Annotated in this window: 44 protein-coding genes, 3 pseudogenes and 1 CRISPR repeat array (2 of these 48 running past the window's edge); of the genes and pseudogenes, 35 read left to right on the top strand and 12 right to left on the bottom strand. The window is 57.4% G+C overall.

From position 1 onward, the window contains the following. Positions 1-970, top strand: partial view of a 23S rRNA (adenine(1618)-N(6))-methyltransferase RlmF gene (gene rlmF, locus AC5WNJ_RS05905; protein WP_495930672.1) — the 3' portion only. The gene continues 197 nt to the left of window position 1, outside the view; the window shows 970 of its 1,167 coding nt (coding positions 198-1,167); its start codon lies off the left edge, out of view; its stop codon occupies positions 968-970. 128 nt (positions 971-1,098) lie between these two features. On the opposite strand, the gene AC5WNJ_RS05910 is transcribed toward rlmF, so the two are convergent. After that, positions 1,099-2,262, bottom strand: coding sequence for an oxidoreductase (locus AC5WNJ_RS05910; protein ID WP_495930673.1), 1,164 nt, complete (start codon positions 2,260-2,262; stop codon positions 1,099-1,101). Between the two features lie 399 nt (positions 2,263-2,661). Then, positions 2,662-3,159 carry a hypothetical protein gene (locus tag AC5WNJ_RS05915; RefSeq protein ID WP_495930674.1) on the bottom strand — a complete coding sequence of 166 codons (498 nt, stop codon included), beginning with the start codon at positions 3,157-3,159 and terminating at the stop codon, positions 2,662-2,664. A gap of 420 nt (positions 3,160-3,579) precedes the next feature. Here AC5WNJ_RS05915 and AC5WNJ_RS05920 point away from each other — a divergent pair, with 420 nt between their 5' ends. Then, a complete protein-coding gene (locus AC5WNJ_RS05920; protein ID WP_495930675.1) occupies positions 3,580-4,011 on the top strand; it encodes an OsmC family protein in 432 nt (143 codons plus the stop codon). 165 nt (positions 4,012-4,176) lie between these two features. Here AC5WNJ_RS05920 and AC5WNJ_RS05925 read toward each other — a convergent pair whose 3' ends face one another. From AC5WNJ_RS05925 to AC5WNJ_RS05935, 3 genes are read right to left on the bottom strand one after another with little or no spacing between them, the layout of a single operon-like run. Beyond that, positions 4,177-5,241, bottom strand: a complete 1,065-nt coding sequence (locus AC5WNJ_RS05925; protein WP_495930676.1) for a YihY/virulence factor BrkB family protein — start codon at positions 5,239-5,241, stop codon at positions 4,177-4,179. A gap of 47 nt (positions 5,242-5,288) precedes the next feature. Next, the gene (gene rarD / locus AC5WNJ_RS05930) at positions 5,289-6,239 is read right to left on the bottom strand and encodes an EamA family transporter RarD (RefSeq protein WP_495930677.1); all 951 of its coding nucleotides are present in this window, start codon (positions 6,237-6,239) and stop codon (positions 5,289-5,291) included. After that, positions 6,236-6,589 (bottom strand): DUF1904 family protein, encoded by a 354-nt coding sequence (locus tag AC5WNJ_RS05935; RefSeq protein ID WP_192837950.1) that lies wholly within the window; start codon positions 6,587-6,589, stop codon positions 6,236-6,238. Before AC5WNJ_RS05935 ends, rarD begins: the two co-directional genes overlap by 4 nt. Positions 6,590-6,919: 330 nt before the next feature. Here AC5WNJ_RS05935 and AC5WNJ_RS05940 point away from each other — a divergent pair, with 330 nt between their 5' ends. The 16 genes from AC5WNJ_RS05940 (at position 6,920) to AC5WNJ_RS06015 (ending at position 32,612) form a co-directional block, all read left to right on the top strand. Then, positions 6,920-7,834, top strand: a complete 915-nt coding sequence (locus tag AC5WNJ_RS05940; RefSeq protein WP_495930678.1) for a nitrilase family protein — start codon at positions 6,920-6,922, stop codon at positions 7,832-7,834. Beyond that, positions 7,834-8,535 (top strand): pseudouridine synthase, encoded by a 702-nt coding sequence (locus tag AC5WNJ_RS05945; RefSeq protein WP_175089874.1) that lies wholly within the window; start codon positions 7,834-7,836, stop codon positions 8,533-8,535. Before AC5WNJ_RS05940 ends, AC5WNJ_RS05945 begins: the two co-directional genes overlap by 1 nt. Positions 8,536-8,834: 299 nt before the next feature. Beyond that, on the top strand, positions 8,835-9,824 hold the full coding sequence (locus AC5WNJ_RS05950) for an ABC transporter substrate-binding protein (RefSeq protein WP_495930679.1): 990 nt from the start codon (positions 8,835-8,837) through the stop codon (positions 9,822-9,824). A gap of 315 nt (positions 9,825-10,139) precedes the next feature. Then, on the top strand, positions 10,140-11,462 hold the full coding sequence (locus AC5WNJ_RS05955) for a dicarboxylate/amino acid:cation symporter (RefSeq protein WP_495930680.1): 1,323 nt from the start codon (positions 10,140-10,142) through the stop codon (positions 11,460-11,462). A 91-nt stretch (positions 11,463-11,553) separates the two neighbouring features. Beyond that, a complete protein-coding gene (cuyB, locus tag AC5WNJ_RS05960) occupies positions 11,554-13,059 on the top strand; it encodes a cysteate racemase (protein ID WP_495930681.1) in 1,506 nt (501 codons plus the stop codon). A gap of 138 nt (positions 13,060-13,197) precedes the next feature. Next, complete coding sequence (locus AC5WNJ_RS05965) at positions 13,198-14,112, top strand: LysR substrate-binding domain-containing protein (protein WP_495931026.1); 915 nt, start codon at positions 13,198-13,200, stop codon at positions 14,110-14,112. A 621-nt stretch (positions 14,113-14,733) separates the two neighbouring features. Beyond that, positions 14,734-17,442 carry a CRISPR-associated helicase Cas3' gene (gene cas3, locus AC5WNJ_RS05970; RefSeq protein WP_495930682.1) on the top strand — a complete coding sequence of 903 codons (2,709 nt, stop codon included), beginning with the start codon at positions 14,734-14,736 and terminating at the stop codon, positions 17,440-17,442. Next, positions 17,439-19,118, top strand: a complete 1,680-nt coding sequence (gene casA / locus AC5WNJ_RS05975) for a type I-E CRISPR-associated protein Cse1/CasA (RefSeq protein ID WP_253062091.1) — start codon at positions 17,439-17,441, stop codon at positions 19,116-19,118. Before cas3 ends, casA begins: the two co-directional genes overlap by 4 nt. After that, complete coding sequence (gene casB / locus AC5WNJ_RS05980) at positions 19,115-19,768, top strand: type I-E CRISPR-associated protein Cse2/CasB (RefSeq protein ID WP_495930683.1); 654 nt, start codon at positions 19,115-19,117, stop codon at positions 19,766-19,768. The genes casA and casB overlap by 4 nt, the downstream gene beginning before the upstream one ends. Before the next feature lie 40 nt (positions 19,769-19,808). Beyond that, complete coding sequence (gene cas7e / locus AC5WNJ_RS05985) at positions 19,809-20,882, top strand: type I-E CRISPR-associated protein Cas7/Cse4/CasC (RefSeq protein ID WP_495930684.1); 1,074 nt, start codon at positions 19,809-19,811, stop codon at positions 20,880-20,882. 9 nt (positions 20,883-20,891) lie between these two features. Next, positions 20,892-21,644 (top strand): type I-E CRISPR-associated protein Cas5/CasD, encoded by a 753-nt coding sequence (gene cas5e, locus AC5WNJ_RS05990; protein ID WP_495930685.1) that lies wholly within the window; start codon positions 20,892-20,894, stop codon positions 21,642-21,644. After that, positions 21,644-22,345 (top strand): type I-E CRISPR-associated protein Cas6/Cse3/CasE, encoded by a 702-nt coding sequence (gene cas6e, locus AC5WNJ_RS05995; protein WP_495930686.1) that lies wholly within the window; start codon positions 21,644-21,646, stop codon positions 22,343-22,345. Before cas5e ends, cas6e begins: the two co-directional genes overlap by 1 nt. Positions 22,346-22,382: 37 nt before the next feature. After that, complete coding sequence (gene cas1e, locus AC5WNJ_RS06000) at positions 22,383-23,303, top strand: type I-E CRISPR-associated endonuclease Cas1e (protein ID WP_495930687.1); 921 nt, start codon at positions 22,383-22,385, stop codon at positions 23,301-23,303. Between the two features lies 1 nt (position 23,304). Further along, positions 23,305-23,601 carry a type I-E CRISPR-associated endoribonuclease Cas2e gene (gene cas2e, locus AC5WNJ_RS06005; protein ID WP_253062079.1) on the top strand — a complete coding sequence of 99 codons (297 nt, stop codon included), beginning with the start codon at positions 23,305-23,307 and terminating at the stop codon, positions 23,599-23,601. Positions 23,602-23,706: 105 nt separating this feature from the next. Continuing rightward, a CRISPR array of direct repeats spans positions 23,707-29,289; the repeat unit is 29 nt; unit sequence CCGATCCCCGCATGCGCGGGGCTCAACCG. Between the two features lie 456 nt (positions 29,290-29,745). Continuing rightward, positions 29,746-32,136, top strand: coding sequence for a DNA/RNA helicase domain-containing protein (locus AC5WNJ_RS06010; protein ID WP_253062077.1), 2,391 nt, complete (start codon positions 29,746-29,748; stop codon positions 32,134-32,136). Positions 32,137-32,246: 110 nt separating this feature from the next. Next, the gene (locus tag AC5WNJ_RS06015; RefSeq protein ID WP_495930688.1) at positions 32,247-32,612 is read left to right on the top strand and encodes a nucleotide pyrophosphohydrolase; all 366 of its coding nucleotides are present in this window, start codon (positions 32,247-32,249) and stop codon (positions 32,610-32,612) included. Here the strand turns inward: AC5WNJ_RS06015 and AC5WNJ_RS06020 are convergent. Beyond that, complete coding sequence (locus tag AC5WNJ_RS06020) at positions 32,571-33,563, bottom strand: IS30 family transposase (RefSeq protein WP_495930689.1); 993 nt, start codon at positions 33,561-33,563, stop codon at positions 32,571-32,573. The genes AC5WNJ_RS06015 and AC5WNJ_RS06020 overlap by 42 nt on opposite strands. An 827-nt stretch (positions 33,564-34,390) precedes the next feature. Here AC5WNJ_RS06020 and AC5WNJ_RS06025 point away from each other — a divergent pair. The 5 genes and pseudogenes from AC5WNJ_RS06025 to AC5WNJ_RS06045 all read left to right on the top strand — a co-directional run bounded on the left by AC5WNJ_RS06025 (position 34,391) and on the right by AC5WNJ_RS06045 (position 40,391). After that, a complete protein-coding gene (locus AC5WNJ_RS06025; RefSeq protein ID WP_253062073.1) occupies positions 34,391-35,515 on the top strand; it encodes a DUF3800 domain-containing protein in 1,125 nt (374 codons plus the stop codon). 81 nt (positions 35,516-35,596) lie between these two features. Then, complete coding sequence (locus AC5WNJ_RS06030; RefSeq protein WP_495930690.1) at positions 35,597-36,217, top strand: hypothetical protein; 621 nt, start codon at positions 35,597-35,599, stop codon at positions 36,215-36,217. A gap of 179 nt (positions 36,218-36,396) precedes the next feature. Continuing rightward, positions 36,397-37,259, top strand: a pseudogene (locus tag AC5WNJ_RS06035) (IS5 family transposase). Positions 37,260-37,504: 245 nt separating this feature from the next. Beyond that, on the top strand, positions 37,505-38,647 hold the full coding sequence (locus AC5WNJ_RS06040) for an SIR2 family protein (RefSeq protein WP_495930691.1): 1,143 nt from the start codon (positions 37,505-37,507) through the stop codon (positions 38,645-38,647). Between the two features lies 1 nt (position 38,648). Next, complete coding sequence (locus tag AC5WNJ_RS06045) at positions 38,649-40,391, top strand: ATP-binding protein (RefSeq protein WP_495930692.1); 1,743 nt, start codon at positions 38,649-38,651, stop codon at positions 40,389-40,391. Between the two features lie 204 nt (positions 40,392-40,595). Here the strand turns inward: AC5WNJ_RS06045 and AC5WNJ_RS06050 are convergent, their stop codons facing one another. The 4 genes from AC5WNJ_RS06050 to AC5WNJ_RS06065 form a co-directional block, all read right to left on the bottom strand. Next, positions 40,596-41,111 carry a flavin reductase family protein gene (locus AC5WNJ_RS06050; protein WP_253062063.1) on the bottom strand — a complete coding sequence of 172 codons (516 nt, stop codon included), beginning with the start codon at positions 41,109-41,111 and terminating at the stop codon, positions 40,596-40,598. A gap of 289 nt (positions 41,112-41,400) precedes the next feature. Further along, positions 41,401-42,435: a methionine synthase gene (locus AC5WNJ_RS06055; RefSeq protein ID WP_054555785.1), complete on the bottom strand. Its 1,035-nt coding sequence runs from the start codon at positions 42,433-42,435 to the stop codon at positions 41,401-41,403. 95 nt (positions 42,436-42,530) lie between these two features. Continuing rightward, complete coding sequence (locus AC5WNJ_RS06060) at positions 42,531-43,520, bottom strand: DUF1852 domain-containing protein (RefSeq protein WP_495930693.1); 990 nt, start codon at positions 43,518-43,520, stop codon at positions 42,531-42,533. 473 nt (positions 43,521-43,993) lie between these two features. Further along, a complete protein-coding gene (locus AC5WNJ_RS06065; RefSeq protein WP_495930694.1) occupies positions 43,994-44,467 on the bottom strand; it encodes an META domain-containing protein in 474 nt (157 codons plus the stop codon). A gap of 397 nt (positions 44,468-44,864) precedes the next feature. On the opposite strand from AC5WNJ_RS06065, the gene AC5WNJ_RS06070 reads away from it, so the two are divergent. The 3 genes from AC5WNJ_RS06070 to AC5WNJ_RS06080 all read left to right on the top strand — a co-directional run bounded on the left by AC5WNJ_RS06070 (position 44,865) and on the right by AC5WNJ_RS06080 (position 48,732). Continuing rightward, positions 44,865-46,178 (top strand): NAD(P)/FAD-dependent oxidoreductase, encoded by a 1,314-nt coding sequence (locus AC5WNJ_RS06070; RefSeq protein WP_495930695.1) that lies wholly within the window; start codon positions 44,865-44,867, stop codon positions 46,176-46,178. Positions 46,179-46,324: 146 nt separating this feature from the next. Further along, on the top strand, positions 46,325-47,677 hold the full coding sequence (locus AC5WNJ_RS06075; RefSeq protein WP_495930696.1) for a sodium/glutamate symporter: 1,353 nt from the start codon (positions 46,325-46,327) through the stop codon (positions 47,675-47,677). 59 nt (positions 47,678-47,736) lie between these two features. Continuing rightward, the gene (locus AC5WNJ_RS06080) at positions 47,737-48,732 is read left to right on the top strand and encodes a LysR family transcriptional regulator (protein ID WP_495930697.1); all 996 of its coding nucleotides are present in this window, start codon (positions 47,737-47,739) and stop codon (positions 48,730-48,732) included. Between the two features lie 22 nt (positions 48,733-48,754). Here the strand turns inward: AC5WNJ_RS06080 and AC5WNJ_RS06085 are convergent, their stop codons facing one another. After that, a complete protein-coding gene (locus AC5WNJ_RS06085) occupies positions 48,755-49,105 on the bottom strand; it encodes a cupin domain-containing protein (protein ID WP_495930698.1) in 351 nt (116 codons plus the stop codon). A gap of 421 nt (positions 49,106-49,526) precedes the next feature. Between AC5WNJ_RS06085 and AC5WNJ_RS06090 the strand changes: the two genes are divergently transcribed. From AC5WNJ_RS06090 to AC5WNJ_RS06130, 9 genes and pseudogenes are all read left to right on the top strand, one after another. Further along, the gene (locus AC5WNJ_RS06090; protein WP_495930699.1) at positions 49,527-50,522 is read left to right on the top strand and encodes an ion transporter; all 996 of its coding nucleotides are present in this window, start codon (positions 49,527-49,529) and stop codon (positions 50,520-50,522) included. A 144-nt stretch (positions 50,523-50,666) separates the two neighbouring features. Next, positions 50,667-51,986: an ergothioneine biosynthesis protein EgtB gene (gene egtB, locus AC5WNJ_RS06095; RefSeq protein ID WP_495930701.1), complete on the top strand. Its 1,320-nt coding sequence runs from the start codon at positions 50,667-50,669 to the stop codon at positions 51,984-51,986. Positions 51,987-52,094: 108 nt separating this feature from the next. Continuing rightward, positions 52,095-52,383, top strand: a pseudogene (locus tag AC5WNJ_RS06100) (type I restriction-modification enzyme R subunit C-terminal domain-containing protein); the annotation flags it as partial. A gap of 3 nt (positions 52,384-52,386) precedes the next feature. After that, the gene (locus tag AC5WNJ_RS06105; RefSeq protein WP_495930703.1) at positions 52,387-53,199 is read left to right on the top strand and encodes an HNH endonuclease; all 813 of its coding nucleotides are present in this window, start codon (positions 52,387-52,389) and stop codon (positions 53,197-53,199) included. A gap of 111 nt (positions 53,200-53,310) precedes the next feature. Then, positions 53,311-53,430: pseudogene (locus AC5WNJ_RS06110) on the top strand (IS3 family transposase); the annotation flags it as partial. 119 nt (positions 53,431-53,549) lie between these two features. Further along, positions 53,550-53,825, top strand: coding sequence for a DinB family protein (locus tag AC5WNJ_RS06115; protein WP_495930704.1), 276 nt, complete (start codon positions 53,550-53,552; stop codon positions 53,823-53,825). Then, on the top strand, positions 53,807-54,427 hold the full coding sequence (locus AC5WNJ_RS06120; protein WP_495930705.1) for an SUMF1/EgtB/PvdO family nonheme iron enzyme: 621 nt from the start codon (positions 53,807-53,809) through the stop codon (positions 54,425-54,427). Before AC5WNJ_RS06115 ends, AC5WNJ_RS06120 begins: the two co-directional genes overlap by 19 nt. Positions 54,428-54,517: 90 nt before the next feature. Next, positions 54,518-54,859, top strand: a complete 342-nt coding sequence (locus tag AC5WNJ_RS06125; RefSeq protein ID WP_495930706.1) for a DUF427 domain-containing protein — start codon at positions 54,518-54,520, stop codon at positions 54,857-54,859. Positions 54,860-55,117: 258 nt separating this feature from the next. Then, positions 55,118-55,885, top strand: a complete 768-nt coding sequence (locus AC5WNJ_RS06130) for a nuclease-related domain-containing protein (protein WP_495930707.1) — start codon at positions 55,118-55,120, stop codon at positions 55,883-55,885. Between the two features lie 428 nt (positions 55,886-56,313). On the opposite strand, the gene AC5WNJ_RS06135 is transcribed toward AC5WNJ_RS06130, so the two are convergent. Further along, on the bottom strand, positions 56,314-57,671 hold the 3' portion of the coding sequence (locus AC5WNJ_RS06135; RefSeq protein WP_495930708.1) for a site-specific integrase. Its footprint extends 925 nt past the window's final position; only the last 1,358 of its 2,283 coding nucleotides appear in the window; its start codon lies beyond the right edge, outside the window; the stop codon is at positions 56,314-56,316.

Consider the following 57,671-nt stretch of genomic DNA (forward strand, 5'->3'; position numbering starts at 1 on the left):
TCAGCTGCATCCCCGCAACCCGCACCGTGGGCGCTATGACATGGCCGCGCTGGTCAAGGCGAGCCCGGCACTGGCGGCCTTCGTGATCAAGACACCCGCTGGCAGCGAGTCCATCGACTTCGCCGATCCCTTGGCGGTCAAGGCGCTCAATCGGGCCCTGTTGAGTCGCCATTACGGCATCGCCCACTGGGACATCCCTGCCGGCTATCTGTGTCCGCCCATCCCCGGGCGCGCCGATTATCTGCATTACCTGGCGGACCTGATCAGTGAGGCGAATGGCGGTCAGCTGCCGGCAGGTGAGCACGTGCGCGCGCTGGATATCGGCACTGGCGCCAACCTCATCTACCCCCTGCTGGGCAATCGCAGCTTTGGCTGGCAGATGGTCGGCAGTGATATCAGTGCGCAGGCGATCGACTCGGCTCGCGCGATCGTGAGCGCCAATCTGCACCTCAAGGGTCAGATCGAGGTGCGTCTGCAGGCCGATCGCACGCGCCACTTCGCTGGTATCTGGGGCGCGGATGAGCGCTTTGATCTGGTGCTGTGCAACCCGCCGTTCCATGCCAGCGAAGCCGATATGGCGCGGGAATCGCAGCGCAAATGGCGCGGGCTCGACAAGTCGCGCCAGCAGCGCGGCAATGCCTCACGCAAGGGGCGCGCACGCAACGCGCCAGCGCTGAATTTCGCGGGTCAGACGGCCGAGCTCTGGTGTCCGGGCGGGGAAGAAGCCTTCGTCACCCGCATGATCCAGGAGAGCCGCAACCTCGCCTCGCAGTCCCTGTGGTTCACCTCGCTGGTCGCGCATTCGGCGAGCCTGACCGGTATCAGGAAAGCCCTCAAGCGCAGTGGCGCCAGCGAGGTCAGGGTGATCGAGATGTCCCAGGGGCAGAAGGTCAGTCGCTTCGTCGCCTGGTCGTATCTCACGCCCGACCAGCGTCGACAGTGGGGGCGGGATCACTGGCAAGGGAAGTGAAGCGTTTACCGCGCTGAATTTAGGTCAGTTCAGGTCAGTTCAGGTCGAGAAGAGGCCAGCCTACCAACGCAAGGAGCCCCGCCAGTGTGAACTGGCGGGGCTCCTTGCGTCTTGCCTGTCAGTCGCTATCAGCAGCGACCCTCGCAGTTGGCAGGCTTGTCATTGGCGATGCGCCAGTCTTCCTCGTTGGCCAGCGTGGCCAGCGGCGACAGCATCGAGAAGTCGAACTCGGTGAGGCAGGTGCCGCGTTGTACGCGCTTGGGCCAGTCATGATTGGCCAGCGCCGAGCGACCGATGGCGACCAGGTCCGCGTGCTGCAGGGCGGCCTGGGCCTTCGTGACGCTGGCGACATTGCCATTGGTGATCAGCGTGATGTCTGACTCCAGTGCCTTGCGTGATTGGTCGGCAAGCGCCGTCAGGCTGAGGCTGCGCTCACGCTCGTCGTCTGCCTCGGGGAAGGCGGGGGCATCGACATCACCGCCGGTCAGGTGCAGGAAGTCCAGCCCAGCTTCCATCAGCTTGGCGAAGCGCTCGCGGGCCTCGTCAGGGCCGCCCTGCCAGGTGAGCTCCGGCTCGGTCACGGTGCCCTGGGACAGGCGCATGCCGATGGCGAAGTCGGCGCCGACCGCCTCGCGCACGCTGCGGATGACCGCCAGCGGGAAGGCCAGACGCGCGATGGCGTCACCGCCCCAGGCATCGTCACGCTGATTGAAGCGCTCACTGATGAACTGGTGGATCAGGTAGCCGTTGGCACCATGCAGCTCGATACCATCGAAGCCGGCTTCCTTGGCGCGACGGGCGCTGGTGGCAAAGCCGGCGATCGCGTCATGGATTTCCGCTTCGCTGATCTCGCGGGCTAGCGGGAAGGAGCCGGAGCCGCCGTAGAAGCTGAGCATCTCGCCACTGGCGCGGCTCTCGGAGGGGGCGACGACCTCATCCTCGAAGCGGTTGTGCTGGGTCTGGGCGCCGGCATGCATCAGCTGGGCGATGAGGCGACCACCTTGTTGATGCACGGCGTCGACCACCGGACGCCAGCTGTCCTGCTGCGCCTGGTTGGCCAGCCCCGGCTGGTTGGCGTAGCCCTGGCTGAAGGCTTCATCGGTGTAGATGCCTTCGGTGATCAGCAGCGCGAAGTTGCCGCGCGCGAAATCGCGATAGTAATCGACCATGTCAAAGTGCACCTGGCCGTCATCCTGCGCGCTGGTACGCGTCATGGGGGCGAGCACTAGGCGATTGCCGAGCTCCAGCCCGGCGAAGGCATGGGGGGTGAACAGTGCGGTGGTGTCTGTCATCTAGTACGTCTCCCGCGGAAAGCATTCCGCTGTCGTATCCGGTCGTAGGCCCTGAGCATCTGCGTGCACGAAGAGGTGAAGATCGACGCAGTGCGGTGGCCTGAATGAATGATCGACGGATCATCTGCATGCCCTATATCGTGCCTGCCGTACCTGGGGGTCACAAGCCGGAACGCTGGAAGGAGAGTGTTGTCGTTTTGACAACCTGTGCATGTAATTGACTGAATTTGCGAGATTTTTTCTCAAATAATTCAGGGTTGCTGCATGAAGTGGCAACGCAGTGCTGCTTTCCATGCACATAAGCATATGCGCGCAACGACGCAGGCCCCGCAACCATGGGTTGCGGGGCCTGCGTCTTGAGCGTCAATCGTGCCTATGGCGAGTGCTCCGTGCTGGCGATCACTTGCCGTCGCACTGGGCGTTCTGCTTGCTGCTGCCGGAAGGCGGGCAGCCGAACCAGTTCTCGGTCGGCTTGGCTTGGCCAGTGTTGGCGTGTCGGCCGCCCTGGCTGCCGATCTCGCCGCCATCGAGGCTTTTCTGTACCTGGCGCGTGGCGTTGTCCTTGGCTTGCTGGCGTGCCTCGGGCTGTTCGTTCTGTTGATAGTGTGCGCCGTTGTCCGCTGCGCCGCCCGCGGTGCGCTTCGAGTGGCTGGGCGTTGGCTGGCCCTGCGAGGAATGCTGGGAAGAGGCCGCGCCGCTGGTCCCTGTCTCGGTGTTCATCTCGTCGAAGGCCTGGGCCGGGGAGAGGCCCAGCAGGCCCAGCATCACTGCGGCGGCGCCAATTCCACGGCGCAGGCGGGTGCTCGCGGCAGGGCGCTTGCCTGAGAGCAGACCAGAGCGCAGGCGATGGAGAGAGGCATTGTCGTCAGTGATGGCTGTCGAGGTCCTGTAGAACATGATGAAGGGACTCCTTGCGGGTCTGGCTGCCGGTGTCGGCAGCCGCGCGGGTGAGGGATTCACCGGCGACGTATGAGGTGTCGGCAAATGCTGCGCCAGCTTGAGAGCGCACGATGCCAGACATGAGAGGGTGACGTGAGTGACTGCAACTCGGCGTTGCGCGCAGGGTAATCGATGCAACAGTTATCGGGGCGCACGGCGGGAATTCAACTCTTGTTCAATAATTGGCCGTGGCGACGGGCGCACTCGCCGGGGTGGGTGGCATGTCTTGCTCACTCGGTTGAGGCGCAGCCGACACGTGGTCGGTCAGACACTTCTGATGGCAAAAGGGCAGACGCCCCTTGAAGTCGCGACGCGCCATGACAATGTGGGAGGGACAGGGCAACGGCCCTGAGTGTTCACCCAGTCAAGGAGACAGGCATGACGATCAAGAAAACCGGTTCCGCGCATTGGGAAGGTAGCGTCAAGCAGGGTAAAGGCACTGTCAGCAGTGAAAGTGGTGCGCTCAAGGATCAGCCTTACGGCTTCAATACGCGCTTTGAAGATGGCGCCGGCACCAATCCCGAAGAGCTGATCGGGGCGGCCCACGCCAGCTGCTTCTCGATGGCACTCTCGATGATGCTGGGCGAGGCGGGCCATGAGCCCAAGGCCATCGATACCACTGCCACCGTCCATCTGGACAAGGACGACAGCGGCTTCAGCGTGACCAAGGTTGCCCTGGTGACCAAGGCCGATGTGCCGGGCATCAGCGAGGCAGACTTCCTGTCCACTGCCGAGAAGGCTAAGGGTGGCTGCCCGATCTCCAAGCTGTTCACCGCCGAGATCTCGCTGGAAGCCTCGCTGGTCAACTGAGGCGTCGCCTGCAGGCGAGCCGTCGCAGATGAACAGCCTTCAGGCGCCGATCACGACGACAATGACTCGCGTGACCGCAGGCTTCATCTCTGCAATGCGAGCATGAAAAACCGCCCCTCGGGGCGGTTTTTTCGTTATGCGCGGTGAGCTTTCCGAGGGCGTGTACTAGCGCTTGTCCGAGACGTTTTCTGCACCGTTTTCTGCAACCTCGTCTGAACCACCGCCTGACCCCCTGTCTGGGTTCATTGCCAACTCATCCTCCTCGCTGACCTCACCGGCATGCTGCATGGCATTGCGGCGCGATTGCAGTCGCGTCAGCGGCTTGCGATCCGGCGTGCGGTACCAGCGAATGTTCTCGCGTGAGCATTGCTCCAGTTCGGCGATCACCTGGGCGCCGAGCAGCAGGATCACGGCGCCGATCTCCAGCCCCAGCAGCAGCACGATCAGCGTCGCCAGCGAGCCGTAGACGGCACCGACGAAGGACAGGTGGGTGAAGTACCAGCTCAAGGCGAGGCGTGTCAGCTCCCACAGGGTGGCCGCGACCAGTCCCCCGACCAGCGCGCGGCGGGTCGAGACGCGGGTCTGGGGCAGTATCTTGTAGATGGCGCTGAACAGTCCGAACATGCCGACGATGCTGATCAGATAGATCACCTCGCTGCCTGCATCGCCCAGGGTCAGCTCGATGCCGGTCAGCAGCGTCAGGGCATCATTCATCGCCGAGGCCAGCGCCACCAGCAGGGTCAGCGCCAGCAGGCCCGCGCCCAGCACCATCACGAAGGCGTAGGGCAGCAGGGCGGAAATCCAGGCGCTGCGCTTACGAATCACCGGATGCTGATGGAAGATCAGCGCGATGGCGTCTTCTAGCATGCGAAAGGCCAGTCCGGCGAAGAACAGCAAGCCGCCCATGCCGATCCAGCTGATCACCTCGCGATTGGCCAGCAGCTTGCGCACCGCGTCCAGCAGGATGTCTTCCTGCCCCGGCCCCAGATGCTGGACCTGAATGGCGATGATGCTCATCAGGCGCGTTTCATCCACCAGGTGCGTCAGCAGCACGCAGAGCAAGGCGAACAGCGGCACGCTGGACAGCAGGATGTTGTAGCCGACGCCACCGGCCAGCAGCACGCCACGGTTGGCGATGAACTGTCCGATGACGCGCAGGGCGAAGGCCAGCAGGCGCGGCAGAAAGCGCAACAGGCGGCTGCTCACGGAGTCTGCAGCAGGGTCTGGCATGGCTGGGCATCCTCACTCTGGTTCGTTAAGTCAGTTCAAGGGTGATGTCAGCCGCGCTGCCGGGCGCGATGCTGCAAGAACGTCGAGGCGGTATAGAGTGCCAGACCGCTCCAGATCAGCACGAAGGTGATCAGCATCGTCGGATGCAGGGTTTCCTTGAAGATCAGCAGCGCGATCAGAAACTGCATGGTCGGGTTGATGTACATCAGAAAGCCCACCGTGGCGAGGCGCAGGCGACGCGCCGCACCGGCAAAGGCGAGCAGCGGCAGCGCGGTGAGCACGCCGCTGGACATCATCAGCACGCTGGCGGGTAGCTCAAGCGGGCCGACGTCGCTGGCCGAGAAGTGCGATTCGCCCGAGAACCACTGGCCGCCGATCAGCAGCAGCGCGAGTGGCGCGAGCATCATCGTCTCGACCAGCAGGCCCGACAGGCCGTCCAGCGCGATGCGCTTCCTGAGTAGGCCGTAGGTGCCGAAGGTGACAGCCAGCGAGAGCGTGATCCATGGCAGTTTCGTCAGCCCGATCAGCTGCAGGCTCAGGCCGAGAACGGCCAGCCCCAGCGCGAACAGCTGCACGCGCGTCAGGCGCTCCTTCAGGAACAGCATGCCCAGCCCGACATTGACCAGCGGCGTCATGAAGTAACCCAAGCTTGCCTGCAGTACCTCATGCACCTCCACCGCGTGGATGTAGATGCCCCAGTTGAGCGCGATCAGGATCGAGCAGGCCAGCACCGGCACCAGCTTGCGGGGTTCGGCGAAGGCGGCGCGCACCGGTGACCAGCGCCGGATGACGCTGATCAGCAGCACCATGAACACGCAGCTCCACAGGATGCGGTGCAGCAGCACTTCCCAGGCGGGAATGCCCTCGAACAGCGCGAAGTAGAGCGGAAAACAGCCCCACATCACATAGGCGCCCAGTCCGAAGCCGACGCCCTTGGCGCTCTCGCGGCGTGCCTGCGCCAGACTCTCGACGGAGGGGCTTGTCTGCTCTCGCCTCATGCGGAGTCGCTCGAACCGTCCTGCGCCAGCGGTTTACCTGCGATGTAATAGCCTGATGGCTCAAGGGCGATGAAGAAGCTTTCGGCCTCCGGGTAGCCGGCCTCTTTCATGGCCTGCGCGATGGATTGGGCGCACAGATCGCGCACCTTCTGGCCACGTTCGAACCACAGCACCTCGACGAAGGGGAAGGCATCGACGAGCTGACCATCGAACACATACTGGGTGGTGATGCATTCCAGCGTGAATTCGTCGCGCGCGGTGGCGGTCGCTTCGCTCAGCTGATCGATCAGTGCGCGCGAGACAGGGGCAAGACGGGCAGGCGTGACACCGTGGAAGCGAAGCTGAGGCATGAAGCTCTCCTGTGAGTCGGGAGGGGGAAGGGGCGAGCAAGCTCGCGGTGAACTGACGCCGCCGCCACCTGGCGTGGCGGCCTTGCGTTCTTAGCCAATATATCACTGGCTTCTGATGCTCACACCCGTCGCCAGGGATTCGTGAGCACGCTCAGCGGTGCGGCGATGACAGATCATGCTTTGCCTCTCACATCTGATCGCCACAGACGGTAGAATGAGCGCTTTCAAGGCGTGGCACGACCAGCGGCAGGGTGGGCAAGGCTCGCGCCGACGCGCATCCGCCAGTCGCCACTCAAGCGCCCATTCAGTCAGCAGGGAGGCACGACGACCATGACGACACAGCCACAGGCGACTTCCTCGCAAGCGAATGCTGGCGATGCCTCGCGAGGGGCGACACTGCGTGTCAGCCTGGTGCAGGCGGACCTGCGCTGGGAAGACCCGGCGGAGAACTGCCGTCTGCTCGGCGAGCAGCTGGATGCCGCTGGCCTTGTCATGGGCGCCGATAGCCGCAATGCCGCAACCGATCTGATCGTGCTGCCCGAGATGTTCGCCACCGGCTTCACCATGAATTCGCGTGAGATGGCGCAGCCGATGGAGTCCAGCGAGAGCGTCGCCTGGCTCAAGGCACAGGCCATCACCCGCGGTTGCGTGATGACCGGCAGCATCGCGGTGCTGGATGACGGCGAGTGTTACAACCGCATGTTGTGGGCAACGCCCGACGGCGAAGTGACGCATTACGACAAGCGTCATCTGTTCCGCATGGCCGGTGAGCATGAGCGTTATGGCATGGGCTATGAGCGGGTGCTGGTCGAGCTCAACGGCTTTCGGATCCAGCTCTCTGTCTGCTATGACCTGCGCTTCCCGACCTGGCTGCGTCAGCGTCCTGTCATCGGTGGCGTGAGTGCCGCCGAGACCGCCGCCGACAGCGCCTTTGAATATGACCTTCTGCTGTGCGTGGCCAACTGGCCGGGCGTTAGGCGTCATCCGTGGCGCACGCTGCTGCAGGCGCGCGCCATCGAGAATCTGGCCTATGTGGTGGGCGTCAACCGTGTGGGTGACGACGCCAACGGGCTGCACTACACCGGCGACTCCATGGTCTGCGACTTCAAGGGCGAGCCCATCCTCGACCCTGCGCCAGACCAGCCCTTCATCGAGACCGTGACGCTTGAACGCGGCGCGCTCGACGAGTTTCGCACCAAGTTTCCGGCGTGGATGGACGCCGATCATTTCACTCTGGAGGCCTGATGCGCCTGGACAAATTCCTTACCGAAACCACGGATCTCAGCCGTAGCGATGCCAAGAAGGTCGTGCACCGCGGCGATGTCACCGTGGATGGTGAGGTCGTCAAGAACACCGCGAGTGCCGTCAAGGATGGCATGCGCGTCGAATGGAATGGCGAGCACCTGGAACTGATGGGGCTGCGTTATCTGATGCTGTACAAGCCGGCCAATGTCGAATGCACCAGCAAGCCGGGCCTCTATGAGCGCGCGCATGACCTGATCGATCTGCCCAATGTCGAGCGCCTGAGCATCGTCGGGCGTCTCGATGTCGACACCACCGGCCTGGTGCTGATGACAGACGACGGCCAGTGGAACCACCGCGTCACCTCGCCTAAGAAGGCCTGTGCCAAGCGCTATCGCGTCACTCTGGCACGTCCGCTGGAAGGCGATGAGCTGGCGCGCGCCGTGGAGGACTTCGAGCACGGCCTGATGCTGGATGGCGAGGAGAAGCCGACGCGTCCGGCGCGTCTCGAGATGGAAACCGCCACCGTGGGTCTGCTGTGGATCACCGAAGGCCGTTACCACCAGGTGAAGCGCATGTTCGCGGCCATCGGCAATCACGTCGAAGCCCTGCATCGTGAAGCCATCGGGGCTGTCGAGCTGGACCCGGAGCTGGAGCCGGGCGAGTGTCGCTTCCTGCGTCCGGAAGAGATCGCCAGTTTCTGATCGCAGTCCTCTTGATCGCAGTTCTCTGCTGAGATACCCAAGCCCCATCATGTCGCCAGACATGATGGGGCTTGTGCGTTGGATGGAGGCGCGTTTGCGACTTGTACCGATCCAACCCCAGCGCTTAAGGTGGAGGGTGAGTTTTTCACATTGTGAATCTTTTGGTGGAAGTGCTTTTTGCAGAAGTGGTATTTATACAGGTGTCGTTTTCATACGAACGCTTGTTTCCAGCGCTGCTTGGCTATCGCATCTGCATGACAGCTATCGCACCTTCATAACAACAACCGAGGAAGATCCCTATGTCATCCCCCTTCACCAAGTCCCGTTTCCTGAAACCTCTGCCGCTGCGCATGGCACTGGCGAGTGGCGGCCTGTTGCTGGCAACGCTCTCGGCGCCGGCGACTGCCGCGGAAGATGCCAGTGTCGTGTTCGCGGCGCCGCCATGGCCGGGCGTGACCATGAAGACCGAGATTGCCTCCGAGATCTTCGAGGCACTGGGCTATTCTCCCACCACGCGGCAGCTGGGCGCGCAGATCACCTATGAAGGCATCTCGCTGGGTGAGGTCGATGTCTATCTGGCCGCCTGGCTGCCCGGACAGAGCACCATGTACAACGCGGCGATGGAGAAGGACGCCATGGTCGATTTCGGCAACAACGTGAACGGTGCGCGAGCCAATTTCGCCGTGCCGCGTTATGTGGCCGAAGCCGGTGTCACCTCACTCAATGATGTCGACAAGCCGGAGTTCGCCGACAAGTTCGAGAAGACCATCTACTCCATCGAGATCGGTTCGGGGTCCAGCGAGATCGCCAACCGCGCCGTCGATGAAGACATCTACGGTCTGGGCGATTGGGACCTCAAGGAATCCTCCACGGCCGGCATGCTGGGCACGGTCGCCAACGCCATCAAGCGCAATGAGTGGGTCATGTTCGTCGGCTGGACTCCGCACTGGATGGGCGTCGAATACGACATGGTCTTCCTGGATGATCCGAAAGACCTTTGGGGCCCGGGTGGTGGCGCCAGTGATGTGAAGACATTGGCCAACAAGAAATGGTCCGAAGCGCATCCCAATGCCTCCGTCTTCTTGGATCAGATCTCCTTCACCTCCGAGGAGCAGAGCGAGCTGATCTATGGCTATGGCAAGGAAGAGCGTCCGCAGGAAGAGGTGGCCGGCACCTGGATGAAGGCCAACCCGGCCAAGGTCAAGGCCTGGCTGGATGGCGTGACCACCCGTGATGGTGAACCTGCCTGGCCGGCCGTCAAGGAGGCCTTGGGTCTGCCGGAGGCATGATCGACAGCTTGAAAAGGTGCCGCTGATCTTTGTGAATGCAGCACCTTGAATATAGTGATAAGAACACGAAGCCCGCTCATTGAGCGGGCTTCGTGCGTTCTATAGCAGTGAACGTGTCAAGAAAGCGCACAGCGTCAGTGCCGGGAATAGCCTCTGGTACGCCGCGCATCAGGAGAAGAATTCGTCATCATGCAAATCTTGCATGGAAAATCCAAATAAAGAATTGGTCGCGAGATAGGGGCCTGTATCACCATCAGTCTGCACTCTGCGCTGCTTCCACGCGCAGCCAAGAACAATGACAAGAAGGAAACACTCATGGCTGATTCAGGTTCTTCCTCCGCCCCGATATCTCGTTCTCCCGGGCCCATTGCGCGCTTTCTGTCTCCTTGGACACGACTGGCGCTGTGGAAGCAGATCTTCATCGCACTGATTCTGGGCCTGGGGCTGGGTATCGTGCTCAACCAGACCGGGCGCGCCGATATCGCCGCCGATATCAAACCGCTGGGTGATCTGTTCATCCGCGGCATCAAGATGCTGATCGTGCCGCTGGTATTCATCTCGCTGGTCACTGGCGTGGCCTCGCTCAACAATCTCTCCAAGATCGGCCGTCTGAGCGTCAAGACGCTGATGCTGTATCTGGGCATGACGGCGGTCGCCATCACCATCGGCCTGGGTCTGGCCACTGTCTTCCAGCCGGGCGTCGGGATCGACCTAGGCAGCGCGGCCAACGTCGAGGTGCGTGAAGCGCCGACCGCCGTCGATACGCTGCTCGGGCTGGTGCCGACCAATGCCGTCGAGGCCTTCGCCGAAGGCAATGTCCTGCAGATCATCGTCTTCGCGATCCTGTTTGGCCTCTCCATCACGCTGGTGGGTGAGAAGGCCCGTCCGGTGCGCGTGTTCTTCGAGTCCGCGGCGGAAATCATCTATCGCATGACCAGCATCATCATCGCCTTCACGCCCTACGGTGTCTTCGCCCTGATGACCTGGGTGGCCGGCACCTATGGCCTGGCAATGCTCGCGCCGCTGGCGAAGGTGATCGGCATCGTCTATCTCGGCTGCTTCGTGCATGCCATCGTGGTCTATGGCGGCATGCTGCGCTTTCTGGCGCGCTTGAACCCGCTGCGCTATTTCCAGGGCAGTGTCGAGCCGATCATGCTCGCCTTCACCAGCACCTCCAGTTCCGGCACCTTGCCGGTGACCATGATGGCCGCCGAGCAGAATCTGGGCGTCAAACGGGGTGTCTCGAGCTTCGTGCTGCCGCTGGGTGCGACCATCAACATGGATGGCACCGCGCTGTATCAGGGCGTCTGCGCGCTGTTCATCGCCCAGGCCTATGGCGTTGATCTGGGCATGACCGAATACGTCACCATCATCATGACCGCGACGCTGGGCTCCATCGGTACCGCCGGTGTGCCGGGTGCCGGCTTGATCATGCTCTCGCTGGTGCTGACCTCCGTCGGCCTGCCGCTGGAAGGCGTTGCCATCATCGCGGGTATCGATCGTGTGCTCGACATGGCACGTACCGGCCTGAACGTGGCGGGTGACTGCGCGGTCAGCTGCCTGGTCGCCAAGAGCGAAGGCGAGCTGGACGAGGAAGTCTTCAATACGCCCCACGTCATGCGCTCAGAGCTCAGTTGAGCGCTCTTGTCTGAACACCCACCGCGTCATCATCATCGGCTTGTCGGCATCCGCGTGATAAGCGTGTCAAGGACATCAGGAGAACATCGTCATGGAACGCCCCAACGCATCTTCACCAACAGCCAGCCCCTCCGTCGTCCGCTACGGCGTCGTGGGCGGCCTGGGGGCGATCGGCAGCGCGGATGTCCTGCTCAAGACGGTGCGCGCGGCGCAGTACTGCAAGCCGCCGGGCGGAGTGGATATCGCCTTCGAGCAACGCCATTTCGATGATGGGCCGGGAATCGCCGCGGAGGCCTACAATCCGCTGCGGCGCAAGTTCTACGTCTACAACGTGCTCAAGGACATGCAGGGCAAGGTCGAGAACGCGATGGTGCCATGCTTTCTCTCCCACACCTTTCTGGCCGAGATCACCCCGGAAATCAGCGTCAACGTCGTCGATATCTTCGATGCGCTGCTGCCGCGCATTCGCCGCGACTATCCCGAGGTGCGCAAGATCGGCGTGCTGACCTCAAGCTATGTGCGCGCCTCCGGCATCTTCGAGCAGCGCTTCGGGGAGCCGGTGGCCACGCAAGACGGCAGCCTCGCGACAGCTGGCGGCCTCGAGGTCATCTACCCGGACGCCACGCTGCAGCGTAATGCCCTGATGCAGGCCATCTATGGGCCGAGCGGCATCAAGAGCGGCCATCATGGTGGTGAGTGTCTGCAACTGTTGCTCGAGGCCTGTGATGACCTGGTCAGTCAGGGCGCGGAGATCATCGTGCCGGGCCTGAGCGAGATTCCGGTGCTGATGGAGTCGCTGCAGCCGCTGGTGCCGGTGCCCCTGCTCGACTCCAATCTCATCTACGCCGAATACGCCCTGGGCGTGGACCGCGAGCGCGAGAATCGCAATTTCAAGCTCGGCGTGCTCGGTGGGGTGGGGCCGGCGGCCACGGTGGACTTCATGCGCAAGGTGGTCAGCCTGACGCGTGCCGAGCGCGATCAGGACCACCTCAAGATGGTGGTGGAGCAGAATCCGCAGATTCCCGATCGCACTGCCAATCTGATCGGCAAGGGCGAAGATCCGAGCATTCCGATGCTCGCGACCTGTCAGCGGCTGGAGGCCGATGGCGCCAATGCCATCGCGATTCCCTGCAATACCGCGCATGCCTTCGTGGCGCGTATCCAGCCCTATATCGGCATCCCGATCATCAACATGCTGACGGCGGTGGTTGACCATATCGCGGCGATGCAGACGCCGGTGACGCGGGTCGGGTTGCTCGCGACCAGCGGCACCGTGACCAGTCGGGTCTACCACGACATCATCGAGGCCTCGGGGCGTGAAACGCTGGTGCCCGATGCGCGCTGTCAGACCCAGGTGATGGAGGCGATCTACGGGCATCACGGCGTGAAGGCGGGGCGTACGACAGGGGAGTGCAGCGAGCATCTGCAGGCTGCCATTTCCCATCTGCTGGCGCGGGACGCAGAAGTGATCATCCTGGGCTGTACCGAGCTTCCGCTGATCGAGCTCGATGCAGCACTGCGTAAGCGGGTAGCGCTGCTTGACCCCGCGGAAATTCTCGCGCAGCGTTGTGTGGCACTGGCGCAAGCCGAGGCCTGATCAGCGTCGCACCCATCCGGTAAGCCAGTGAAGAGAGCTTGAAGAAAAGACACCCAGCGACGCGATATACTGCGCCCATACAGGCGCGCTGTGTGCCTTTGCCTCATTCATGCCTCTCTTCAGGTGCTCGCCGTGGAAATGAACTGGCTGGAAGACTTCCTCACCCTGGCGGTGACGCGTAACTTCTCGCGCGCCGCCACCCTGCGCAACGTGACGCAACCGGCCTTCAGCCGTCGTATTCGCAATCTGGAATACTGGGTCGGCGCCACCCTGATCGACCGCAGCCTGTTCCCCGTCGGCCTGACCCCCGCAGGCGAATCCTTCCAGCGCACCGCCCAGGATGCGCTTTCGGTATTGCGCGTCGGTCGTGATGAAGCGCTCGGCTTCGTGCCCAAGATAGAAGAAGTCGTCTCGATTTCCGCCTCGCACACGCTGGCGGTCAGCTTCTTCGTCGACTGGCATGAACAGCTGCAAAACCGACTGGGCAATCTCAAGGCACGCATCGTGCCCGACCACGTCGCCGGCTGTGTCGATGCCCTGATCAGCGGCAATTGTGATGTGATGCTGGCCTACAACAGCCCGCTACTCCCGACGCTCACCGACATCGTGCGCTACCCCTCCATCGTACTCTGCTCCGAGCGACTGGTGCCCGTCAGTGCCGTCGATGACACAGGCCAGGCGCTTTACTCCCTCGACAGCGACACGCCGCAACCCTATCTCTGCTACTCCAGTGACAGCTATCTCGGCCGATTGACCGCACTGATCATCGGCCGCCAGAACCTCGCCGCGCGTCTCAACTTCCGCTACGAATGCTCGATGTCTGACGTGCTCAAGCGTGGCGCACTCGCCGGTAGCGGCATTGCCTGGGTGCCGGAACGCGCCGTGCGCGACGAGCTGGCCGCCGGGCGCCTCGTCATCATCAGCGATGATAGCCACACCGCACCGCTGGACATCTGCCTCTTTCGCCACGCCGAGCACGACCAGCGCGTGGCCGAACGCATCTGGCAAGCCTGTCTGACCGCCGAAGACGAAACCCTCGAGCCAGATCAATAACTCGCTGGCGATGTACCAGATCTGATGTGATGGGATGAGATTATAGGGCGATTCGGAGCCTCCATTATCACCACTTTCTCTATAAATCAGTAAGTTAGTGATAGTGCGGGGGCCAGAAAAACCGGAATTTTCCGGACTTGGGCGGAAATTTCCTATAGGGCTGGGGAAAGTGGATTTTTGGGATTTGTTGGCAATGTCTTACATAGACGTATGAATTTTATGAAGCTGGGTATCAGTTCAGTCAGACAGAGTACGTATGCGTTGGCGAGTGACGCGGAAATTTCCTGTTCGGAACAAGGCCGGCGGCAAAATCCATTGAAGGTCAAGCACTGGATATTGAGACAGCATACCGTTCAAGCGACGCAGCGAGTCGCATTGGACTGATGTTCTATACTCGTAAGCGCATTGATTAAGCTATTATTAGATTTCACGAAACTTACATATTCAATTTTTCGGTTGTTAACTAACTCAGCATAGCGTTGTGGCCTACGGTTTCTAAACGGAGCTTGCACTACTGCAGCGCCGTGCGGCAGCCATGTAGATCATTTTATAGTGGAATTTATTTGAAATTTTCATTAGGGTCTGCAAATAAAGTGGCCTCAAACGAAATGGAGTTCGTTAATGAGTTACTACCGTTATTGGGGAAAAGCCAAGTCAGAAGACGATGGCGTTCCCTATCATCTCCTGCCGTACCATAGCCTCGATGTAGCAGCTGTAGGCTGGCACCTTCTGTCGCCTGAGCGGGCTTTGACGCAACGTATGGCTGCTCAATTACAAATGGCGCCCTCAGAGTTGCAACGTTTTTTTGTCTTCCTTCTAGGGCTTCATGATTTAGGTAAGTTTTCGCGGACTTTTCAGGGACTTGCTCAGTCGCAGGGTAGTGGACTGGTGCCTGCTTTGCCCCGGTTCGCCTATAGTGAACGCCACGACCGGCTGGGGGCTCTTCTGTGGCAAGAGCGCTGGGTGGACTGGTTGAAGGACGGCACGCTCAATTGGCCAGGAGGGATGCCGGAGCGCCAGCTGCGGCGCCGGTTGATAGAGACGCTTCCTGTCTTGTTGTCCCCCATGTTTGGTCATCACGGTCAGCCGGTGGCGGGCACATCGCTAGAGCTTTCACGTTTCTTCGGTTCCGATGACTATGCTGACGATGTTGTTGTGGCGCAAGAGTTTGTTGCCGACTGGGCGCGCCTTATCGATGTCGAGTGGCCTATTGATAAATTGCTCTCGACTGAGTGGCTTCAGGCTTTTCAATCGCTGAGCTGGACCATCGCCGGCTGGGTAACTCTCAGTGATTGGTTGGGATCGAATCAAACGTATTTCCGCTACTGCGTCAGTGAGATGCGGCTTGTGGATTATTGGATGGACTATGCTCAGCCGCGAGCTCAGCAAGTACTACGCGATACCGGGTTTGAGCAAGTACTCAAACCATTGCCATATGCAGGCCTATCTTCCTGGTTTGATGGGCAGTCGGTTACGCCAACCCCATTACAGCGTGAAGCTGAGACATTAAAGCTATCGTCGGGGCCACAATTATTTATTCTCGAAGACATCACCGGGGCAGGAAAGACCGAAGCTGCCTGTATTCTAACCCAGCGACTACTGGCAAGCGGACACGGCGAAGGCCTCTACTTTGCTTTACCCACCATGGCGACCTCCAATGCCATGTATTCTCGTCTCGGTGCTCTCCACCGGCGTTTCTATCGCGCGGGTTCCTGCCCATCTTTCGTGCTGGCGCACGGTGCCAGCAAGTTGAATGAAGAGTTCGCTCTGGCCATCGACCAACCGCAGCCGGGTGATCGCAACTACGATGAGAGCGAGTCCACAGCGACGGCTCAGTGCAACCGCTGGCTCGCTGATTCGCGCAAGAAGGCCCTATTGGCCGATGTTGGGGTAGGCACCATCGACCAGGTACTGATGGGGTTGCTGCCGTTTCGTCATCAGTCGCTGCGCCTGTATGGATTGGCCCGCAAAGTACTGATCATCGATGAAGTCCATGCCTACGATCACTATATGCAGACGCTGCTTGGCAAGCTATTGAGTTATCACGCCCAGCAGGGAGGTAGTGCCATTCTTCTGACGGCCACGTTACCTCAGGCCATGCGCAATGATTTGTGTATGGCTTGGCGGGCAGGACTCGGTCTCGACCCTCAGCCACTGATGATGCATGACTTCCCACTGCTGACGCAGATATCGGAAGCTCCCCTTTGCGAAGTCGCCTTGAAGGCAAAGGCTGAAGTGTCTCGTGCCGTCGGTGTTGATTGGCTCACCGAGGAAGATCAGGCCATCGAGGTGATCATGTCAGCCGTTGAGGCTGGTAAGTGTGTTGCCTGGGTGCGCAATACCGTCAATGACGCCATTCGCGCCTTTGAGGCTGTTCGTGAGCGCCACCCGACGCCGGAGCGCTGCCTGTTGTTTCACAGCCTTTTTGCCATGTGTGACCGCCAGCGTATCGAGTCTGATGTCATCGAGCGGCTGGGCAAGACCTCCACAGACAATGTGCGTCGTGGTCAAGTGTTGATCAGTACGCAGGTCTTTCAGGAATCCCTCGACTGTGATGTCGATTTGATGATCAGTGATCTGGCCCCGATCGATTTGCTGATTCAACGGGCTGGTCGCCTGCAGCGTCACGTTCGTGGAGTCCGGTGCCCGCCTGTCCTCAAGATACTTGCACCCGAGTGGTCAGAAACTCCCGATGAGCACTGGCTGAAACGCACCTTGGAGGGGACTCATTTTGTCTATCGCGACGTTTCCCTGCTATGGCTCACCCAGCGAGCCTTGCGTGAGCAAGGCGAAATTCGTATGCCTGAAAAAGCCAGAATCCTGATTGAAAGTGTTTATGGTGAGGTCGCCGATCAGGTCCCCGACGGACTACAGGGGGCGCGGTGGGAGCAGCGCGGCATGAAGAACGTGGCCAGCTCGATGGCGAACTTCAATGCCCTGGCACTGGAGGATGGCTATGTAGGGAACCGTCATCAGTGGCAGGAGGAGCAAGAGATTGGAACCCGATTGGTCGATGAGCCGACCCTCAATATCGCGTTACTGACATGTAACAGCGATGGCACTTTGAGGCTCCTGGCAGGCAGTGAGCGGCATACCGACATGCTGAGCCAGATCAAGTTGCGCCTGAGCCAAGCTGACAAACTGGCCAGCCTGCCGCCTCGCTACACGTCTCAATGGGAGGCCCTGCAGGACCGTTATAAAGCGCTGCGCTTCGTACAGCCTTGGCTGGCAGAAATGGATGCCGAGAATGTGTATGGGCCAAGTCGTGGCTTAGAGTTTGGCTCAACATCGGCCACATATTCAAAACACCTTGTTGGAGGGGATGTATGAATCTGCTGAAAGATCCTTGGCTGCCCTTTCGTACTCGGGGGGGAAGTATTGCCTATCGCTCCCCCTCGGCTATTTCCGATCCAAATATTGTCGATCTGGCCTTGCCACGGGCGGACTTCCAAGGCGCGGCCTACCAGTTCCTGATCGGCCTGTTGCAGACAGTGTACCCGCCGCAGAATTACGGTGAGTGGGTGGATCGCAGTATCGAGCCTCCTAGCGGCGAGGCGCTGGACGAGGCATTCGGGCCTTTCGTGCAGACCTTCGAGTTTCAAGGTGATGGTCCGCGTTTCATGCAAGATCTCGATCCGCTCGAAGATGCCAAACCAGTGTCAGTTGCAGGGCTTTTGATCGATTCACCAGGGGCAAACGGTCTCAAGCTGAATACTGATCATTTCGTCAAACGGGGCCGGGTAGAGGCGATCTGTAAAGATTGTGTGGCGTTGGCGCTATTCACCATGCAGATAAATGCGCCATCAGGCGGTGCTGGCTATCGCGTGGGGCTGAGGGGCGGTGGTCCATTGACCACACTGATTGTGCCTGACCTAGTGGATGCCAATCTTTGGCAACGGTTGTGGCTGAATGTGATGCCTATTGAAGTGTTTTCCACTAAAGCGCGTATTCGCGATCGATGCCCCGACGATGACAGTCTTTTCCCTTGGGTAGGGGCCACCCGTGTCAGCGACAAGAAAGGCAGCGAAGTCCTGCCTGAACAGATGCATCCCATGCATGCCTACTGGGCTATGCCAAGGCGCTTTAGGCTGGAGGTCAGCGACGATGAAGGCTGCTGTGACCTTTGTGGTCGCAAGGTATTGCAACGGGTGAGTGAGATTCGCGCCAAGAATTATGGCGCCAATTATGATGGACCCTGGCAGCACCCACTGACGCCATACCGCCGCGATCCCAAAAAGCCCAATGAGCTACCGCTTTCCACTAAGGGTCAGCCCGGCGGGTTGGGCTATAGGTATTGGTCGAACCTTGTACTTAGTGATGCGGAAGGTAGCGGTGCCCTGCCAGCGGGCGTGATGCATGACTATCTCAGCCACAAAGTGGATTTCGTCGCGCAGGAGCGACGTGCTGGTGAGGACATCGATGCGCTGTTGAAGCCCCGGCTATGGGTTTTCGGCTACGACATGGACAACATGAAACCCCGTGGCTGGTATAGCGAGGAATTGCCTCTGGTCGCGGTACCGGCAGAGCAACAGGAGCGATTGCGCTCTTGGGTGCAGACGTTCACCGAGCTCTCACGCCAGATTGCCTGGATGACTCGCATGCAGGTCAAGAACGCTTGGTTCTCGCGGCCTGCTGATGCCAAGGGGGACCTGACATCCATCGATAGCCAGTTCTATGAAGCTACCCAGGCGGCGTTCTTTCGTGCCTTGCGAGATATGCAGTTGGCACTTCAGCAGGGCGAGGGGCCTCATATGCCATCTCAGGTGGCTCGGGCCTGGTATTACGCGCTGCGCCAAGAAGCACTGACATTATTCGAAGCTCAGGCCCTGAGTGGCCCCTTCTCTGAGCTGGACATGAAACGGATTACTCGGGCACGCCGGCAGCTTCTGTCGTGGCTGAGTGGTCGCAGCAAGGGCAGCAAGGTCGTGTCCCAGTTCGCCAAAGATGGCGGCTTTACTTTGTCAGAAGCTCAAGGAAACGCACCAACCGAGGAGGCAGCGCCATGATCCAGATAGAAATGCATGTGGCCGAAAAGCCATCACCGGGGAAAGCGGTACCAGAGCGGCTACTGGCGCTGTCACCCGATGAAGGCTTCAGGGTACGGCTCTGGTGGCAGCGTTTGACGTTGTCCCCACAGGATTTGGTGGCCTACACCCAGGTACCGCCCTGGCCGAAAGGGGTGCGCGCACGGCTTCGGCGCTGCGAATCGGTCGAAGCTGCCATGCTGAGCGATGGGTTCCGTGAACTATGGCAGCAACTGCCTGAGCAGTCCCCCCGTTATCGTGATGAGCACTTGCAGCTGTGGACCTGCATTGCGCTATTGCTGGCGGAGGTGCGGAGTGAAACACCCAACGTTTCGCTGGGTAGTCGTCTGGGGCAAGAAAAGAATGGTACCGGAAAGCCTCGCATGAGCGAGCTGCGTTTTCAGCAATTGATGGACTGCCATTCTCCACAAGAGCTGGTACAGCGGCTGCGCCGTGCGCTGGCGCTGATTGACAAGTGCGATATCAGCGTGGTGCACCTGGCGGACAACATCGCCCTCTGGTGGCGTGAGTACCTTGGCCAGCCGGCGGCTCAACCCACGAAGCGGCTGGGATTCGTGTGGGCCAGCGATTATTTCGAAGCATTGGCGCAGTTCCAGAGCGATAACGACTGACCGACTTTCCATATCCGACATGACGAAAAGGATTTTGACCATGAGCCATTTCATTCAGCTTCACCTTCTGACCTCCTATCCGCCTGCCAACCTTAATCGTGATGACCTGGGTCGGCCCAAGACCGCCATCATGGGCGGCGCCAAACGCCTGCGAGTGTCGTCACAAAGCCTCAAGCGCACCTGGCGTACCTCGGCGTTATTCGAAGAAGCGCTTGGCCAACATCGTGGACAGCGTACCAAGCGAGTGGGTATTGAAGCCCATATCAGCTTGCTCGAAAAAGGTGTCAAGGAGAAAGACGCCAAAGCTTGGGCAACCGAGATTGCCAAAGTGTTTGGTGATGTCGCCAAGAATGAGTTGGCGACGAGCCAGTTGGTGCATATTGGGCCCGAGGAGCAAGCCGCAGTGGATGCTCTAATCGAGACACTGGCAGCTGAGAACCGTGCACCCGACAAAGCCGATCTCGATCTGTTGCGTCACAAGCCGGCCGCCGCTGACATTGCTCTTTTTGGTCGCATGCTGGCAGCGGTCCCCGCCTATAACGTCGAAGCAGCCTGTCAGGTTGCACATGCGATCACCGTGCATGCTGCGGAAGTGGAAGACGACTATTTCACTGCCGTGGACGATCTCAATACCGGCGACGAGCATCGCGGCGCCGCGCATGTGGGCGAAGCCGGCTTTGGTGCGGGCCTGTTCTACACCTATATCTGTATCGATCGTCGGCAACTGGTCGACAATCTTCAGGACAACAGTGAGCTGGCTGAGCGTGCCATCGCGGCGTTAGTAGAGGCCGCCGTGCGTACCTCACCTAAGGGCAAGCAGAATAGTTTTGGCTCTCGTGCGCATGCCAGTTACGTTCTCGCCGAGCAGGGCGACCAGATGCCGCGCTCCCTTTCTGCTGCGTTTTTGCGCCCGATTGCTGGCCAGGATCAGTCACTGGAAGCCATCGCTCGCCTGGAGCGCCAGGCCAAGGCTTTCGACACCGCTTACGGTCCGGGGGCCGAGCGTCGCTTCGTAGTATCCGCCGAGCCGAATTACTCCACTCCCGATCTGGATGGTGAGGTGCATACCGGCAGCCTCGCATCGCTGATCGAGTTTTTGCATGTTGCTCATTAAGGAGCCGATATGACGGAGTATCTGGTTTTTCGGCTTTATGCACCGCTCGCCAGTTGGGGGAGGGCGGCAGTGGGTGAAACGCGCCCCACCGCCACACACCCCGGGCGCGGCGCGATCATCGGACTGCTCGGTGCCGCATTGGGCATCCGGCGCGATGACGATGCAGGCCAGCAGGCACTTGGCAAAAGCGTTTGCGTTGCCATCAAGCAGCGCTCGCCCGGTTCCTTGCTGAGGGATTATCACACCGCACAAGTGCCCTCGGCTCAAGCCAAGGTGACCTATCGCACTCGGCGCGATGAGCTCAGCGCACCAGGCAAAGCCATCAACACGATTTTGTCCAGTCGAGATTATCGCTGTGATGGCCTTTGGATCGTTGCGATATCGGCTACAGCATCGGCGACGATATCGCTAGAGGTCATGGAAAAGGCGCTAGAGCGTCCAGGTTTTCCGCTCTTTCTGGGACGCAAGTCATGCCCTTTGGCCGCTCCTATCGCAGCTCGTAGGGTGCTTGCCGAGACATTGCGGGCCGCCCTCGATAGCGATTTCGAGCCCATCCTTCCTGGTGAGAAGTACCTGCTGCGGCTGCCGGATGAAGTGATGTACTACTGGGAGGGTAGCGCCAAGTGTCTCGATGGCGATGACAACCGTGTGGAGTCCAGCGATGTCTGGGATCAACCTTTGAGCCGAGACCGTTGGCAGTTTGGACCACGCGTCGAATACCGGCGCTTCGTGCGCGACACCGATGCCAAGGAGCAGCACTGATGTATCTCTCACGTGTACGGGTCGATCTCAATGGTCTTTCCCGAGAAAGTCTTTTCGAGATAATGGGCGGCGGGGCTTATGCCGCCCATCAATTGCTCTGGCAACTTTTTCCTGAACATGAGGGCGTTCGTCCCTTCCTTTTTCGTCAAGAAATGGAAGAAAGCGATATTGGACAGAGCAAGGCTCCTAAGGGGCTGCCGTTATTCTATGTACTTTCCGATCGTCAGCCAGCAGCGTCTCAAAGACTGTTGGATGTGCACTGCAAGTCTTTCGAGCCGAATCTGTCGGTAGGTGATCAACTGGCTTTTCGGCTGCGCGCTAATCCCACAGTTGCCCGGCGTGTGGAAGGCGCCAAACATTCGCCACGCAGCGATGTATTGATGGCAGCCAAGAAGCTGTTTCCGGCTGGACAGCGCACGAGCGAGTCATGTGTACAGGCGATGGACCAAGCGGCTCGTGACTGGCTCAAAATCCGTGCTGAAAATGGTGGTTTTCGCTTGGTGATGGACCCGGAAGTGAGTGGCTATCGTCAACATGTTATTCAAAAGCCTGGCCGCCGTGATGCCATTCGTTTTTCTAGTGTCGATTACGAAGGGCTGCTGGAGGTTACCGATCCGGGGAGGCTGATCGAGACTATTTCTCAAGGGCTGGGGCGCGCCAAGGCTTTTGGGTGCGGACTACTGCTGGTGCGTCGACTCTAATCCATTGACCTGAAGGATCGACGCTAAGGAGGCCGCGATGAGTTTTATTCCACTCAAGCCAATTCCTGTGAAAGATCGAATGTCGATGATTTTTGTTGGCATGGGGCAGGTCGACGTTCGAGACGGGGCTTTCGTCGTCATTGATGAAGTGAACGGCGAGCGCATGCATATTCCTGTCGGCTCAGTGACCTGCTTGCTGCTTGAACCTGGGACTCGAGTGTCACACGCCGCTATCAAATTAGCGGCGACTGTGGGGACACTTCTGATCTGGGTGGGTGAGGCTGGTGTGCGCCTTTACAGCGCAGGTCAGCCTGGCGGTGCACGTTCCGATAAGTTGCTTTATCAGGCAAAACTCGCATTGGATGACTCATTGCGTTTGAAAGTCGTCCGCAAGATGTTTGAACTACGTTTTGGCGAGCCCCCTCCCTCGAGACGCAGTATTGAGCAGTTGCGTGGCATGGAAGGTGCTCGGGTTCGCAAGACTTATCAAATGCTGGCCAAACAGTATGGAGTGAAGTGGCATGGGCGACAATATGACCCGATGCAATGGAAATCCTCAGACGTGGCCAATCAATGTCTATCTGCCGCCACTGCTTGTTTGTATGGCATAACTGAAGCCGCGATTCTTGCCGCAGGCTATGCACCCGCCATCGGTTTTCTACATACCGGTAAGCCCCAAAGCTTTGTTTATGACATTGCTGATATCGTCAAATTCGAGACCGTCGTTCCTGCGGCCTTTCGTATAGCCGCACATCAACCCGCGACTCCTGAGCGAGAGGTGCGCATCGCATGCCGTGATGCCTTTAAGAAAAGTCGCATCTTGCAGAGGTTGATTCCTATGATCGAAGATGTTTTGGCGGCAGGCGATATTGAACCACCATCACCAGCCCCGGAAGCCATGTTGCCAGCTATTCCGGAACCAGTCTCCGTGGGTAATCAGGGGCACAGGAGCAAGTGACATGGCCATGCTGGTAGTGGTGACTGAAGCCGTACCACCGCGTCTACGCGGTAGGCTAGCGATTTGGCTGCTGGAAATTCGTGCTGGTGTCTATATCGGTGATGTGAGCCTACGCATCCGCGAAATGATCTGGGAGCAAGTTGATGCGTTGGCTGAAGATGGCAACGTCGCTATGGCCTGGTCCAGTAATCATGAATCAGGTTTTGAATTTCAGACCTATGGTGTCAACCGGCGCGAACCCATCGATCATGACGGTTTGCGCTTGGTACGCTTTTATCCGATGAATCCAACTGATTGATTTTTTTAGACTTTTTAAAATGATATTGCTCAAGAAATGAGTAAAATTGCTGGTGGATTTTCCGGTGGCGATTTTTCTCTTATTTAACAATTGCTTATAATTAGTCCGATCCCCGCAGGCGCGGGGCTCAACCGCATCACCATCCTCATTGGGAACGGAAGTGATACCGATCCCCGCAGGCGCGGGGCTCAACCGGTTTTGTATGGGCTTGGACGGATTCATGATCGCCGATCCCCGCAGGCGCGGGGCTCAACCGGGGGTGCCATTCGGCATCCCCTTTTTTATTGCCCGATCCCCGCAGGCGCGGGGCTCAACCGTCGCCTACGATCCGTGGCGGGCTACCCAGCTCCCGATCCCCGCAGGCGCGGGGCTCAACCGGCTGGGCGGCTCGACATCGAGGGTGATGGCACCCGATCCCCGCAGGCGCGGGGCTCAACCGGTGCGCGAAGACGCCAAGGTCGAGTGGCGTGCCCGATCCCCGCAGGCGCGGGGCTCAACCGCCTCCCGCAGGCCACCTGACCCGCCCATCGTGCCGATCCCCGCAGGCGCGGGGCTCAACCGGCACGGGCCGTGGCTGCCCGTGCCACCTTGAACCGATCCCCGCAGGCGCGGGGCTCAACCGCATGCACGAAGGTGGCCGCCAGTGGCTTTGCCCCGATCCCCGCAGGCGCGGGGCTCAACCGCGGACAGGACCCCTGAAATTCGGGCGTTGGCGCTGATCCCCGCAGGCGCGGGGCTCAACCGTGCCGAAAGGCGACATTGACGACGAGGCCATGCCGATCCCCGCAGGCGCGGGGCTCAACCGTATTACTTCGCCGGCCGCCCCGACTCGCTTGCCCGATCCCCGCAGGCGCGGGGCTCAACCGCGATGTCCGACCCGCGCTACGAAACTGATCCGCCGATCCCCGCAGGCGCGGGGCTCAACCGCCCTGGCCACCACCATGAGCGTTGGTGGCGAGCCGATCCCCGCAGGCGCGGGGCTCAACCGCATCTGCAATGCGGGATCAAGGCCGAGAAGGCCCGATCCCCGCAGGCGCGGGGCTCAACCGGCCAAGGCGGCAGAGCAGACGCTCTATGATCTCCGATCCCCGCAGGCGCGGGGCTCAACCGAATTTCGCCTCAACCTGAGCATCAGTAGGGACCCGATCCCCGCAGGCGCGGGGCTCAACCCATGCAGCAAGACCTTTCCCGAATGCGCTGGCCCCGATCCCCGCAGGCGCGGGGCTCAACCGAACACGGCCATATCAGGATCGAGGCCGCCCCACCGATCCCCGCAGGCGCGGGGCTCAACCGAACAGTCCCGCCCTGTGAATCCTGTGAAACCACCGATCCCCGCAGGCGCGGGGCTCAACCGTCCATCGCCACCTTGATCGGTGCCGCTGCCGCCCGATCCCCGCAGGCGCGGGGCTCAACCGTTTTTTCATTGGTTGCCTTTGGGTGCTGCCTTCCGATCCCCGCAGGCGCGGGGCTCAACCGCGCGCACAATCCTCTAGCGCAGCCTCGATGGCCCGATCCCCGCAGGCGCGGGGCTCAACCGCGATCGACGCCGCTCGTGACTATTTCCTGGGGCCGATCCCCGCAGGCGCGGGGCTCAACCGTCCGTAGCGGCTGGCACGCTATCGGCGAGGAACCGATCCCCGCATGCGCGGGGCTCAACCGAGTCCGAGGCACAGGACGTCTATAACGGGCGTCCGATCCCCGCATGCGCGGGGCTCAACCGGCAGGGGAATGATTCTGATAGAGATCAAGAGCCGATCCCCGCATGCGCGGGGCTCAACCGATACCGCAGAGACACTACGCGACAGCATAGAGCCGATCCCCGCATGCGCGGGGCTCAACCATTTCGAGCTGGATGGCGAGTACGAGTCTGGCCCCGATCCCCGCATGCGCGGGGCTCAACCATTTCGAGCTGGATGGCGAGTACGAGTCTGGCCCCGATCCCCGCATGCGCGGGGCTCAACCGTATGGTATTAACGTAGCAGATGCTGGTCAGAGCCGATCCCCGCATGCGCGGGGCTCAACCGGCCCGCGCCATTCTTGCCAGTGCCTGACCAGGCCGATCCCCGCATGCGCGGGGCTCAACCGGCCCGCGCCATTCTTGCCAGCGCCTGACCAGGCCGATCCCCGCATGCGCGGGGCTCAACCGCAGCCCGAGACGCATTAATCAGCAAGCACGGCCCGATCCCCGCATGCGCGGGGCTCAACCGAGTGGCGATGGGCGATTGACAGTGCTGCGAAGCCGATCCCCGCATGCGCGGGGCTCAACCGCTGGCCAACACCATGGATAAGCACGTTCTCCACCGATCCCCGCATGCGCGGGGCTCAACCGCATGAATGCAGCGTTAACGAAGGAAATTGATACCGATCCCCGCATGCGCGGGGCTCAACCGCGCATGTTGTCGTCAAAGCCGAATGCCCGGGCCCGATCCCCGCATGCGCGGGGCTCAACCGGCCCGGCTCAGGGCAGAGGCCAAGGAGAATGTCCGATCCCCGCATGCGCGGGGCTCAACCGCGCCCACTGATGAGCTTCACTCGCGTGAAGGGCCGATCCCCGCATGCGCGGGGCTCAACCGATGGAGGCGCTAGCGGCGGATCTGGATTGCGGCCGATCCCCGCATGCGCGGGGCTCAACCGAATACTGGTAGTGTAAAGGGCTTCAAGGATTCCCGATCCCCGCATGCGCGGGGCTCAACCGGAGAACAACCCCGAGTTCTACGTCGGGTCACGCCGATCCCCGCATGCGCGGGGCTCAACCGTTGCCATTCTGGTTACTGAGCTGCTGAACGCCCCGATCCCCGCATGCGCGGGGCTCAACCGCTGACCAGTATGGCAACCATGCCATGATTACTCCGATCCCCGCATGCGCGGGGCTCAACCGGTCGTTGATAGCGGCTCGGCCTCGTCGTTCGGCCGATCCCCGCATGCGCGGGGCTCAACCGGTCAGGGTCTATGAAAAGGGTCATCAGCTCGGCCGATCCCCGCATGCGCGGGGCTCAACCGCCCCAATAGGAACCAGGTAGCCTATCGCCAAGCCGATCCCCGCATGCGCGGGGCTCAACCGGGGGGCAATGGCGCTGTGTTCTCTGTTACAGACCGATCCCCGCATGCGCGGGGCTCAACCGTATGAGAGCGTTGACCTCATCATCAATCAGGGCCGATCCCCGCATGCGCGGGGCTCAACCGACAATCAAAAGCGGGTAAGGGGAACAACATGGCCGATCCCCGCATGCGCGGGGCTCAACCGACCAAATGAGAAAAGGCCACCCGATGAGGTGGCCGATCCCCGCATGCGCGGGGCTCAACCGGCCAGCGGATGGCGTTTGGCGTCCGGGTTGTACCGATCCCCGCATGCGCGGGGCTCAACCGAGATCTGCTCGACAACTCCGAGAACTTCGACACCGATCCCCGCATGCGCGGGGCTCAACCGCCCTGTGCGTTGTTGGAGTGACCCTGGGCCTCCCGATCCCCGCATGCGCGGGGCTCAACCGACAGTCAGCGAGCCAGGTGGCGTCCCATGGACCCGATCCCCGCATGCGCGGGGCTCAACCGGAAGCAGCGCACTGTTCATCAGTGTAAGGCATCCGATCCCCGCATGCGCGGGGCTCAACCGCCAGCTGCCGAGCATGTAACTAGCAACCTCTACCGATCCCCGCATGCGCGGGGCTCAACCGCATGACAACAGTGCGCGACCTGCTGGGGCACTCCGATCCCCGCATGCGCGGGGCTCAACCGATTGCCGAGCTGCCGTTCTGGCGTGACCTGGACCGATCCCCGCATGCGCGGGGCTCAACCGGTGTAAGGAATGACGGTCATCTCCTCGCGCACCCGATCCCCGCATGCGCGGGGCTCAACCGGTCCAGCCCGTAGCTGTCACGCTCCATCCGAACCGATCCCCGCATGCGCGGGGCTCAACCGCGCGGGGGCCGTTTGGCGTGGTGCGGCGGTAACCGATCCCCGCATGCGCGGGGCTCAACCGTTGGCCAGCGTTGCTGAGCTTCATCATAGACGCCGATCCCCGCATGCGCGGGGCTCAACCGACTGTCACGGCGATCACTGCTATGATCTTAGGCCGATCCCCGCATGCGCGGGGCTCAACCGACGAAGACGACGCGCGGCAGCGCATAGAGGAGCCGATCCCCGCATGCGCGGGGCTCAACCGTGCAATTCTATAGTGAAGGCCCCGCTGCCCAGCCGATCCCCGCATGCGCGGGGCTCAACCGCCTCTCTTCCATTACTTAGCCCCACCACCTGACCGATCCCCGCATGCGCGGGGCTCAACCGTCGGTCACTATCTGCGACCAGGTGGTGAACGGCCGATCCCCGCATGCGCGGGGCTCAACCGCTGGACCGCGCCGGCCTGTTCGTTTTCCAGCACCGATCCCCGCATGCGCGGGGCTCAACCGAACAGCGCATGGACGCCATTGGCCAGAACGGCCCGATCCCCGCATGCGCGGGGCTCAACCGCCTGGAGCGCGAGTCCAATGACGAGGGCTATACCGATCCCCGCATGCGCGGGGCTCAACCGACTTGACGCTGAATGGCTTCGAGAGCGTCACCCCGATCCCCGCATGCGCGGGGCTCAACCGCCTATGGCATCCATCCGCGCCTCATTCCACGCCCGATCCCCGCATGCGCGGGGCTCAACCGACATTGATCTCACGGGTCAGCGCGACATCGACCCGATCCCCGCATGCGCGGGGCTCAACCGCCGGGGCTGACCGGCACCTCATTCGCAAACCCCCGATCCCCGCATGCGCGGGGCTCAACCGGGCAACGTCTCTGCTGGTTCCGTGGATGCGGGCCCGATCCCCGCATGCGCGGGGCTCAACCGACTACGGTGCTACTTTGCGTGATGCGGCTGAGCCGATCCCCGCAGGCGCGGGGCTCAACCGCGCTTTCCCGGAGCACAATGCGCAGGCCCCGCCCGATCCCCGCATGCGCGGGGCTCAACCGCCGGTGCAGCGTATCCTGGTCAACGACCTGAACCGATCCCCGCAGGCGCGGGGCTCAACCGGCGTAGTCCGTGGTCTCCTCGACGAAGGCCTGCCCGATCCCCGCAGGCGCGGGGCTCAACCGCACCACCAGAAGCGGAAACACGCATAACCCCACCGATCCCCGCAGGCGCGGGGCTCAACCGGCATTGCGCTCAATCTCCTCCAGTACCTCCTCCCGATCCCCGCAGGCGCGGGGCTCAACCGGCGTAGTCCGTGGTCTCCTCGACGAAGGCCTGCCCGATCCCCGCAGGCGCGGGGCTCAACCGACGGCTGCATATTCAACGCCGGTGACTGGACACCGATCCCCGCAGGCGCGGGGCTCAACCTTTAGATGCATTGATGGATGCACGAATCCCAATCCGAATCCCGTAGGCGCGGGGCTCAACCGGCGCTGCGCGAGGGCCAGAGCCTTAGTGCCCGCCGATCCCCGCAGGCGCGGGGCTCAACCGCCCTGGACGCGGGGGCCGTTACCCTGGACGCGCCGATCCCCGCAGGCGCGGGGCTCAACCGTGACATGAATCGCATCGACTTCGACACGATCACCGATCCCCGCAGGCGCGGGGCTCAACCGGGATAGTAAGGGGACAGGGAAATGATTCTGATCCGATCCCCGCAGGCGCGGGGCTCAACCGCAGCTGATACGCCAGTGCAAGGCGCTGGGCACGCCGTTCCCCGCAGGCGCGGGGTTTAACCGATGGTGGGCATCTGGACACCACAATGATCAGATGGGTATCGCGGTGACTTACTGCCCGGTGGAAGCTCTACCTCCAGTAGTGAATTCCTTTGCCTACGGGCCTTTAAGCGCTCTTGTTACGAGTGTTCACCCTCTGGTAGGCCATGAGAATGTCTTCACGGCGGACCTGGCGCGTCATACGTTGATGCGGCGTGACACGCTGAACATCGAGCTGAGTGTCTCGTTAATGCGACGCATGGTGTCGCACTGAACTAACGATTCCTTCTCGCGATTGCCTCGACTCGGCTATTATTAGGTTTCTTGAAATTTCCTATATTCCAATATGAATTTCTCGCCAGGGCAGGACGCCATGGTGGAAGGCCATGAGACGGAGCTCGCCCCAGCGGTAAGCGCCGTGCGGTAGCCGTGTGATGGCATGGGAAACGATGCACACCACCGAGAGGAGCCCCAACGGGCATGCTGGTTTACAACGCTACCAAGCAGCAGTTCATTGATGACGTTCGGGCCAATGTCATCGCTGATGCCATTGAGAATGAGGTGTCACGCAAACTAAGCCGCAATTCGCCGCGTAATGAGGTGGCCTCCTGGGAGAACTCCTTGCGCTTCATGATGAGCGTTCTCCTCGACGAGGGGATACCCGCTTCGGCAGGGGTGGCCATCGAATACAACATTCCGCTGACCAATCGCCGAGTGGACTTCATTCTGACCGGCAAGAATGACCAGCGTGAGGACTCTGCTGTCATCATTGAATTGAAGCAGTGGCAGACCGCTGAGGTGACGACCAAAGATGCCATCGTTCGCACTCAGTTAGGGGGCGGTGTGCGGGAGACCAACCATCCCTCCTATCAAGCCTGGTCCTATGGTGCGCTGATCGAGGACTACAACGAGACCGTCCGCTCCGAGTCGATCCGGCTGGTGCCTTGTGCCTATCTGCACAACATGAAGCAAGGCAATGCCATCAATGACCCCTTCTATGCGAACCATACTAGCCGCGCTCCTGTCTTCATCTCACCGGATGCCTTGAAGCTCTCCAGGTTTCTGAGTCAGCACATCAAGTACGGCGACAGTAGCGACATCATGTATCGCATCGAGCACGGTGTGATCAAGCCGAGCAAGAATCTGGCGGACGCGCTCAGCTCGATGATGCAGGGCAATGCTGAATTCTTGATGATCGATGAGCAGAAGCTTGTCTATGAAACCGCCGTGGATCTCGCACACAAGGCAAGCAGTGGCGAGAAGCAGTGCCTGATCGTCAAGGGCGGGCCGGGGACGGGCAAGTCAGTCGTCGCGATCAACCTGCTCGTCGAGCTGACGAACCGGGAGATGATGACGCAGTACGTGTCTCGCAACTCTGCCCCTCGTGAAGTCTTCAAGAAGCGTCTGACCGGCACGCGCAAGAAGACCCACATCGATAACCTGTTCAAGGGCTCAGGCAGCTACGTCAGCGCGGAACCCGATACCTTTCATGCGCTGATCGTTGACGAGGCGCACCGCCTGAATGAGAAGTCGGGCATGTATCAGAACCTGGGTGAGAGCCAGATCAAGGAAATCATCTCGGCATCGCGATTTTCCATCTTCTTTATCGATGAAGCGCAGCGGGTCACGCTGAAGGATGTCGGGACGGTAGAGGAGGTCAAGCGTCGGGCAGATGAATGCGGCGCCGAGGTACATGAGCTCGAACTTTCCTCACAGTTTCGTTGCAACGGTTCCGACGGCTATCTCGCCTGGTTGGATCATTCCCTGCAGATACGGACGACGGCCAACACCGACCTCGACGGTATCGATTACGAGTTCAAGGTATTCAATGATCCGAGCGAATTGCGCAAGGCGATTCTCGAGAAGAACCGCAAAGCCAACAAGGCACGAATGGTAGCGGGGTACTGCTGGCCCTGGGCGAGCAAGAAGGACAAGCATGCCATGGACATCGTCTTCCCCGAGCATGGCTTCGCTGCCCAGTGGAACCTCGATGATGATGGCATGCTGTGGGCGATCGCCGATGGATCAGCAGAGCAGGTCGGTTGCATCCATACCTGCCAAGGTCTCGAGTTTGATTACGTCGGTGTCATCATCGGAGACGACTTCGTGATCCGTGATGGCCGCGTGGTGACAGACGCAGCCAAACGAGCAGGGCAAGACCGCTCGGTGCATGGGTACAAGAAGATGCTCAAGGAGCAACCAGAGCACGCTCGTGCCGTGGCGGATCAGATCGTCAAGAACACCTATCGAACTCTGATGACGCGAGGCCAGAAGGGCTGTTACGTCTATGCTACGGACCGAGAGACCCGCGAGTACTTTGCGGCCTTCGCACGTTTACAGTCAGCTACTGAGCATACCGACCTGGCTGAAGAGACAGAGACGCTGGATGGCTTGCACCTTCCCATCGTGACGCGTGACCAGGCAGCGCCGTTCGAGCGCCATGTGCCCGTGTACGACCTGAGTATCGCCGCTGGCGAGTTTAGCGAGATGCAAATCGCTGACACCCATCATTGGGTCGAGCTACCTGAGCATATCCGTGTAAGCCCTGACCTGTTCGTCAGTCGGGTAGTGGGGGAGTCGATGAATCGGCGCATCCCCAATGGCGCTTGGTGTTTGTTTCGTGCCAATCCTGGGGGCACACGGCAAGGCAAGGTCGTCGTGGTGCAGCATCGCGCCATTGAAGACCCCGACCACGGCGGCAGCTTCACGATCAAGCTGTATCAGAGCGAGAAGGTCGAGGAGTATGGCGAGTTCGTGAACCAGCGCATCGTGCTGAAGCCCCAGACCAACGCCTTCGGTTACAAGGACATCGTGCTCGAGGACGAGCTTGAGGACATGAAGGTTATCGGCGAATTCCTCTCCGTGCTGTAAGCGAGCAGGAGGCGGTTGGTTGGCTGTCTATGAAGATACTTGCTGGATAGCGAGTGACAGAATTGTCATGCTACTCGTTATTCAATACCAAACTATCAGGTGAGTTTGATATGACAGACCCGTTCAAGCAGCTTCACGATGCGATGGAAGAGTTCTCCGCCGAACGTGACTGGGACCAGTTCCACTCGCCCAAGAACTTGGCCATGGCACTGACGGTAGAGGCAGCAGAGCTGCAGGAATGTTTCCAGTGGCTGACCGAGGCGCAGTCCAGAGAGCTGGATGAGCAGCAACTGGCCGCCGTGCGCGATGAAATTGCTGACGTTCAGCTCTACCTAGTCCGGCTGGCAGGCAAGCTAAACGTGGATATTGAAGCGGCATGTCGGGCGAAGATGGAGAAGAATGCAGAAAAGTATCCCATCGAGCAAGTCCTGAATTCAAGCAATAAGCGCAGCACCTGCAGTATCCAGCCCACCTGAGTATTCCCCTAGAAACACCTGCGCCGGTGTCCGGTAGCCGAGTCGCTTTCGAGGACGGTCATTCAGCTTTTCGACCACCTTGCGTAGCTCTGCATTGCTGACCTGACGAAAATCCGTTCCTTTGGGGAAGTACTGCCGTATCAGGCCATTCGTATTCTCGTTGGTCCCACGCTGTCCAGAGCAGTAGGGATCGCAGAAGTACATCGTCGCCGTCACGGCCTTGGCCACCGCTTCGTGGCCAGCGAATTCCGATCCATTGTCCAGTGTGATCGTCTGGACCGCTCCCCGACGCGGCTTCAACAAGCGGATCATGGCTGCTTGTGTCAACTCGGCCGAGATCTTGGGCAATCGTGCCGCCAGTAAATAGCCACTGCGACGCTCGACCAGCGTGACAAGGCCTGATTGCTTGTGCCCCTGTATCACGGTATCGCCCTCCCAGTGGCCGATGAAGCGCCGGTCATCAATCTCATCTGGGCGGTGCTCGATACCGACTCGATTGGGGATCTTGCCCAACCCGGCGCTCTTGGCGTGCGTGCGGTGCTTATTGCGGCGTTTAGGCTGACGGAGATGCCGCCAAAGGTCACCACCCCGTGCCTTGTCGTCCCAGATCAAGGAGTAGATCCATTGATGACTGACACTAACGCCAGCCAAGGGCGCCATGAAGCCACTGATTTGCTGTGGGCTCCACTCCTCACGTAGCCGACCGGCAACGGCGGCCATCATGCCTGGAAGGCGCTTTGTCCACTTGTTAGCAGTGCGGCGCCGATGATCACTGAGTATCTGAGCCTGCTCGGGATCATAGCCATTAGCGGTGGCGTTACGGCGAATTTCACGGCTGATCGTGCTGCTGTGGAGGTTCAGCTCCCTGCCGATCTGGCGCTGGCTCATGCCCAAGTCATAACGGGCGTGGATCTGATATCGTTGGGTCTGGGTCAGCTGTCGGTATTCCATACTCTGCTTCACTTTGGTCGGTGAGCCGAGAAGGGTACCGGCGCTGGCCCTCCTGCCTCTACCGTGCGGTCCAAAGTGCTGCGGTTATTCTATGAATCCAGGAGTTAAAGGAAGTTTATAAATTCGCGAACTATGTTAATTAAATATTGGGGGGGTGCAGACTTTGGGTACAACACTCCTATTGCGTTGAGGATAGAGATGCATAGTAATATGCGATCAGTTCAATCATCACGGTAGGAGATTTGAAGTCGAAGCACTTCGAGACCCCATATTCAGCTTGATTGATCAGCGATAGATCTATTCTCTTGGGGAGATACCGATCTTGCCCAGTAATCCGATCTAGTCGACCTTCACCACAGGCTGTCTACGTATCAAGTGAAGCCGAAACAGCGACTTCCGAGCGACGTCTTTGGCGATGATCTTCAAGCTGCGCCAGAACGCCTAAAAGCGATGGATGCGCATCAAACACTTCTAGAAATTGGATCTAGTGATCACTAACTACAAGCTCCAGGATGAAGAGCAGGTAACCGAAAAATCTGACAGGAATATGACCTTACAGCTGTACACCAGACTCGACTATAACTCAGATCAAGAAAAAGTATGATATAGATCCAATCATTGGCCTAAGAAAGATCAGTCCTGACTCTCACTCGATATTATATAAAGCTAGGCATGGAATGTATCTACGAGCTACGAGTTTTCGTTGATACCTATGATTGTAAAGATGGCAGCTAATAATGCGTTTCTTTCGGGGAAATTATTTCTCTGCGCTCCAATTTATTCGTAGCGCGCGGCATTAATTTATTGATATTAATGGAGGGTTTAGATTGTTTTTTTATGTTGATGAAAGCGGACATACGGGCGCTAACTTATTTGATAAAAGTCAGCCAATACTCTACTATGGAGTACTCTCTAGCAAAATAAATTTAGATGAAATTGCCGAAAGCAAAGTTAAGACGATTAGAAAAAAACTTGGTGTAGAGAGACTACATGCGGCCGAACTTGGAAATGGTAGGCTCGCCGGGATAGTCAAAGACGTAGATGCTATAAGGAAACGATACGATCTACGATTTGATATTTATAGAGTGGCTAAAGCTGATCATGCTCTTATAAGCTTCTTTGATCAGGTTTTTGATCAAGGTATGAATCCGGCAGTACCTTGGACTTCATATTGGACACCACTGCGCTATGTTCTTCTTATAAGGTTGGCAGCACTTTTTGATGAGGACCTGTTAAGAGAGGCGTGGAGCGCCCGTATAAGTTTGAAAACGGAGCGAGCAAATGAATCTTTATCTAGTATCTGCTTAGAATTGAAGAAAAGAAGTGTGGCCTTACCTGACGAACGTTCTCGTCAAGTCATAGGAGATGCCCTAAGCTGGGCTGCAGATAATCCTAACAAGATTTGCTACAATGTGGAAAGTAAAAATGATCTTTTGCAAATAACTCCAAATTTAATAGGTTTTCAGGCTGTGATGCATGGTATTTCTTCACGTTTAATCAAGAGTGGAAAAACTGCATCTAAAATTATTGTTGATAAACAGTCTCAATTTAATAGAAGTCAGAGAAAACTGTCTGATTTCTATGCTTCTAATAGAAATGCTCCTATAGCAAATGGTATCGGTCTACCTGAAATCGATTTTAGAGGAATGCCTGAAATTCCTATCTCATGCACAGCTGGTACTGATAGCACTGGTTTGGAACTCGTTGACATCTATCTGTGGGTTTTCAAACGATTTATGGAAAAAAAGGAGTTGGCTCCAGAGCTATTTACTCTGATAAAGAGTCAGCGTCATAGAGGTTATACTGATGAAATATCCATACATGCTATTTCAAGTCGGTGGGGCAAGTGGTTCGAAGAGCTTCCGGAGCCTACAAGCGACCAAATAAAAAGGGGGAGAGAAATGAAGAGAATAAGTGAAATTCATAGGCTTAAAGCTATGAATAACGCTTGAAGAGTCAGTGGAATTCACGCCCGCAGCGCTGCACGCAGAAAGCTGTGTTGGTTATTCAAGCATTAGCATCTGAGATTTGATATGGAAAAAGCACAAAATAAAAAAATGGCGCTGGGTTTTGCTATTTTAATAGCGGTTTTTGCTGGACTTTACTGGCTGATCACATCGTTATGGAGTTGGTTTGCGACTTTAAATTCAGATCTGGCCGTTGGTATGCTAACGGCCTCATCCACGATTATCGTCGCGACGGTAACTTTAGTGCTAGGTCGATATTTGGAGCGGGTAAAAGAAGCGGAATCTCATCTTCGCTCTCAAAAAATTGAGATGTATGATGATTTCTTAAAACAGTTTTTTTCTCTTTTTTATAAAAAAGGAAAAGCGGATTCAGAAAATCTGGTCTCTTTTCTTCAGGAATGGCAACGGAAACTTGTTGTTTGGGGCGGCCCCGATGTTTTGAAGGCCTTTATCAAGTGGAAAGAGTACATGTTATACAAGGAGCCAGACGCTCAAACCGTTTTTCTGATGGATGAGCTTTTTCGTGCAATGAGAAAGGATATCGGGCTATCGAATAAAAATCTTACTAAGGGGTTTTTCTCACATCTTATCCTCCGTCATGCAAGTCTATTTTTGGCTGAAGCCAAGAAAAATCCAAAAGTTACCCTAAGTGAAGTTGCAGAGCTGGAGAAAGAACAAGGACTTTGACTCCCGAGGCTGTTAACGCAGCCACAGCAAAGCTCACTGTATTCCACCTTCTGCTCCATTCTATGGGGCGCGCAAGTTGTAAGCGTTAGGCAAAAGTTAATCAGGACATTTCGTGCTAGGTTTTGTGCTAAAAGTCATTTTCGCTAATGTTACCCATGCACTCCCAGCATAGGTGTGGTATGGCAGGACGCTACGAAATCTCGAATAGCCAATGGCAGTTGATCGAAGATATTGTCTCACCGGCTCAATCGATGGGCAGGCCCAGAAAAGACGACAGACAGATGCTGAACGGCACCTTGGGGCCCTCTGCTCTGGCACCAAGTGGTGCGACCTTCCCGAACGTTATGGCCCTTGGAGTACTGTCTACGCCAGGTTCCGACAATGGCGTGATGACGGTACCTTTGAGGCGGTCTTGTCGCGGCTTCAACTTCGGCTTCGTGAAGATGGCCTGATGGATCTCGATATCTGGATGATCGACTCAACCGCCGTTCGTGTAACACGCGCCTCCGCTGGTGGAGGCAAAAAGGGGGGAAAGGGGGGATCTGAAGAACCCTTAGACCATGCATTGGGCCGGAGTCGTGGCGGCATCACGACCAAAATCCATTTGATCTGTGATCGCCTTGGCTGGTCCATCGCCTTCTCGCTGTCGGCGGGGCAAGAGTCGGGTACACGGTACTTCATGCCCACCCTGAAAAAGGTTCATCTACCGGGGAGTCTTGGTCGGCCACGAAAACGTTGCCGCTACATCGTGGCAGACAAGGGCTATGACAGTGGCGAATTGCGCCGTTACTGCGACCGTGTACGAATCAAGCCGATCATCGCTCAACGAAAGATGAAGCGGAAACCCCGGCAAGGTCTCCCACGCGGTTTCGATAAACCCATGTACCGTCAGCGGAATATCGTGGAGCGCTCTTTCAGTTAGTTGAAAGAGTCCCGTCGTATTGCGACGCGATATGACAAGTTGGCCCGTAGCTTTTATGCGATGGTATGCGTAGATTGCATACGGCGCTGCCTACGAGCCGACTTTTCGTACAGAACCTAACAAAGGGTAGCTTCGTTGTGAAATCCGATCATCCGGCACCCTACAGTTAATGATAGAGGCGGAACGTCTCAGTCACTAGATATTAGTTAGAAGGCTCAAGCCTTAGGAGAGAAAACTTTGAATAGTGTCACGGTCGGTAATATTTAATTTTGCGTATACTATAAGCCTAAAACATTACAAAGAAATTCAGATGTTACACATAGAACCTGCGGTCATACTTTTTGTATAAAACTAAAGGAGGGAGTATGGCATTCGATACTACCGTTTTCGAACAAAAAGAGTTCAGAGCAGCACTAAACAAACTCGAAGAGTTGCTCTCACATTCAAAAGTGGTTCTATTAGGTGCTGGGGCAAGTTTTTGTGCTAATCTTCCGTTAACAAATCAGCTAACAGAAAGAGTTTTAAAAAGTGACAGGCTCTCCGAGGACTCAAGGCAGATATTGACTGCTATACAAAGTTCTTTTGCTGGCGCAAGTCCAGATTCACATATTGAAGATTACTTAAGTGAACTCGTCGATTGGCTTGCTATCTCGGCTCGTCGAAAAAACCGCAATGTGACTGCGAGCAAAGTGGCTATTAGTGGTATTGAGTATAGTGATAGCCAGCTATTGCAAGCGGTAAATGAGATAAAATTGGCAATTTTTGATGTAATCAATATTGAAGTGGATTCTGCAATACATGAGCGTTTTGTTCAGGCATTGCATCGACCAATGCGACCAGGCAAAAATAACCTGTCGAGTAACATTGATTACCTTGTGATGAATTATGACACGTTAATTGAAGACTCGCTCGCACTATCACAATTAAGATATGCCGATGGTTTAGAAGGCGGTGTATCAGGATGGTGGAACCCTTCGACATTTGAACAGAACAATTTAGATGCTCGAGTCTTTAAACTACATGGATCAATCAATTGGGCTGAACATTCTTCTTTATCAACACCGTTGCGCATAGCTCCACATTTGAAGCGAAGTCAAGATCAAGCTACAAAGATAATGATATGGCCTGCTTCGACTAAGTATCGTGAAACACAGCTCGACCCCTATGCAAACTTAATGCATCGAGCTAGAGTAGTTTTAAATCCACAAGGTGGTAGTCAACGTGTTTTGTTGATCACTGGGTATAGTTTTGGTGATGCACACATCAATCTAGAAATTGAACGCGGTTTGAAAGCTTCAAATGGTAATCTAACCGTGATTGCATTTACCAGTGAAGCAGAGCCTAATGGTGTGCTTCAGGCTTGGTATGAAGATAGCTCGATTAATGAACAAGTGCTAATTTTTGCAGATAAAGGATTTTTCCACGCCGAGCATAAGGTGAACTCTATAAATAGTATTGAATGGTGGAAGTTTGAAAACTTAACTAATATCCTTGAAGGGGGGATTTGATATGGATAATAAATACATAAAGCCTATTGAAAATCTCTCTATCGGGAAAATTATTGAGGTGGATGGGGCACGTATTATCGCAGAGCTCGATCCTACTATTTCCGACTTGTCCCGAGTATTTGCCGGTGAAAACTACCCAATTGGACAATTTGGTTCAATTATCAAAGTTCATTTTGGACGCCGCTCTATTTACGGTTTAGTCAGTCGATTGCGTATGAAAGCTGACTACCAGCTAGAAAGGGGGTTGCCTGTCGCATCTTTGGATGAACGTATTATTGAAGCTGACTTGTTTGGAGAGGGTGAGTGGCGAAGAAAAGATGTAAATGAGTTTGCCCTTGAGTTTGAACGTGGTGTTGCTACTTACCCCCTACCGCAGCAAACTATTTATCTGACCCCTAAATCAGAGCTTAGGTTTATTTACGGTGACGCTAAAGGTACCGTTATTAAACTTGGTGAGCATGTTGGCTCTGGCGGTGCACCTTGTTACGCTGAGTTGAACGAATTACTAGGTAAGCATACCGCTATCCTTGGCTCCACCGGTGCTGGTAAATCAGGTACGGTGGCAGCGGTTATTCACAGTATTCTCGAACGTGGTCGAATAGCCAGTCATGAACACTGGCACCCACAAATTATTATCCTTGATCCACATAATGAGTATGGCAAAGCGTTCCCCGAACATCAACGATTATCTACCGATGAGGGTTCGCTAAAATTACCATATTGGTTACTTGACTTAGAAGAGTCACTAAGTTTGTTTATCGGCAAGACCGAGTTTGCAGCGACCTCCCAATCCAATATTGTTAAGAATGCTCTAATATCTGTTCGTGAGGCAGCGGCTGAACAGCTTGGGCTTGATAAGAGACAATTAACGGTTGATTCACCAATCCCTTACGTTATTGGTTGTAGTAATGAGTTGGATAATTTCGGAAAAATAGGTGAGAATCTATATTTAGAAGGATTAATTGGAGCAATAAACCAACAGCGACCACCAAATAAATCTCAGAAAGATCACGAAGATTATAATAAAGTGATCCGTAAGATTGATTCATTACTAAAAGACGGTCGGCTAAAATTCATGATGGAAAGTTGGGATGGATTAGAAGATCCATTGCCAACGATTGTCAATCAGTTTTTAACGCAGCAAACTACTATTCAGATTGTTGACTTGTCTGGCGTACCTAATGAAGTAGCAGGGGTAGCCAGTGCTGCAATTGCTAGAGTTGTATTTCAGCTTAAAGTTTGGCAAACCGAAGCCGAACGTCAATCTAGTCCTGTACTTTTGGTATGTGAAGAAGCTCACAGATACGTTCCCAATCGTGGTGAAGCACAGTATGAAGCGGCCCAATCTGCTATTCGTCGAATTGCGAAAGAAGGCCGTAAATATGGCGTAGGACTGTTATTGGTTTCGCAGAGGCCGAGTGAAGTTGAAGCAACTGTTTTGTCGCAGTGTAATTCATGGATCGTGCTTCGAATAACTAATGATGCTGACCGTGAACACGTGCGCAGTGTATTACCGGATTCTATGTCTGGCTTAACGAAAATGCTTTCTGGTTTAAGGCGTCAAGAGGCAATTTTTGTTGGACAAGCAGCAACTTTACCTACTAGGGTGATGATTCGTAGCTTGCCTAGTGAACAACTACCGCGATCAAATGATGTTGATTTCGATAAAGGTTGGCAGCAACAAGCGATGTCGATTGAAAAAATTATAGAAGTCGTTACGAAGTGGCGTTATCAGAGAAAATAATTTTTTGAGTATATAGACGGACAGCCGAACCATCGATTCTAAGTTTGGCTTTTGATTAAACTAAGTTGCACTTAAAGACTTAAATCTTGCGTCTGAATTTATTAAATTCAGAGCTTTTATGAATATGTTATTAATATCATTGCCAGTAACTATCACATAGTATAATAAACTTAGTGCTATATTATACGGTGATCTCATGAAATGTTATTTATCCCCAGCCAAGCCCCCGTACTTCCCCTTGAAATACAGCAGCGGCCGCGCCATCCCTGCAACATCCAGATTCAGTCCTTTCACTTCCCCGATCACGATCAGGTGATCACCTGCGGGGTGCTCAGCGTGAATTTTGCAGTCGAGCCAATGCAGGCTGTCATTGATGACCGGGTTGCCGAGGGGGGAGAGCTTCCAGTCGATGCCTTGCCATTTGTCCGCGCCGCGCATGGCGAACTGGTTGGAGACATGGCTCTGCTCGCTGGAGAGAATGTTGACGGCGAAGCGCTCTGCCTGGCGAATCTTCGGGTAGCTGAAGGAGCTTGCCTTGACGCTGAAGGAGACCAGCGGCGGGTTCATCGAGACGCTGTAGAACGACTGGCAGGTGAAGCCGATGGGCTCGTCGTCGACTTGGGTAGTGATGATGGTGATGCCGGAGGCGAAGTGACCGAGGGCTTCACGGAAACTGGTGGGGTCGATGGTGGTGTCAGCTTTGGTGTCGGGGAGTGACATGGCAGGTCCTACAAGAGTGGGGAGGTGGTAACGATCAGCCGTGGGGGAGGGGCTGCAGCGATGGCGCGGGACTGGGTGCTTGAGTGACAAGAGTGAGATTGATGAAAAAATGGCCGTCGTGAATCCTTCACGATGGCCATTTTTGTTTGCGGCGGTGTCAGCCACTGCTGCTTTCACTCTCGAGCACTATCGTCGAGCTAACTCGGTTCGGAACTAGCTTGGCGCTATCTGTCAGTGCTGTGTCTTGGCCCGCGCTGTGTCTTGGCCAGTTCAGTGTCTCGCCAAGCGATCAGCGCTGTGCTTCGAGTTCTTTGCGCACGATGGCGGCGCCAGCGCTGAGTGCCTGCAGTTTGCCGCGGGCGACTTCTCGGGAGAGCGGAGCCATGCCGCAGTTGGTACAGGGGTAGAGCTTGTCGGCATCTACGAACTGCAGCGCCTTGCGCAGGGTCTCGGCGACTTCTTCCGGCGTCTCGATGGTGTTGTTAGCGACATCGATGGCGCCGACCATGACCTTCTTGCCACGGATCAGCTCGATCAGCTCCATCGGCACGTGGGAGTTGTGACACTCCAGCGACACGATATCGATGTTGGATTGCTGGAGCTTCGGGAAGGCTTCTTCGTACTGACGCCATTCGGAGCCCAGGGTGTTCTTCCAGTCGGTGTTGGCCTTGATACCGTAGCCGTAACAGATGTGGATGGCGGTCTCGCACTTGAGGCCTTCGATCGCACGCTCCAACGTAGCGATGCCCCATTCATTCACTTCATCGAAGAACACGTTGAAGGCCGGTTCATCGAACTGGATGATGTCGACGCCTGCCGCTTCGAGTTCCTTGGCTTCCTCGTTGAGAATCTTGGCGAATTCCCACGCCAGCTTCTCACGGCTCTTGTAGTGGCCATCGAAGAGGGTGTCGACCATGGTCATCGGTCCCGGCAGTGCCCATTTGATCGGCTGATCGGTCTGCGAGCGCAGGAACTTGGCATCTTCGACGAACACCGGCTTCTGGCGGGAGACCGGACCGACCACGGACGGCACGCTGGCCTCGTAGCGATCACGGATCTTGACGGTTTCGCGCTTCTCGAAATCCACACCATTCAGGTGCTCGATGAAGGTGGTGACGAAGTGCTGACGCGATTGCTCGCCATCGCTGACGATGTCGATCCCGGCGTGCTGCTGTTCCTGCAGGGAGACGCGCAGCGCATCCTGCTTGCCCGCGATCAGTGCCTCACCTTCGAGTTTCCAGGGGGACCAGAGAACCTCCGGTTCGGCGAGCCAGGAAGGTTTCGGCAGGCTGCCAGCGGTGGAGGTCGGGAGTAATCTCGTCATGATGAATAACCTTGTCCTTGGAATGGTTCAGATAGCGGAAGTCGTTCGTCGGTCAGCGCGCTGTTTGCGGATCAGTGAGCTGACCAATGATGAATTTATCGGTTGGCGGACCAGTTGGCGGACCACTGCTCGAGCAGGCTCTGGTAGGGCTTGATGAAGCTCTCTTCCACGAACTTGCCCTGCTCGATGGCGAGCTGGCTGCGCTCTTCGCGGTCGTACACGATGCGCGTCAGTGAATGGTCCTGCTGCTTCAGGCTCGCCTGATAGGATTTGCCGGCCACGGAATTGGCGTTGTAGACCTCGGGACGATAGATCTTCTGGAAGGTGTCCATGGTGCTGATGGTGCTGATCAGCTCCAGATTGCTGTAATCGTTGAGCAGGTCGCCGGTGTGATAGAAGGCCAGCGGCGCAACGCTGCCCGGCGGCATGAAGTAACGCACCTTCAGGCCCATCTTGCTGAAGTAGGCATCGGTCAGGGAATCGTCGTCCTGGCGATATTCCACCCCGAGGATCGGGTGCACGTTCTCAGTCTGCTGGTAGGTCTTGGTGGTTGAGACGCTGATGCAGATGATCGGCGGCTTCTTGAAGCATTCCTTGTAGGCAGCAGAACCCACGAAGGCCTGGAACAGGTTGCCGTGCAGCACGCCGAACTGCTCCGGCACGCTGAAGGAATCCTTGCCCTTGTTGTGCTCCAGCAGGCGCACGCTGAAGTCATAATCGCGTATGTAGGACGAGAAGTTGTTGCCGGTCACGCCGTCAATGCGCTGATTCGTCTGGTGGTCGACGATGGTGGTCTGCAGGATCTCGATGATCGGCAGGGCATTGTCGGAACGCGCTGCGTCGAGGTTCAGCTCGACGGAGATGATGTCCAGCTCGACAGAGTAACGATCGCCCTTGGGGTTGTCCCAGTTGGCCAGCGCATTGAATCGGTTGTTGATCATGTTCAGCGTGCTGCGCAGGTTCTGCTGACGGCTCTCACCACGCGCCAGGTTGGCGAAGTTGGTGGTCAGGCGGGTGTTTTCCGCCGGAACGTAGTTCTCGTCGAAGCGCAGACTGTTGATGCTGAAACCGAATTCGTTGCTCATGGCGTTCACCCTGATCCTGAGAGAGAAAATTCACTGTGTCGTCGACATCTTCCCGTGATCTTTCAGGCGTCTCGTGAGCGGGTTGCTCTCTGTGAGAACGCATCCATGCCGGGAGAGGCACGCTGCTCGCCATCACGTTCCGTGTGCTGGCTGTGAAGTGCAGCGTCATGGGAAGTCTTCATCAACGATCTGATGCAGGTGAGTATCCATTTCTCAGCTTCATGAGACAAACTGGATTTTTTAATGTTCAAGTTGAGCGATATTCATGATGAGGGCAGAGCCTGAGTTTTCACTGTGCCAGCGCCATCGCTGATGTCATTGAGGTTGGTGCAGAGTTGGTGCAGAGAGAATAGGCAGATACCAGACACCACAACGCCGCCTTCCGGCAGCGGGAGGCGGCGTTGTGGTGTCTGGTCTGTTGCGCGGAGTATTAAGTCCAGCCGCACCCTGCACTGAGCGGCCAGTGATAGGGATCAGTAGAGGTGAACGGCCTTCAGGCGGGCGAGCGATGCCCCTTGTTCGTCGGTCAGGGTCAGTGTCTTGCCTTCAATCTGCCAGCCAGACACGTCATTGAGTGTCGCGAGGAAATCGCGTTCGAGCATTGCGACTTCACCGGGGCATGCCATGCGGGTGGTGGCCAGACGGCCGAAGCTGAGTTCGCGATCGTCATGCTGATATTCCCCCATCAGGCGGTTGCAGCCAGTGGAACCTGCCACTCGCGAGCCTTGCGTTTGAGAGTCTGAGCTGTGCAGGACGATGTGGGCTTCACGCTTGCCATCCACCACGGGTGTCGGCTGGTCCTCGAGTGCCACCAGCTTCCAGTAGGTGTTCTCTAGCGGCTCGTCGACGGCTTGAGAGTCGGCGGAGGATTGAGCGCCTGTACAGCCCGCCAGAGTGAGCGCTGCACACATCAGGGCAGCAATGGTCATTGGGCGAATCTGTCTCATCCTGGTATCTCCTTCATGATGATAGGGCTGTTCTGCGCTGAGTTCAGGGTGGTCCAAACATGTGTGACATCTTGGCAACCCATGGGATTCTGTTGGCACGAATGCGAGGATTCGGTCAGTGTGTAACTTGCGCTGATATTATGTTGAGTAAATATATAAGACTAAAGTTGATGAATAAGGAATGCTCTGAAGTTGTAGAGCAGGCCCGCGCGACTGCTCAAACCTTAAATTCCGAAGCGTTATCGGGGTAAGCCGAAATCAGGCTTCATTTTCATTAACGCGATACTTAATTTTTCGTGATGCTGCTAGAGACATCGTTCAACTCCTCTCAACATGCGAGCTCAGCCGCTTTGGACGACACGGTCAATATGCCGTCCTGCATGTGTGAGAGAAGGTAATGACCAAGACAATACTCCCTCGAGATGATGGCTCTAATGGCTGGTATCACCAGTTGGAAACACGATTTGATGCCAACGAACTCAAGCACGACAAGCAGGTGGACTGGCTTGTCATCGGCGCTGGCTTCACTGGGCTGGCAGCTGCTCGTCGACTGGGAGAGCTAAGGCCTAACAGCTCGGTGGTACTGCTAGAAGCGTTACGTGTCGGGCAAGGCACGTCCGGACGTAACTCAGGATTCGTGATCGACCTTCCTCACAAGCGTGACCTTGAGAGCCATGATGATGCACGTAAGCAACATCAGCTCAAGCTCAACCGTCAGGCGATAGCGGACCTGGGCCATCATGTCGAGCGTTTTGGTATAGAGTGTGGCTGGTCCATTGAGGGCAAGTATCAGGGAGCGGTGGGGGAGCGTGGACTGGCATTTCTCACTCATTATGAGCAATGTCTCAAGGCGCTGGATTATCCCTATGAAAGGCTCGATCGTGAGGCGTTGTCCACACGACTGGGGACTCGACATTACGCGTCAGCGATTTACACGGCGGGTGGTGCGCTGATGCAGCCGGCAGCACTTGTCCGGGGGCTGGCAGATAGCTTGCCGGAAAATGTGACTCTACATGAGCAGACACCCGTCACATCCCTCACTCGCGAGGCAGGGGACTGGATAGCCACGACACAAGCAGGAAGTGTCAGGGCCAAGAAGGTGATTCTTGCCTCCAACATCTATTCGGGGCAATTCGGATTCCTGCGCAATAGAATGCTGCCGGTGATGACCTTTGCCAGCATGACGCGACCTCTGACGCATGAAGAGCGTCGAGGATTCCTGAATCGTCAGTGGGGCCTCACGCCTGCCGATCATGCTGGTACAACGTTACGCATGACAGATGATTTCCGGTTGATGGTGCGAAACCAGTATCGCTACGTCCCCAAGTATCACGATGACTTGAATGAACGTGAGGTTATCCGTCAAGGGCATCGAGAGTCCTTCCTGACTCGCTACCCTCAACTGGCACATGTTCCCTTCGAGTCCACCTGGGGCGGGGCGTGTGGTTTGTCGACCAACTTCGAGCCCTGGTTCGGCAAGGTTGCGGACGGCGCCTGGATGACAGGGATACATCAAAGTGTGGGTGTCGGTCGTGGCACCATTTCCGGGCGATTGTTGGCGGAAATGGCCTTGGGAGAAGATTCCGAGCTGCTTTCGAGCATGTTGGCCATTACTGGCAAGCCCGGGCGAAACCCTCCACAACCTTTCCTTGGGGTAGGAGTGCGTGCCCGAATGCGTCATGCAGCTTGGGCCAGTCGTAGCGAGTTTTGATAACGCCTCCACGTAAGCCAGAAGGTGAGATAACAGACATCAGGACGCCATGCCTTATGTCATGAGGAAGTCGGTGGAGCGGGTGGAAATACAATCCAAGGCGCGATTCACCAGAACAATATCAAAAAACGAGTGGAGAACTGAATGTGAATATCTGGGATCTTGTCCTCGACATGGGGATCGCGAGTCTGTTGCTGCTGTTGGCCAAGGTCATACGTGTGCGCGTGCCCTTCATACAACAAATGTTTATCCCGGTCTCGATGATTGCCGGTCTGCTCGGACTGTTGCTTGGCCCATACGCCCTGGATGTCTTGCCTTGGTCAGAGAGCTTTACCGCCTATGCCGGGGTGCTGATCACGATGATCTTTGCTGCAGTAGGGCTGGCAACTCAATTTCCGGGCCCACGGGAAGTGCTGGGACGTGCTGGATCGCTATGGGCCTTCAATCAGACCGTGACCGTAGGGCAATGGTGCGTAGGCCTTGTGGTGGGCGCACTGATGGCAGCGACCTTCTGGCCGGAGCTCAACGCAGGCTTCGGGCTCATCATGCCGGCAGGTTTCATGGGCGGTCATGGTACTGCTGTCGCCATCGGGGAATCTTTCCGTCAACTGGGCTGGGATGACGCCACCACCCTGGCACTCAGTTCTGCTACCTTTGGTATCTTTGCGGCCATCTTCCTCGGGATGGGGTTGCTCAACTATGGAGTACAACGCGGTTGGTTGAAGGGCTTGCCGCGCTTTTCCGAGATGGATAGTGAGTTGCGCTGCGGTCTGGTCAAGGAAGACAAGCGGCGAGTACTGGCCCGGGAAGGCATCTCTTCCATCTCGGTGGATGTCTTTGCCATTCATGCTGCCATTGTGTTGGTCGTGACAGCGCTTGCCTATCTCATGAGCCTCTCATTGTCTTCACTGCATGACATGGTCTCGGTACCCAAGTTTGCCTGCGCTTTCCTGATCGGGTGTATCGCTCGCGTAATCTTGCAAAAGGCGGGAGCTGCACGTTTTCTGGATGATGGCATCTTCAATCATGCTGCCGGAGCCTCGACGGACTTTCTCATTGTCTTCGGTATCGCCTCCATCCAGATTGCAGTACTGATTACCTATGCTGTGCCGATGGCACTGTTGATGGTCGCGGGGCTGATCATGTGTCTCTTTCTGGTGTTGGTCGTTGCACCGCGCATGTTTGGGGCCGAATGGTTCGAGAAAGGGATCTTCAGCTGGGGGTGGATGACAGGCACTGTCGCGATGGGGATTCTCTTGCTGCGAGTCGCAGATCCGGAGATGAAAAGCAAGGTATTGGATGATTACGCAATTGCTTATGTGCCAGGTGCGGTGGTTGATATCCTGCTGATTTCACTCATGCCAATGCTCGTGCTGAGCGGGTACGGCTGGCAGGCGTTGGCAGGAATGCTGGTATACATTGCTGTGGTTCAATTGCTCGCTCGACTTTTCCGAGGGTCAACTGCCAATGCAGGGAGTGGAGTTACCAGCCGTAGTTGAAAGAACGGCGTGGCCAGCAAGTGTGTGATATAGTGAAAGTCATAGGCTCCTGTGGGAAGATGCCCCTGCAGGAGCCTTTTGTTTACTTCCAGGTATTTCTCATCATGGCAAGCCTTCCGCCTCGTTCTGAGCTCCCCGATCTCCGTCAGCTACAGGCGTTCTGTCAGATCATCGATTGCAGCAGCATGGCAGAGGCCTCGCGACTGCAGGGGGTGACGCAGTCGGCCATGTCCCAGTCGTTGTCAAGATTGGAAAAGCAGCTGGGAGTAGCGCTGATTGATCGTCAGTGCCGCCCACTGAAACCGACAGTGGCGGGGGATCGCCTCTATCGGGAAAGTCAGACACTCTTGAGTGAAGCACGAGGGGTAATGGCCAGTGTCAGCCATGCCACGATCGATGCGACACGCTTTCTCCGCTGTGGATTTGTGGATTCGTTTGCCTCTGTCTTTGCTCCTGTTGTCGTGAATCGGCTGGGGGACAAGGTGGAGGAGCTGACTCTTCGTTCGGGATTCTGTGAGCCGAATGAGCAGAACCTTTTACAGCGAAATATCGATGTCGTTGTAACTTCCAGTGCGTTGGAGCATGTGCATGGACTGGAGCGTTATCACCTTTTCAGCGATCCCTATTTGCTGGTATTACCGCCGGATCGTCAGGTGTCATCATTGGAAGAGATGGTCAGACTTAGTCAGGAGTTGGGAATGATCCGGTATTCCCGGCATTCCCGGATGGGGTTGGATATCGATATTCATCTGCGCCGCATGGGGTTGGAGAGTCGCCGCAGGGTCGAGTTCGATACGACGGATTCTCTGTTGGCCCTGGTACAGGCCAATCTGGGGTGGGGCATCACCACGGCTCTCAGTCTGATGCACGCCAGGCATGAAGCCTTTCGTGTGCGCGTGGTGCCCTTGCCGGGGGCAGTCTTGCAACGGGGGCTGTATCTGCTTGCCTGGCAAGGGGAACAAGGCTCTTTGCCCTCGGAGCTGGCACGTTTTTGCCAACAGCACTACCAACATGTCATCAAACCAGAGTTCGATGACATGTTGCATATTCGTTGAGGTGATCACCAAGGCGCTTTGATCAGCTGGATTGTTCGAGCAATGCCTTCCAGTTTCCGGGATAAACTGCATACCCGAATAGCGCATGGCCTCGATACTTCAGCCAGGTGCCATTGGGCAGCCACAGCATCTGCCCCGGCGTAATGACGTGCGTTTCCTCTCGTGTCTCTACGATCAACTCACCGGTGATCACGAAGATCACCTCGTCGTATTTGACCGTCCACTCGACCTCGGCACCTTCCCAGCGTGCAAAGCCGGCCCCCATGGTTTCACTCAGTTCCGTTGATACGGTACGCCCGACCTCGGCATGCCCAGGTGGGCCTCCTCGATGGGTAAATGCAGTATCTATATGGTCAAATTTTATCGCTGGCATGTATGTCCCTCCAGTAAATAATAAAACCGGTTCACAACAGAGTACCCACAGTGAGTGTTATGAACCGGATACAATTTATTTGAAGGTACGTTATGTCAGTAATGACGAAGGAGCACGAGTTGTATTAATAAACTTAATGGGAGGTATAAGTCACGCTATAGCGCATTGACGTACTGAGCCCTTGCAGCTTTGCCGTTTGTATATGGTGTCTTTGATACGGTGTTGGGATCAGCGCCGAGTTTTTAGTAGGTGGCTTGGATAAGGGGCGTGGATGTCCAACGCACGTATGCGTCGAGAAAACGCTTCCACGCTGGTATCGGTAACATTGCCCGCTCTGTGCAGCATCTCGTACGCTAGGCTGAAAGTGCACCGATGCCAGTTGGGTCGGGAGAGTCAATACGAGAGCCAGCAAGGAGTTGTCATGCCAGCCACCCGCACGCCCTCGTCCGCCAGGGAGCGGATACATCTGTGGTGGGATCTGTTCATCATCGTGCTCGTGATCGCCAATCTGGCATTGCTGCTGTTCGATAGTCTCTTCCTGATTCCCCCGCTGAACACGGCCTTCGAGGCTGTGACACCCGGGCTGCATGCGGCCTATGAGCAGAACATCCACGCCAATTTCCTCTCCATTGACTTGGCGTTCGTCGCCGTCTTCCTGCTGGATGTGCTGGCGGGGTGGGCAGTGGCCATCGCGGAGCGGCGCTATCACCGCTGGTTCTTCTATCCCTTCGTGCACTGGTATGACGTGCTGGGCTGTATTCCGCTGAGCGGCTTCCGTCTGTTGCGTGTGCTGCGTGTGGTCTCGTTGTTGTTCCGTCTGCAACGTCTGGAATTGATCGATGTGCGGCAATGGTATGTCTATCGTGTTGCCGCCAAGTATCTCGACATCCTGCTGGAAGAGCTGACGGATCGTATCTCCCTGCGCATGCTCGACAACGTTCAACAGCAGTTGCGCGACAGCGATGACCTCTCATCCTCGGTGATCGAGCGTGTCGTGGAACCGCGTAAGCAGGCCTTGATCCAGGAAATTACCCAGCGCCTTGAGACCATGGCAGGGGACGTCTATACCCAGAATCGCGACGATACCCTGCGCTATGTGCGGGGCCTGGTCAGCCGCACCCTTGCCGAAAGTCCGGAGCTCCAGCGCGTCTCGCGTCTGCCCATGGGCACTCAGCTGACGAAGGGGCTCGAAAGTTCGCTGTCCGATCTGGCCTGTCACCTTGTCGATGAAGCGCTGGTCGGCCTGCGCTCCAAGGAGTTCTCGGCGCTGATGGGGCATCTGGCAGAGAGTGGTTTCGATGCCTGGTCGCGCACTGACCCGAGAACGGAGCAGATCACCGAGCAGGTGTTGATCGACATGCTGGAGTTGCTCAAGGAGCGCATCGCCGTGAAGAGTTGGCATCAGAAATATCAGTGAAGACAGGTGTGCCTGCAGGAGGTATGTCGCAACTGGCCAGCGTGCAGGGCAGCTCTCCGAGCGCGGCAGCCCTTGAAAGTCGGCCACGACCTCCCGACATCAGTCATTCGGCAATGGATTTGCAACACCCAAAAGGACGTCTCGATGTCATATGCACCGCAATCCTCAAGTGACACTCACGATGTTGAGCAGACCAGGGCCTGGCTGGATACCTACCGGCGGGTGCGAGCCGCCACCGAGGCGATCTGTGCGCCGCTGCACAAGGAAGACTACATGGTGCAGAGCATGGCGGATGTCAGCCCGCCCAAGTGGCACATCGCCCATGTCACTTGGTTCTTTGAAGCCTTCATCCTGAAACCGTTTCAATCTGGTTATCAGACGCTCGATCCCGCCTACGATCACCTCTTCAACTCCTACTACGAGACGCATGGTGTGCCGTTCCCGCGCGCCGAGCGTGGCTCGATATCGCGTCCGACCGTCGATGACGTCTATCGCTATCGCGCGCACGTCGATCAGGCCATGCAGGCCTTGCTCGAGAATCCGCCCCAGGAACATCTGCCGGAAATTCTGCGCCGTCTGGAGCTGGGCCTACCGCATGAGCAGCAGCATCAGGAGCTGCTGTTGATGGATATCAAGCACATCCTGGCGCAGAACCCGCTGTGTCCGGCCTACCGGGATGATTTGGCGCCAGGCTTGGCACCAGCCTCTGCGCAGGAGGTGCCGCCGCTGGGGTGGCTGGCCTATCCAGCCGGGATTCGCGAGATCGGTCATGATGCATCAAAAGGCGGCTTCGCCTACGACAATGAGATGGGCCGCCACCGTCAGTTCGTCGAAGCGTTCCAGATGGCGGCTCGTCCAGTGAGCAACGGCGAGTTTCTCGCCTTCATGGAGACAGGTGGTTACGCCACTCCCGAGCACTGGCTGGCGGATGGCTGGGCGACGGTCAAGGCGGAAGGTTGGCGGGCACCGCTTTACTGGGTCGAGCGCGACGGCGTCTGGCATCACTACACCTTGGGCGGTCTGGTGCCGGTAGATCTGAAGGCGCCGGTCTGCCACGTCAGCTTCTTCGAGGCCGACGCCTACGCCCAGTGGGCCGGCGTGCGTCTGCCCACCGAGGCCGAGTGGGAGACCGTCGCTCAGGATGTCCCCCTGACGGGCAACTTCGTCGATCAGGATTACCTGCAGCCAGTCGCCGCGGCGAAAACTGACGGCATGCCGGGTCAGATGTTCGGCGATGTCTGGGAGTGGACGGGCAGCGCCTATCGTCCGTATCCCGGCTTTCGCAAGTTGCCGGGCAGCCTGGGGGAGTACAATGGCAAGTTCATGTCCGGTCAGATGGTGCTTCGTGGAGGCTGTTGTGCCACGCCCGCCGACCACATCCGCGCGACCTATCGCAACTTCTTCCCGCCCGAGGCGCGCTGGGCGTTCTCCGGCTTCCGTCTCGCCAGGGATAGTGGGGCATGATGGGCTGACCCCTTCAGAACGCGCCTCCAGGCATCTTCATCTTCCGTTTCTATCTTTCAACCCGTTCAACCCGTAAAGGAGTCTTCATGGCCGACCACCTCGCACGCTCCCTTCGACGTGATCTGCCACACCGCCCTCGACCGCCCGCCGCGAGCGCGCCGAGCGGGTGAAGTAACACGATATCTTCACTCGCTACTAGGGGCAGGCACGTCAGATACTGGAGACGCTGGTCGACAAGTACGCCGATGCGGGTGTCGAGCCCATCAAGAATCCCAAGGTGCTTATCCTAACCCCTTTCAGTAACATCGGCGCTCCCATGGAACTGGTCAGGGCCTTCGGTGGCAGGAATGGCCACCTCTCAGCGCTGCAGGACCTAGAACGTCAGCTATACGGATAACCGATGCTCAACTCACAACAAATAGCCGCAGAGCTGCAGAAACTGGGCTTTGTCTTGGATAAGGACAACGAACGTATCAAGGGCCTGCTGCACCCCGCTACCCAAACCCGTGTTTACGTTAAAACCAGCGCCGCAGGACACCCGGTAAGCAAGGCCCCCTTAGTGATACATCCTGACAACCTCAACAGGTGTCAGGATATCGATGTTACTGGAGTCAGGTCAGGCGTGAAGTTCCACAATAGCAACCTTACTGGCTACCCGAAGACCTTGCACACCGGTGCAAATCCAATCGCTCATGGGCTTGATATCGATGTTCCCACGGCAGCCGCTTTGCAACAACTCCTCACCCTTCTTATGGGTACTGGGTCGAATGACATCTACGGAGATATCCTGGCCGCGGATCAACAGCTAGACGGGCTTGATGAAACTACGCGCGAGCAGGTCATCGATGCACGCCGCGGCCAGGGGCTCTTCCGTGCCGAGTTGGAAAAAGCTTGGGATACCCGCTGTTGTGTGACTGGGGTCAAGCAGTCTGCCTTGCTTCGAGCCTCACATATCAAACCTTGGCGCAGCAGCAACAACCATGAACGGCTGGACCCGAACAATGGCCTGTTGCTGGTTGCCAGCCTGGATGCTGCTTTCGATGCGGGACTTATCAGTTTTCGATTCGACGGCGCAATTCAACTCAGTCCGCAGTTGAAGCCCGCTGATGCACTGTCCGCTGGCATCTATAACGACCTCGCGATTAGCAAACCTATTTCATCGGCACAGCAACACTATCTGCAATACCACCGCGACCATATTTTCAGGAATTAATTCATGAGCGTCTCACCCACCATCAAGTCCACCTAGGACATTATGCGCAAAGTGATCTTGCCTAGTGACAGTGGACGCCCTATTAAGGAAGTACACTGAACGACGCAATCCATGGCAAGGCAATCAGCGTCTATGAAGAAGACTCATGACAGTTACTCCCAAGCCTACAAGGATGAGGCTTTGGCACTCGCTGACCGTATCGGTATCAGTGCCGCCGCTCGAGAGTTAGGGTGGGGACATCATCCCGGCCAAGCGCTGATGGGGCAGGGGAGGCGTGTCAGTCTTGCTGGCCGCCCGAGCCTGTCCTATCACGTTTCAGGGAGAGAACCAGACTCGCAAAGGAAGCCCTCATGTCATTTGCCCATGACACCGTCATCGAAAGACTCGATAGCCTGCATGCCAAGGAGTGGCTGCGCGCGTACCATCGAGTGCGAGCTGCTACCGAGGCGATCTGTGCGCCGCTGAACAAGGAAGACTACATGGTGCAGAGCATGGCGGATGTCAGCCCGCCCAAGTGGCACATCGCCCATGTCAGCTGGTTCTTCGAGGCCTTCATCCTGAAGCCGTTCCAATTCGGCTATCAGGCGCTCGATCCCGCCTGTTCCAGATGGCGGATCGTCCGGTGACCAATGGCGAGTTTCTCGCCTTTATGCAGGACGGTGGATACGCCACTCCCGAGCACTGGCTAGCGGATGGCTGGGCGACGGTCAAGGCGGAAGGTTGGCGAGCACCGCTTTACTGGGTCGAACGCGACGGCGTCTGGCATCACTACACCCTGGGCGGCCTGGTGCCAGTGGATCTGAATGCGCCGGTCTGCCACGTCAGCTTCTTCGAGGCCGATGCCTACGCCCAGTGGGCGGGCGCGCGCCTGCCCACCGAGGCCGAATGGGAGACCGTCGCTCAGGATGTCCCACTCACGGGTAACTTCGTCGACCAGGGTCATCTGCAGCCAGTCGCGGCCGCGAGAGCCGAAGGCACCCCGGGTCAGATGTTCGGCGATGTCTGGGAGTGGACGGGCAGTGCCTATCGTTCGTATCCGGGCTTTCGCAAGTTGCCGGGTAGTCTGGGCGAGTACAACGGCAAGTTCATGTCCGGTCAGATGGTGCTTCGTGGGGGCTGTTGTGCCACGCCCGCCGACCACATCCGCGCGACCTATCGCAACTTCTTCCCACCCGAGGCGCGCTGGGCGTTCTCCGGCTTCCGTCTCGCCAGGGACGGTGGGGTCTGATGGGCTGACTCTTCCAGAACGCGCCTCCAGACACTTTCATATGCTGCTTTCATCTGCGGCTTTTGCCCACCAACTCATAAAGGAGTCTTCATGGCCGACCACCCTGAACCGCGTATCACGCTGCACCCGCTATCTTCGCGGGTGCGAATCCTGGTCGGTGAAACAGTGATCGCCGACACTGACAACGCGCTGGAATTGCACGAGAAGGGCTATCCACCGAGGCTCTATCTGCCGCGCGCCGATGTGACGATGGCGAAGCTCTCGGTCTCTCGTACCGTCACCCATTGTCCCTTCAAGGGTGACAGCACCTATTACTCGCTATCAGACCTTACTGATATCGCCTGGAGTTACGACCAGCCCATCGAGGAGATGCAGGCGATCGCAGGGCGATTGGCGTTCGATACCGACAAGGTCACATTGGAAATGGAGTGATTCAGGTGAATGACTCGCGGCCAACGTGATTCTCTTGTCGGCGCATAAGGTTCCGCCGTGCTCTGCTTCAGAGATAAACCGATAGAGAACAGTAGCTTGGCGTTCGCCGGATAGTTAGAATTCGGCAGCTTGCTGCACCGCGCTTCTCCATCGGTCGCGGTGCAGCATTACCTTTCCCTTATCAAGACTCAGTACTCCGGTTGGACGAATCACCTCGCTTGATTCCTTTCCGTATAGGCTGCACCAGGAGTCATGACAGTGGTTGTCCCTTCGAACATCGCGCCAGTGATGAGTGTACTGCTATGCCTCGTGCTGGCTTCCTGCGTCAGTCGTTACCTCAAGTCTCCCCGCATGAAAGGCCGCATCGGCGAGTGGCGGGTGCGCTGGATGGCGCGTCGACTCGGCAAGCAGGGCTATCGGGCCTTGCACGATGTCACCCTCAAGACCGCCAACGGCACCACCCAGATCGATCATGTGCTGCTGTCGCGTTTCGGCTGCTTCGTATTGGAAACCAAGAACATGAAAGGCTGGATCTTCGGCAGTGAGCACGAGGCGAACTGGACCCAGCAGTTTCCCCGCCGGTCGTTCAGCTTCCAGAATCCGTTGCGTCAGAACTACCGGCACCTCAAGGCGCTGGAGACGACGCTTGGCGTGCCATTCGAGCACCTGCATTCGGTGATCGTCTTCGTCGGCAGGGCCAGGCTCAAAGGCGAGATGCCAGCCAACGTGACGCGTGGGACTGACTTCGTTCCCTTCGTACAGTCGTTCAAAACCCCCGTCTTCAGCGAGGCGCAGGTCGAGGCCATGCATGAGGCGCTACTGACGGGGCGACTGGCGCCGACTCGGGCGACGCAGCGTACCCATGTACAGCACCTCAAGCAGCGCAATGCTCCACAGGCCAGACGTGAATGCCCGAAATGCGGCAGCCGGATGGTGCTGCGCACTGTCAAATCCGGTGTGCGTGAGGGCCAGCAATTCTGGGGATGCTCGGCCTATCCGGAGTGTCGTGCGACACAGGCGGTGTGATGCCACGGATTTATGGAGCCAGTGCGGCAATTATTCTATGAATTCAGGAAATTATCCCTATAGGGATAATTAGCCAGACATAGCGAAGCTATCCATAAATTTTCCCTGCAGGGATAATGGTTAGTATAGGCTGTAAGCGCTTTGATTATTCCCTTTCAGGACAATTGAGGGCGATCAGGCTGTCAAAATATCGAGGAGATCATCGCACCACGCATGAACTGCTAATGCTCCATCCGTGTGTACAGACTCGGACGGCCCACTGCACCTCCTGATTCGTCCCGACCGCCGGGCGTGAGATGGCGCAGGTGGACTCTGAGTGCAACACCGCAAGTGATGGAGGGTGATGCATTGGGGTTGGGCTATCTCTAGCCCGCCGTCCACCTGCGCTTCGGCTTCGATAGGCGACAGCCAGTATGCGGCCTTCGCCTTCAGCGTCGCTTCATCAGCTCCAGAAGTACCTCACCATGTATCTCACCCAGCACGTGCGTGTAGTGATGTGTCAGTGTTTGAGAGTTGCGGTGCCCGATCAACTTGGCGAGTAACTCGAGACGGTGACCTCGTGCCTTGGCATCTTTTTCCAGTACGTCGTAGACCGCTCGGCGGCAGTTCGCCAGTGCTGCAGGAGTGAAGGACCAATGTCCTCGGCAGGCGGAGGAAAGGCGATCCAGAAGCTGAGGGTAGTCGTCGCTGTAGAGGCGCAGTACGAGCCACGAGATTGCATTGTGCCTCAATAGATGGAAGTCGAAGTGGATGTCCTCCAGCTCCAATCCGGGTGTGAGAGCACCGCGGAGAGACTGCCGGGCCCATGCCATGAGCGGGGTCAGCAAGCTCTCTCTTGAATAGCCCAGCGGAGAGCTTTCTGGCCCCAGCAAGGCAATGTTCTTCAAACGCTGCTGGCCAGCAAAGGACTCTCGGCGTCTATCAATCCACTCTCTCACCAGCGTCATCAACTCTGGGGATATCAGAAGATGAAGAGGAACGCTGCGCCGAGCATTTGCGGTCTTTCCAGCATGGATTTCTACGTAACAGTAGGTGGGGCCGTCCTCTCCTGGCTGATTGATGATGACATCATGCAGTGTCAATGCCATGACTTCTCCAGCTCGCAGGCCCCCGTAGTAGCCAAGGAGGAAGGCGATCAGCCAGCTGCGCCGCAATCCACTCCGTCTTCGGGAGAGCGCCCGGGTCAGATGTTCCGCCTCGTGCGGCATGATCAGATGTGTACGCAATGTACTGATGAAGCGACCTCCCTCACCCTGTACGGGGGGGATACCCGTTAATCGATCGTTACCTTGGCAGAAGCTGATGAACTGATTGAACGTCTGGAAGAAGTTGTGGGACGTCGAAGTGTCCCAGCCTTTCTGAGTCGGTAGCTGTTCGCTGATCGCCTCCATCAGTTCTCCATCCCAGAGCGTCAACCATGGGATATCGGGCAACATCATCAAGGAGGTGGGCGTCAGTCGACTCAGGTAAGTCCTGAGCGTGCTGGCTTTGTTGCCTTGAGTGCTCGATTGATAAGACAGCCATAGCAGTATCCAGAGTGGGTAGCTGTCTTCGCCCAGCATGTGTATCAGCTTCTTCGCGTAGCGAGACGTAATGGCGTCATGCCGCTGAATCGCGGATTTCCCTTTGGGGGTTATCAGACCTTCATGCTCCAGTTCGGTGATATACGCATACAGTTGGTTGCCTGCTTTCACATACCAGTCTGTTGATAGTTGATCCTGCCGGTATCGAGGGGAGGTTGATGGTGACGATTCGTTGCTCCTGACGCCTCCTCCCATAAGGAGTT

The sequence above is a fragment of the Cobetia sp. PDI-23MA genome (assembly GCF_059507735.1).

Bases quoted from the DNA above. Each gene is read 5' to 3' on its own strand.
- AC5WNJ_RS06090 (WP_495930699.1), top strand. From the start codon at position 49,527: ATGCCAGCCACCCGCACGCCCTCGTCCGCCAGGGAGCGGATACATCTG.
- cas7e (WP_495930684.1), top strand. From the start codon at position 19,809: ATGAGCCATTTCATTCAGCTTCACCTTCTGACCTCCTATCCGCCTGCC.
- AC5WNJ_RS05955 (WP_495930680.1), top strand. From the start codon at position 10,140: ATGGCTGATTCAGGTTCTTCCTCCGCCCCGATATCTCGTTCTCCCGGG.
- AC5WNJ_RS06125 (WP_495930706.1), top strand. From the start codon at position 54,518: ATGGCCGACCACCCTGAACCGCGTATCACGCTGCACCCGCTATCTTCG.
- AC5WNJ_RS05920 (WP_495930675.1), top strand. From the start codon at position 3,580: ATGACGATCAAGAAAACCGGTTCCGCGCATTGGGAAGGTAGCGTCAAG.
- casB (WP_495930683.1), top strand. From the start codon at position 19,115: ATGATCCAGATAGAAATGCATGTGGCCGAAAAGCCATCACCGGGGAAA.
- AC5WNJ_RS06105 (WP_495930703.1), top strand. From the start codon at position 52,387: ATGCTCAACTCACAACAAATAGCCGCAGAGCTGCAGAAACTGGGCTTT.
- AC5WNJ_RS05950 (WP_495930679.1), top strand. From the start codon at position 8,835: ATGTCATCCCCCTTCACCAAGTCCCGTTTCCTGAAACCTCTGCCGCTG.
- AC5WNJ_RS05910 (WP_495930673.1), bottom strand. From the start codon at position 2,262: ATGACAGACACCACCGCACTGTTCACCCCCCATGCCTTCGCCGGGCTG.
- casA (WP_253062091.1), top strand. From the start codon at position 17,439: ATGAATCTGCTGAAAGATCCTTGGCTGCCCTTTCGTACTCGGGGGGGA.
- AC5WNJ_RS06050 (WP_253062063.1), bottom strand. From the start codon at position 41,111: ATGTCACTCCCCGACACCAAAGCTGACACCACCATCGACCCCACCAGT.
- cas2e (WP_253062079.1), top strand. From the start codon at position 23,305: ATGGCCATGCTGGTAGTGGTGACTGAAGCCGTACCACCGCGTCTACGC.
- cuyB (WP_495930681.1), top strand. From the start codon at position 11,554: ATGGAACGCCCCAACGCATCTTCACCAACAGCCAGCCCCTCCGTCGTC.
- AC5WNJ_RS06065 (WP_495930694.1), bottom strand. From the start codon at position 44,467: ATGAGACAGATTCGCCCAATGACCATTGCTGCCCTGATGTGTGCAGCG.
- AC5WNJ_RS06115 (WP_495930704.1), top strand. From the start codon at position 53,550: ATGTCATTTGCCCATGACACCGTCATCGAAAGACTCGATAGCCTGCAT.
- AC5WNJ_RS05945 (WP_175089874.1), top strand. From the start codon at position 7,834: ATGCGCCTGGACAAATTCCTTACCGAAACCACGGATCTCAGCCGTAGC.
- AC5WNJ_RS06080 (WP_495930697.1), top strand. From the start codon at position 47,737: ATGCCCCTGCAGGAGCCTTTTGTTTACTTCCAGGTATTTCTCATCATG.
- AC5WNJ_RS06010 (WP_253062077.1), top strand. From the start codon at position 29,746: ATGCTGGTTTACAACGCTACCAAGCAGCAGTTCATTGATGACGTTCGG.
- AC5WNJ_RS06045 (WP_495930692.1), top strand. From the start codon at position 38,649: ATGGATAATAAATACATAAAGCCTATTGAAAATCTCTCTATCGGGAAA.
- AC5WNJ_RS06020 (WP_495930689.1), bottom strand. From the start codon at position 33,563: ATGGAATACCGACAGCTGACCCAGACCCAACGATATCAGATCCACGCC.
- rarD (WP_495930677.1), bottom strand. From the start codon at position 6,239: ATGAGGCGAGAGCAGACAAGCCCCTCCGTCGAGAGTCTGGCGCAGGCA.
- AC5WNJ_RS06060 (WP_495930693.1), bottom strand. From the start codon at position 43,520: ATGAGCAACGAATTCGGTTTCAGCATCAACAGTCTGCGCTTCGACGAG.
- cas6e (WP_495930686.1), top strand. From the start codon at position 21,644: ATGTATCTCTCACGTGTACGGGTCGATCTCAATGGTCTTTCCCGAGAA.
- AC5WNJ_RS06030 (WP_495930690.1), top strand. From the start codon at position 35,597: ATGGAAAAAGCACAAAATAAAAAAATGGCGCTGGGTTTTGCTATTTTA.
- AC5WNJ_RS06085 (WP_495930698.1), bottom strand. From the start codon at position 49,105: ATGCCAGCGATAAAATTTGACCATATAGATACTGCATTTACCCATCGA.
- AC5WNJ_RS06070 (WP_495930695.1), top strand. From the start codon at position 44,865: ATGACCAAGACAATACTCCCTCGAGATGATGGCTCTAATGGCTGGTAT.
- cas3 (WP_495930682.1), top strand. From the start codon at position 14,734: ATGAGTTACTACCGTTATTGGGGAAAAGCCAAGTCAGAAGACGATGGC.
- AC5WNJ_RS06055 (WP_054555785.1), bottom strand. From the start codon at position 42,435: ATGACGAGATTACTCCCGACCTCCACCGCTGGCAGCCTGCCGAAACCT.
- AC5WNJ_RS05925 (WP_495930676.1), bottom strand. From the start codon at position 5,241: ATGCCAGACCCTGCTGCAGACTCCGTGAGCAGCCGCCTGTTGCGCTTT.
- AC5WNJ_RS05965 (WP_495931026.1), top strand. From the start codon at position 13,198: ATGAACTGGCTGGAAGACTTCCTCACCCTGGCGGTGACGCGTAACTTC.
- egtB (WP_495930701.1), top strand. From the start codon at position 50,667: ATGTCATATGCACCGCAATCCTCAAGTGACACTCACGATGTTGAGCAG.
- AC5WNJ_RS05915 (WP_495930674.1), bottom strand. From the start codon at position 3,159: ATGTTCTACAGGACCTCGACAGCCATCACTGACGACAATGCCTCTCTC.
- cas1e (WP_495930687.1), top strand. From the start codon at position 22,383: ATGAGTTTTATTCCACTCAAGCCAATTCCTGTGAAAGATCGAATGTCG.
- AC5WNJ_RS06040 (WP_495930691.1), top strand. From the start codon at position 37,505: ATGGCATTCGATACTACCGTTTTCGAACAAAAAGAGTTCAGAGCAGCA.
- AC5WNJ_RS06120 (WP_495930705.1), top strand. From the start codon at position 53,807: ATGGCGGATCGTCCGGTGACCAATGGCGAGTTTCTCGCCTTTATGCAG.
- AC5WNJ_RS05940 (WP_495930678.1), top strand. From the start codon at position 6,920: ATGACGACACAGCCACAGGCGACTTCCTCGCAAGCGAATGCTGGCGAT.
- cas5e (WP_495930685.1), top strand. From the start codon at position 20,892: ATGACGGAGTATCTGGTTTTTCGGCTTTATGCACCGCTCGCCAGTTGG.
- AC5WNJ_RS05935 (WP_192837950.1), bottom strand. From the start codon at position 6,589: ATGCCTCAGCTTCGCTTCCACGGTGTCACGCCTGCCCGTCTTGCCCCT.
- AC5WNJ_RS06015 (WP_495930688.1), top strand. From the start codon at position 32,247: ATGACAGACCCGTTCAAGCAGCTTCACGATGCGATGGAAGAGTTCTCC.